Below are 57,671 nucleotides of genomic sequence, written 5' to 3'. Positions count from 1 at the left end.
CCACAGTGCCGCACCACATAATGTTGGCACGCGCGGCATAGTTGTCCGGTTGCTGTTTCACCCGGTAAGCTTCTTTAATGATAGCTGTCAAGGTGCCTTCACAAAGCCGGTCGCTGATTTCCACATCCGGTGTATTCGTGAAGTAACGCTCCATGATGTGGGCCATCATGTCGGCAATGCCACAAGCCGTCTGATAAGCCGGGAGGGTGTAGGTCAGTTCAGGATTCATGATGGAAAATACGGGACGCAAATGCTCGGGGGCACAGAGACCCAGTTTTTGGAGTGTCTCTGTCTTGGTAATTACCGTATTGCCCGAACCCTCGCTTCCGGCAGCCGGGATAGTCAGCACCACGGCTACTTTCAACGCTTTCTCCACCTTGGCACGACCGATAAAGAAATCCCAGAAGTCCCCATCATAGAGGGCTCCGGCAGCAATGGCCTTTGCCGTATCTATGACCGAACCACCTCCCACAGGAAGCATCATATCCACCTGCTCACGACGGCAAAGCTGAATACCTTCGTACACCTTACCGTCAATGGGATTGGGCTGGACACCTCCCATTTCGCAATAAGCCACACCGGCTTCCTGCAAGTATTGCTTCACTCTATCCAGCAGACCACTCCGTACAACAGAACCGCCTCCATATACTATCATCACTTTTTGTGCACCATACTTACGCGCCAATGCACCGACTTGCACTTCAGTATTCTTGCCAAAGACAAACTCTGTAGGACTATAAAAAACAAAATTATTCATTGTATACCTTATTTAATGTATCGACTGTATCTTTCAAAGAAGCGTCCGAACGCTCCCCACTTCATCAGTCCTTTCTCAAAAACAAAAATACCCAGCAATGCACAAGAGATGCCCAGCATCACATCAATCAGATAATGGTGTCCCGAATAGACAGCCGTCCACCAGATACCGACCATAATCACCGCAAACAACGCTATCAACCACTTTTTGCTGCGGTCCATAACCGCGTAGGCCAAAGCCACCACCATATAGGCGGCATGGAGCGAGGGCACTGCTGCAAATACATTGGCATTCCTTCCGTAAATGGAGTTGAAGATGGAGCATCCCAGCAATTCGTCAAAACGTCCTAAGCCGGCCACATTGCCCGGAGTGTCGAGTATCGGCTCGAAACCATAATTCATGGCATACCAGGGCGGAGCAGCGGGATGGATGTAATAGCCGGCAAAACCGATGAGATTAACCAGCAGGAACACCATCGCAAAACGAAGATATACCTTACGGTCACCCTTCAGATAGAGCCACAACCCGAATGCAATGGGAACCGGTACCCAACAGAGATAGAATATCCCGGCAAAGAAATCGGCAACAGGACAATGGTTCAAAGCAAAATACTCACAAGGGATAAGGACAGCACCGTCTACAGACAAGCCAAAAAGGGATTTTTCTGCCTCATAAAGTCCTTTTACATCAATGGGATTCACCTGGTAATTGGGATATACGCGCATCCAGTCATACGAAATGCCGAATATGAAAAACGGCAACAGCGCCACTGCCAACTTACGGGTTGTCTGTCCGGCAAAGAACAATACCAAAAATACACCCGCCATCAGGAAATGTTCCGGACGAAGCCCGATACAGACCGCTGTCAGAATCAGGAAAAACGCTGTGATGACAATCACCAGCACCGCCTCTCTCACAGAGGGAAACAAACTATTTTTCATTCCTTGTCTTTCAGTAGTTTATAGCAATGCGCCAAGCGGGCAAATGCCGTCAAATTCGCCAATATTGCAATCACTGCCATAGGCACAATTAGTATCAGCATCGGGTCGAATAAAGTACAATCACCAAAGATACCGCAGAACATGGCACCGAGGGCAGTCAGCACAACGCGTTCGGGGCGCTGCATGAAACCCACTTTACACTCCAGCCCCAAACCTTCGGCACGGGCACGCACGTAACTCACCATCAGCGAACCTATCAGCGCAATGAATGTAATGATGGAGCCCCACAAATAGCCTTGCAGCATCAGGTAATAGAAGATGCCGAACAATGTCACGAGCTCGCTGTAACGGTCGAGTACTGAGTCGTAGAGCGCACCGAAAGTAGAACTCATTTTACCCACGCGTGCCACACGTCCGTCCATCATGTCAAACAACCCGGCAAAGAGCACAATACCGCCTCCCCAGCCTACATAGGCCAGTTCACCACTCTTGTACACCCCGGCATACACAAACAAGGCAGCCGCCACGATATTCAGCACCAGCCCCGTAGTCGTAATAAAGTTAGGCGTAATGCCAATTCTAATCATACCATGCACCACAGGATTGATAATCTTGTATATCACCTGCTGCAACCAATCTCTATAATTCATATTCGTCTTTTTTGTTCTCTAAATAATGTTTCAGAAAGCCTTTTATATTGTGATTACGATAAACGAAAAAACGTTGCAGATGGTAGTTCCAAAAAAAAGCTACCAGCACTGCTACTATTATCTTTGACAGAATAAATACATTGTCTATATAATATCCCAACAGCCCATTGACCCATGTCATGCCCGTAAGCCACTCGGTCAGTGCAAAAGTGCCCCAGGTATTCAGTATAATGCTGCCTCCCCAGACAAAGAGATATTTCACGGCAACATGCGTTTTCTTACAGTCTTCGGCATGGAACACCCATCCGTAATTAATGGCACAGTTTACAATGCCTCCTACCACGGAACCCGTGAATGTGGCATAAAGATAAAAAACAGCAAAAGCCTTTACCAGAAGGATAGTCACCAGAAAATCGACAAAGCTTGCGAATTGCGCAGAAATCTGGGCCTTGAAGAAGATCCAGACAGAATGGCGCCACGACACACCTTTGCCATTTGATTTCAACTGATTATCCATCTTGCCACAATCAAAATTATAAATCCGTAGACTCCAGACAGAATATCGTCCATCATTACCCCGATTCCACCCGGCAGACTTTCCATACGGCGAATGCCCAAGGGCTTGAATATATCAAACAAACGGAACAAGACAAATGCTCCCAATGCATACCATACATGTCCGGCGGGCGCCGCAAGCAAGGCAATCCACACACCGACCATTTCATCGACCACCACGCGCGAAGGGTCTTCGCCCCAAGATGCCTCCAGGCGGTTAGCAGCCCAGATACCGGCAAGTGTAAATACCAAAATCAATGCTACTGTCAGCCACAAAAGGCAGGCACTTGAAACCAGATAAGACAACCCGAACCAGATAAGCGTAGCCAGCAAAGCTCCCGCAGTGCCGGGTGCAAAAGGAGAAAAGCCCGAGCCAAAGCCCGTACCGATAATGACTGGGAGGAGGGAGGGTTTCTTCATCAAAAAAGTAATGAGGTGATAAATGCGATAAAAACGGTAAAGTGATAAATGCAATAAAGTAATAAAAGTGATAAAGTGGTAAAGTGCTATCACTCTATCACCTTACCACCTTATTTCTATCACCTTATCACTGTTTTTTTAATCCAAATAACTTGGTGCAGTTTCGCCCACCATGTTGCGGAGAGTCTCTTTCACCATGCGCCATTGCTGGAACAAATCGTGTACCGGCTCATGCTCGAAATCGTGCATCGGGCTCTTGCAGAAGAAGGACAGCCACGTCTGGATGCCGCACATACCTGCACGTAATGCCAAATCACTGAAAATAACCAAGTCGAGCGCGATGGGAGCAGCAAGAATGGAGTCACGGCACAGGAAGTTAACCTTGATTTCCATCGGATAGCCCATCCAGCCGAAAATATCGATGTTGTCCCATGCTTCCTTGTTATCCTTACGAGGAGGATAGTAGTTAATGCGTACCTTATGATAAACATCACCGTACAAGTCAGGATATTTCTCCGGTTCGAAGATATTGTCGATAACAGACAGCTTGCTGACCTCTTTTGTCTTGAAGTTCTCCGGTTGGTCAAGTACCTCGCCGTCACGGTTACCCAGAATATTCGTAGAGAACCAGCCGCTTACACCCAACATACGGGTCTTGAACATCGGAGCAAGCACCGTCTTCATCAAAGTCTGGCCACTCTTGAAGTCCTTACCGGAAATGGGCACATTCATTTTCTTGGAGAATTCCCACATAGCCGGAGTATCCACACACAGATTAGGAGCACCCATAATAAACGGAGCGCCTTCTGCAATGGCAGCGTATGCATAGCACATACTCGGAGAGATTACTTCAGTATTGTTTTCCTTCATTGCCTGTTCCAAAGCAGCGAGAGATTCGTGCTCCTTGGACAGAGGAATATATATTTCGGTACTTGCAGCCCACAGCACAGCAATACGCTCGCAGTTATTGGCTGCCTTGAAGTTACGGATATCCTCACGCAACTGCTCTGTCATTTCCCAGCGAGTAGCAGCCTTCTTAATATGCGTACCGTTCAAACGTTTTGCAAAATTGTGGTCGAATGCAGCAGGCATCGGCTTGATGGCTTGCAGTTCGTCTTTTACCAAATTCAAGTCTTTCTCTTTCAAAACCTCGGCATACATAGCAGCTTCGTAGGCGTTGTCCGGGAAAATGTCCCAACCGCCGAAAATGATATCATTCAAATCAGCCAAAGGCACTATGTCTTTGATAAGTTTCTCTTTGCCATCCTGCATGCGCATAGCAGCCATTTGTGTGATTGAGCCTATAGCTTTTGCCAAGCCCTTGCGAGCAGCTAATGTACCGGTAATCATGGTGGTTGCAACCGCACCACCTACTCCGACTACCAGCACGCCCAGGCGTCCGGTTGCCGGCTTAATGTTTTCTTTCATTGCCATTGTATTATTTAGAGTTTAAAAAATTGCTCAAATTTAGGGTATTTTACTCAATTGGGATTAGTCATTTTATCCGATTTAATGTCCTATTAGTAAGATTTAAGTTAAAATGTCATGTGTAGACTGATTCTGAGCCCGGATTTGTCGATATTTGGTAAATTTCGGTAAGTCAAACGCCATACATAATCGACACGCAATACTTTGAAAATATTTTCAACACCTACACCTGCCTCTACGTATGGCGTATGCCCCATTGTAGTGCTGCCGGCAGGAAAACGGAACAAATCCTGCTGAAAAGCCGGATTATTCTTATCACTCAAATTCCCATACAAGCCGCGACAGGAAAGCACTTCACGCCATTTCAACTTTTTCAACAAAGGAATACGGTTGAAGAGCCAGCCGTTCAAGTAATAGGTCACATCCCAGGAAGCGTATTCATCGTTCATGAATTCCATGGCATTCATCAGTGAATAGGACTCGGGCTGTATGGTATAGGACAAGTTCGCGTTGGGAATGACGAGCAAAGGGAAAGGAACCTTGTTCCATACTTTCCCGGCCTTCAGGATAACGTCCGTATAACCGAATGCCGAGAACCAGAAACGCTTTTGAAAACCCGCTTCCGTATAGTGATAGGTATAGTCTCCTCCCAGTACCCCTTTGGCAGCCATGGTATGTGTAAGCGAAAAGACCGGAGCATCCAGCGAAACGGGGAAACGGTTCCATTGGGTCTGGAAGAATTTCTCGTTGGGAGCATAGCGCAGCTTCAATTCCAGTTCACTGGTCGAAATACTTTTTACATACGTATTACGGTCATCCTGCTTGACGAAAGGAATCAGATGGGATGATTCATCTTTACGCAGACGCGTCGTCATCTGTACGGAAAAACCGGAATGGAACTCATTGGTATAAGTCAGTTCCGCCTTCCGCTGATAACCGATACGGTCATCCTTCTGACGTTTCAAAGCAAGAAAAACATTGTCCTGACTGGTATAAAGATAGTGTTGTCCATATTGATTGACATCTGACAAGTAACGGAGCTTCAACGAATGTATAGGAAATTCATTGGCATATTCCTTCTTCTTATGAAAAGAATATTCCAGTTCGGCGAGTCCCTTTACACGATGGTCGCGAAAACCGTATGCCATATAGCCCCTGCCGAACAAATGCGGATTGAGCCATGCCGTCGTCATACCGCCGGCACGCAAGCGCACCCCTTCCAGTGTATTTCCGCTGATAGTGGTATTCATCATACCGATATAGAACAAAGGTTCTTTTTCCTTCGGAGCGGGAATATACCCCGTGAACAGCACCTTCAACACTTTCTCCGTCCAGAAATAAACGGGATAGCTGCGCAACTGGGCCATCATCTTGTCCACCGAAGTTTCTTTCTTGCTGACTTCCACCTGGCGGTTGGCATCCCAATATGCTTCCGAATAGCCGGAAGCCGATGTCTCTTCAATCACCTTTTCCGGTTTTCGGAAAGCCTGCAGAGCCTTGTCATCCGGTTCATACTGATAATTTCTGTAATACACATCCCGCTTGGCATAAATACCGTCACTATTGTCCACCAACTTGAACTCCGTAGTGATACTCTCATTGAGCAACTGCCTCGTACCGTCCTCCGCGCGGTCAAAATTCTGTTCAATCTTCATGTAGTCCACAAAGTTCAGATTTATTTTCTGAGGAAAGTTCATGACGGCACGCTTTACAAAATAGGTACTGTCCAGCATGACGTATAAATGTCCCGTAAAACCGAACGACTCGGAGTTGAAAGGGACAAATGTCAAGTCAACACAAGGCTTTCCGGCAACGGTAAGCGTATCCATCAGATAATATTTGTAGAAAGACGGCCCAAGGGAGGAAAGCGGACTGACAAACTTATTGGTGAACAAGGTGATGTTGTTCTCATAAAGGTCTACATCGGTCATGGTGACACTGATAGCCTGCTCCATACCCTGCTGGGAAAGCATTTCGTCCATTCCTGCCTGCCTGCGGGCGGTGACCCACTGTTTCCGGCTATGCGGAGACTTGCGGTAATAGTCTGTGGCAAGCAACTCACGGTTGGAGATGGCCAGTACCGGCCTGCCGGTAACGGCAGAGGTATCGACATAATCCGTCAGAAACTTGAACTTACGGTAAAGCCACTTCTGTTGCTTCAAGCTGTCGAAGTTATTGATGGCAAAAGTCATCTTTTCATAGCGGTCACGTTTCCAGAAGTCGCGTTCGTCGGGCGAGTAGTCATCCCGATGCTCTATCATCTTGCGTACAAACTCCACTGCGGGATTATCCTTTTTCTTATACCGTTCACGTTTCGGCTTCACCACCACCTCATCCAGTGCATAAGTGGCTGGCGAAAGGGCAATATTGAACTTAGAAGACTTTGCAGGATGAATCAGCCGGACATATTCATTATATCCCACGGCCGAAATGACCAGCGTGGCCTCCGGGCGATAGGTCTTGAAGGAAAAACGGCCGTTATTGTCCGTCATCCCTCCCTCCGTAGTTCCTTTCAGATAAACTGACGTATAAGGCAACGGCTCCTTCGTCAACGAATCGGTGACAACGCCTTGCACCATATATTGTGCTCTCAATGGAAGAGTAACCAGCTGGATAAGCAGAAATACCCTAAAAAACAACTTCATACCTTGTTTTACCTAATTTGGATGGCAAAGGTACGGAAGAAAACTTTTTCTTAAAGTTCGGTTTTACGGAATAAATGTTCTAAAAAACTCCTTTTGTATAAAACACTTCCCGTTAAAAGCCGTTGTATAGCGAAACGACGCTCCAGAAAGCATCGGAACAACCAATATATAACCTAAACAACTTGATTATGGAATGGATTTTCAACCAGCTCAGGGAACGCCCCGAACTTGCCATTTTCCTCACTATATTCCTGGGATTCTGGCTGGGGAAACTGCGTATCGGTAAGTTTACGCTGGGCACAGTGACCAGTGTACTGCTTGTAGGCGTACTGGTAGGGCAACTGAATATAGCCGTACCGGGTCCGATAAAGTCGGTATTTTTTCTGCTTTTCCTTTTTGCCGTGGGCTATAAAGTGGGTCCCCAGTTCTTCCGCGGACTGAAAAAGGACGGATTACCCCAAGTAGGCTTTGCCGTACTGATGTGTGTATCCGTACTGTTAGTGACCTGGCTGCTGGCCCTGATGATGGGCTACAATGCCGGTGAAGCTGCCGGACTGCTGGCCGGTTCGCAAACCATCTCCGCCGTCATCGGAGTGGCAGAAGACACCATGGCCAATATGGGACTGGACGAGGCCCAACGACAAAGTTACGTCAACATCATTCCCGTATCCTACGCCGTCACCTACATTTTCGGTACGGCAGGCTCGGCATGGGTCCTATCATCCATCGGTCCCAAGATGCTAGGCGGGCTGGAAAAGGTGAAAGCCGCCTGCAAGGAACTGGAGGCGAAGATGGGCAGCTCTCTGGCTGACGAACCGGGATTCATGCCGGCGGCACGCCCCGTCACTTTCCGTGCCTACCGGGTCGAAAACGAATGGTTCAAGAATGGAAAGCGGGTGATTGACCTGGAAGTCTACTTCCGGCAGCACGACAAACGTCTATTTGTGGAACGCCTCCGCAAATCCGGAGTTGTGGTGGAAGTCAGCATGAACATACAGATAGAGCCGGGAGACGAAGTAGTGCTAAGCGGACGCCGCGAATACATCATAGGCGAAGAAAGCTGGATAGGGCCGGAAGTACAAGATGCCCAGCTCCTGGATTTTCCTGCCGAAAAGTTACCGGTTACAATCACACGCAAGACGGTTGCCGGCAAGACGGTTGCAGTTATCCGAAGGGAAAAGTTCATGCACGGTGTCAGTATCCGGAGCATCAAGCGCGCCGGAATATCCATTCCCGTGCTGGCACAAACGGTAGTAGATGCCGGCGACGTCATCGAAGTGGTAGGTACCAGGCAGGAAGTGGAAGCAGCAGCCAAACGTCTGGGGTATATAGACCGCCCTACCAACCAGACGGATATGATATTCGTAGGCCTTGGTATCCTTGTCGGAGGTTTGTTCGGAGCACTTTCCGTCCATATCGGCGGCATCCCCATCAGCTTGAGCACAAGCGGCGGCGCATTGATTGCGGGCTTGTTCTTCGGCTGGCTCCGCAGTAAGCACCCCACCTTCGGGCGCATTCCCGAACCTTCACAATGGGTGTTGAACAATGTCGGTCTGAACATGTTCATTGCGGTAGTGGGCATTTCGGCAGGTCCCAGTTTCGTGCAGGGCTTCCACGACGTAGGTATCAGCCTGTTTCTGGTGGGAGCAGCCGCCACCACCCTGCCGCTGATTATCGGCTTGCTGCTGGCAAGGTATGTTTTCAAGTTCCATCCGGCACTGGCTTTGGGCGTCTGCGCGGGGGCACGTACCACTACGGCCGCTTTAGGCGCGGTGCAGGATGCCGTTGAGAGTGAGACACCTGCTCTGGGATACACCGTGACCTATGCCGTGGGCAATACCTTATTAATAATATGGGGTGTAGTCATCGTTTTGCTAATATAAGACGATTCTGTACCAATGCTTACTAATCCGGAGCATTCAAAGAATTATTGCCGGAAATGCAAGCGACTATATACCCATTCACTAATAGCTATTCGTCCGACAGCTGTCGGACGATAATTCAACAGTTGTCGGACGATGATTCAACAACTGTCGGACGAAAAGGAAACATATATCGGACGATTAATTTCAAGCAAGGAAAGAAATAGTATACCGCATGAACAGAGATTATTCGCCGAATGACTGAAAACAATAAATAACGAACCTAAACTTGAGCTTATGGATACAAAACTTTTAGAAAAGAAAATGGAATCTATCAGTCCTTTCGAACTGAAGAACCGCCTGATAGACATGGCAGACGAGAGTCTGAAGAAAACCGCCCGTACCATGCTGAACGCAGGGCGCGGCAACCCCAACTGGATTGCAACCGCTCCACGCGAAGCCTTCTTCCTGTTGGGAAGCTTCGGCCTGGAAGAGTGCCGCCGCATCATGGATTTGCCCGAGGGAATTGCAGGCATCCCCGAAAAAAAAGGCATTGCCTCTCGCTTCGAAGCCTTCCTGAAAAAGAACAATAACGTACCGGGCGCCAAATTGCTGGAACAAACCTACAACTACCTGCTGATGCAGCATGCCGCCGACCCCGACAGCCTTGTACACGAATGGGCCGAAAGCATTGTAGGCGACCAGTATCCCGTGCCCGACCGCATCCTTCATTTTACGGAAATCCTTGTGCAAGATTACCTTTCGCAAGAGATGTGCGACAACCGTCCTCCCCGGGGTGCCTATGACCTGTTTGCCACCGAAGGTGGAACAGCCGCCATGTGCTACATCTTCGACTCCCTGCAGGAAAACTTCCTGCTGAACAAAGGGGACGGCATCGTCCTCATGGTTCCTGCCTTTACCCCCTATATTGAAATCCCACAACTCAGCCGCTACCAGTTTCGAGTGACCAAAATACATGCCAACCGCATGAATAACGAAGGGATGCACCTCTGGCAGTACAGCGACGAAGACATAGACCGCTTGAAAAGCCCTAAAATCAAGGCCCTCTTTGTCACCAATCCCAGTAATCCGCCCAGCTACACACTCAGTCCGGATACAATGGCGCGCATCGTGAGTATCGTCAGAAATGACAACCCTAATCTGATGATTATTACAGACGACGTATACGGTACATTCAGTCCGCACTTCCGTTCGTTCATGGCAGAAATTCCCTACAATACGCTTTGCGTCTATTCATTCTCCAAATACTTCGGTGCCACCGGATGGCGCAATGCGGTCATCGCCCTGCACGAATTCAATCTGTTCGACAAGCTGATAGCCAAACTGCCGAAAGAGAAACGGGAGATTCTGCACCGCCGCTACTCCACCCTCACTCTGGAACCTGAAAAACTGAAGTTTATCGACCGTATGGTTGCCGACAGTCGCCAGGTGGCACTGAACCATACCGCCGGACTGTCATTGCCACAACAGATGCAGATGGGCCTTTTCGCCGCCTTTGCCCTGCTGGACAAGGAAAACAAATACAAGCAAAAGATGCAGGAGATTATCCGCCGCCGATTGCATGCCCTTTGGGAGAATACCGGTTTCACGCTGACGGAAGACCCGTTGCGTGTAGGTTATTATACAGAAATCGACATGCTGGTTTGGGCAAAGAAGTTCTATGGGGACGACTTTGTAGAATATCTGAAACGCACCTACAGCCCGCTGAACGTAGTCTTCCGCCTTGCCAAAGAAACCTCTCTGGTGCTGCTGAACGGCGGTGGTTTTGACGGCCCCGAATGGAGCGTGCGCGCCTCACTCGCCAATCTGGACGAGAAAGACTATGCGACCATCGGCCAAGGCATTAAAAGGATATTGGACGAATATGCAAAAGAATTCTTTAAAAGCAGAAATTGAAAGGTGAAAGGTAAAACTTTCAAATTTCAATTAAATAGTATACGGAAGCGGGTCAATCCATCGTTGTAGGTACGTAGGGAGAACGTGCAACCATGACGGCTCAAAACTTCCCGGATAAACACCAGGCCAATTCCCTGCCCGTTCGGCTTGGTGGAAAAGAAGGGACTGAAGAGTTTAGCTTCGGTCTCTTTACTTATCCCCGGACCATTGTCAACGACTTCGACAGAAGCGGGGGCAGTGGTCCTTACTATTATCTCACCTTGCTGTCCGTTTTCTCCGGCATCCCCCTCTATACTTTCGGCAGCATTCTTGATGATATTCACAAGCACCTGCTCAAAAAGAGAAGCATCCATACGCACCATTCCCACCTCCGGGTCGCATTCCAGACGTAGCTCTATATTGCGGTCATTGCACATTCCTTCCATAAAACGCTTGCACATGGACACCAACTCATTCAGTTGGACGGGTGCCAGGGTAGGTTCAGGTATCTTTACCACATCTGCAAAACGGGTAATGAAACGGCTCATCGAGAAACAACGCTCCGTACAGACGCGCATCACGTCGCAGATGTCCTCCATATCATCTTCTGTAGAAAGTGCCTGCTCCACTGTATCGAGTGTGGAAGTGATGCCCGCAGTGGTATTGTTCACTTCATGAGCTATCATGCGGATTACCTTTTCATAGGCACGCTTCTCGGCACGCATCACTTCTTCCGTCATACGCTCTATCAAGAAAAAAGGATGTTTGAACCCTCTGTCAATAAAAGAAGAATGGGTGCATTTATAAATATTCGCATCATTGAGACGGACCACTGCCGTCTCGTCTTTGGGAATGGACGAAAGTTCGGCAGCCAACGGGGAGTCCATCTGGTCCAACCGCTTTGCCATCGCCTCCTCCATACGGACACCGAGCATCTTTACCGCCATCGGATTCAGTTGCGACACTTCATCGTCCATTGTCAGGATAATAACCCCCATTGGAGATGCCTGAATCAGCAAATCCAAGAAGTGATTCTGCTCGCGCATGCGCAACCGTTCATTCTTGAGCTGCTCCATCATTCGGTTAAAGATATTCACAATGCGGTCTGCTTCGTACTGCCCTACCCGGCTGAGACGGCTACTGAAATCCTGCTCGCGCAACAACTCCATACCGCTGCCTATGGTGTTCATCGGCTTCACTATCTTATTATAGAATACTATCAGATAGATAAGGATAAACCCGATGAGCCCCTCCAACACGTACAGATACAAAGAAGGCTTTCCACTCAGCAGATATACCAGCATTCCACCCAGACCGAGCAGAAAAAGGACAAGTATGAAGAAAAAGAATTTTATGCGCACGGGACTTGAATATTATATTTTTCCAAACGTCTGTAAAGCGCAGCGCGGCTGATGCCTAATGACACTGCCACTTGACTGAGATTCCCTTTATGCTGTTCCAACGCCTGCAAGATAGTCTGCCGCTCTATTTCATCCAAGGTCATACCTGCAAAAGAAGTACCTTCGGCAGCTTTGGCCGGTTCGTCGTGACGCAGATATTGGGCATCGAAATCCGTGGCATCCAGCACCGGCTTGCCGCTGACCAGAATGGTACGCTCCACCAGATTCTTCAACTCACGAATGTTGCCCGGATAAGGCAGGCGGGAAAGGAAATTCAGAGCGTCGGCCGAGAAATCCGTACGCGGCAAGCCGTTCACCTCTGCCTGACGGTCGGCAAAGTGACGTGCCAGCAAAGGAATATCTTCACGGCGCTCCCGCAAGGAGGGCAGTTTTACGGTAATCAGGTTGATACGGTAAAAAAGGTCTTCACGGAAAGTACGTTCGGACACCATCTTGCGGAGGTCTGCATTAGTGGCGGACACAACGCGTACATCGACTTTGCGGGGACGGCTATCGCCCAGCACTTCGAATGTCTGGTCTTGAAGCACGCGCAGCAGTTTCACCTGGCAGGAAGGGTCGAGGTCACCAATCTCGTCGAGGAAGATAGTACCTTTATTTGCCATTTCAAAACGCCCTATACGGTCGGCGCTGGCATCGGTAAACGCCCCTTTCTTATGGCCGAACATCTCGCTCTCGAACAAGCTCTGCGAGATGCCACCAAGGTTCACCTTGACAAAGGGCTGCTTCACGCGTTGGCTGTTGATATGGATGGCTTCGGCAATCAGCTCCTTGCCCGTTCCGCTTTCGCCCGTAATCAGCACCGAAACATTGGTACGGGCTATGCGAGCCACTGTGTTCAGCACTTCCATCAGCCCTTTGGACTTACCTATAATATGGCTGCGATTCAATGCGGTAGTCTGCTCTTCCGGCACCTCTTTCGGGGCGGCCGTAAGATCAAGGGCCGTCTCGATGCGCTGCAAAAGAGCAGCATTGTTCCAAGGCTTGGTTATGAAATCGAATGCGCCGGCCTGCATACCCTGCACGGCAAGCTGGATACTTCCCCATGCCGTCATCAAAATAACGGGCACATCGGGACGGAACACCTTTACCTGCTTCAATAAGGTAAGTCCCTCTTCTCCGGTAGTGGAAAGAGTGAAGTTCATATCCATCAAAATCAAGGCGGGAGCTTCGGCCCTCACTATGTCCATAGCTTCGCGAGGACTTGGAGCCGTTTTCACCTCATATCCGGCACGCTTCAGCATAAAGCTGAGGGAAGAGCGCACAGCACTATCGTCGTCTATTATCAGTATCATAAAAATTGTAGTTTGTTTCCCGCAAAAATAAGTAAAAAAGCAGAGTTATGAATGATAAGTTATAAGTTATTCACCTATAATATCGCATATACGGTACTTTTACCGGCAAATAATTCATAACTTATCACTTGCAACCCGTCGACTTATCCTCTTACCACCTCTTCAAAATCAGCTTCCAATTCCGTATCGCGTTCAAAATCCCAAAGGGTCAAGCTGCGGAGCTGATAGAAGTAATACCAATAGTAGTACAGCTCTGAAATATGCTTTTGACGGGCTTCGTCTTTAGAGTTCTGTGCATCGTTCAGGTCCAGGGTGCTGATTTTACCTATCATAAAGGTCTCTACACTGGTCTTGTAACGCTTCTCAGCAATGACATCCGCCTCTTCGGCTATGTCCAGCTGTTGCGCCTGGTTGTTGAAGTTAGCCACCAGCAAAAAGATGTCCTGGTTAAAGTCCATCTGTTCCTGACGGATTCTGGACAAGACCACTTCACGGTTGCTCTTTGCCACCCTTACCTTGCCGCGGCGCTTGCCCCAGTCAAGGATAGGAATCTTGACGCCTACCTGCACAATCTGATTATCAAGCAAGTCCCGGTAGGCTGAAGAGAATTCATGGTTCTGCCCCGTATAGCCCACACTGGCAAAGAGGTCGATGCTGCGCAAGTTTCCGCGTGCCGTTGCCACTTCATAATCAGCTTCGAGCTGGCGGCGGCGAATGTTCTGTGCAAAGGAGTTGCGTTCCAGTGCCTTGTTCAGCACACGGTCATACTCCATCTTTATATCGGGAACAGTGGCGGGCAACACCGGATTCAGGCTTTCCTGCTCGGACACCCCGAGGAAAGAACGGAGCTGGAACATTTTTGCATTCAGGTTGCTCTCTGCCTCAGTCACGTCGGCCTTGCCCTGCAATGAATTCAGTTTAAGCTGCAACAAATCATTCTCGGATATCTGTCCCATTTTACGTTTGGCTATGGCCACTTCATAAAGGCGGTCGGCATTCGTCTTGTTCTGCATGGCGGTAGCGAGCGATTCTTTGGCCAGCAGCAACTCAAAGAAATAAGTGATGGTTTTCATCGTCACCTCTTCCGTAGCTGAAATGAACTCGGCCTTTGCCTCGGCATAGCGTACGGGCTCTATACGGCGGTTCCACTTCAAGGTATTCACTCCGAAGACCGGTTGCGTCAACTCCAGACTCACGGGGACTGACATGAACTGCTTCGCTCCTCCGGAACCCAGTTGTTTGAGATAATCCAGCGAAGAAGTCAGTGACAGCTTACCCCCCGTAAACCAAATGTTCTGGTCTACCGAAAGCTGTCCGGACAGCCCCAGTGTATTGTTGCGAACAAAGCTATAGGAGCCGTCGGAATTCTGGTAGGTACTGTAGGACTTGTTATAGTTGGGTAGTGTACCGGTGAAATTCACTTCCGGCAACAAGTCCGCACGGAATGTACGGTATTCCCAATACGCGGTTTTCAATTCATTCAATGCCACAGCAGCATCCACAGACTGCGTACGGGCCAGTACAATGGCCTCCGACAGCGTAATATTGCGTTCATGTCCCAAAGTATCATTCTGCGCCATGGTTGCCAACGGCATCAAAAAACAAACTGCAAGTAAAATATTCTTTTTCATGTTCAATCTTTAAAATTGTCGCAAACAGAAAAGCAAAGAGTGTGCCAAGTGGCCGGAAAGGTTTCATAGAGGGGTAAGTGTTCATTTTCGGACAGTGGGGATGTCCGTTAGCGGACGATATCAAGAAAACAACCGGTCTCTATCTAAAGTCTGAAAAAATCCTTCTAAAGTTCAATTAACCATTAATTAATTGATGAAAAATTTCTTTATTAAGGAAGAATTCTCTTTCTTTGTGCTGCTTTATACCTTTATTAAAAAGGATACAATACTAACATTAATTTATATAGTTATGAAGATTTCACACATTGAGCATCTGGGCATTGCCGTTAAGAGCATTGAAGAAGCCCTTCCGTACTACGAAAACGTTTTAGGTTTGAAATGCTACAACATCGAAACCGTGGAAGATCAGAAAGTTAGAACCGCTTTCCTGAAAGTGGGCGATGTAAAGATCGAATTGTTGGAACCTACTTCTCCCGAAAGCACAATTGCCAAGTTCATCGAAAAGAACAACGGTAACGGTGGCATGCATCATCTGGCATTTGCCGTTGAAGACGGAGTGGCCGGTGCGCTTGCCGAAGTCGAAGAAAAAGGTATCCGCCTTATAGACAAAGCTCCCCGCAAAGGTGCAGAAGGTCTGAACATTGCATTCCTGCATCCGAAGTCAACTCTCGGTGTCCTGACCGAGCTTTGCGAGAAACCGGAATAAGCAAGACTGTAAAATCATCAAATCATAAATTGTATAAACACTTAAAGAATATAAATTCATGAGTAATCAACTTGAAAAGATTAAAGAGCTTATAGACCGCCGCGCTGCAGCACGTCTCGGTGGTGGTGAAAAAGCGATTGCAAAGCAACACGAGAAGGGTAAATATACAGCTCGCGAGCGCATAGCCATGCTTCTCGACGAAGGCAGTTTCGAAGAAATGGACATGTTCGTAGAACATAGATGCACCAACTTCGGCATGGAAAAGAAACACTACCCCGGTGACGGTGTAGTAACCGGTTGCGGTACAATCGAAGGCCGTCTGGTTTATATCTTCGCACAGGACTTCACAGTTTCTGCCGGTTCACTGTCCGAAACCATGTCTCTGAAAATCTGTAAGATTATGGACCAAGCCATGAAAATGGGTGCTCCGTGTATCGGTATCAACGACTCGGGCGGTGCACGTATTCAGGAAGGTATTAATGCCTTGGCTGGCTACGCTGAAATCTTCCAACGTAACATACTTGCTTCGGGTGTCATTCCGCAGATTTCCGGTATTTTCGGTCCTTGTGCCGGTGGCGCCGTTTACTCTCCTGCCTTGACAGACTTTACTTTGATGATGGAAGGTACATCCTACATGTTCCTTACCGGTCCGAAGGTAGTAAAGACTGTAACCGGAGAAGACGTAAGCCAGGAAAACCTGGGTGGCGCGAGCGTTCACTCCACCAAATCTGGTGTTACTCATTTTACTGCACAGACAGAAGAAGAAGGTTTGGCTCTTATCCGCAAACTGTTGAGCTACATTCCCCAGAACAACCTGGAAGAAGCTCCCTATGTAGACTGTACAGACCCTATCGACCGTCTGGAAGATTCCCTGAACGACATCATTCCTGATAACCCGAACAAGCCGTACGATATGTACGAGGTAATTGGTGCTATCATAGATAATGGTGAGTTCCTCGAAATCCAAAAAGATTATTCAAAGAATATCATTATTGGTTTCGCACGTTTCAACGGACAGTCCGTAGGTATTGTTGCCAACCAGCCGAAGTATCTGGCAGGTGTGCTCGACAGCAACGCATCCCGCAAGGGCGCACGCTTCGTCCGTTTCTGCGACGCCTTCAATATTCCTATCGTATCATTGGTAGACGTACCGGGATTCCTTCCGGGAACCGGCCAGGAGTACAACGGCGTCATCCTGCACGGTGCCAAACTGCTGTATGCATACGGTGAAGCTACTGTACCCAAGGTTACCATCACACTGCGTAAATCCTACGGTGGTTCGCACATCGTGATGAGCTGTAAGCAGCTGCGTGGCGACATGAATTATGCTTGGCCTACTGCTGAAATCGCTGTAATGGGTGGTGCAGGTGCTGTAGAAGTATTATATGCCCGCGAAGCCAAAGAGCAGGAAAATCCGGCTCAATTCCTGGCTGAAAAAGAGGCTGAATACACCAAGTTGTTTGCCAATCCTTATAATGCAGCTAAATATGGCTACATTGATGATGTTATCGAACCGCGTAACACACGTTTCCGCATCATTCGTGCCCTGCAACAGTTGCAAACCAAGAAATTGACTAACCCGGCTAAGAAGCATGGTAATATTCCCTTGTAATCAAGCTTTTCACACTAAAACAAGAACGATTATGAATAAAACAAAAATCGGAATATTCCTTTCATTGATGCTGGTGTTAGGCTTTTGCTCTTCTTGCAAAGAACAGAAATCGAACAACAAACTGCTGCTGAATGAAGTGCTGGTCAACAACGAAAGCAACTATCAGGATGACTACGGTGTGCACAGCGCATGGATTGAAATATTCAACAGATCATACGGCAGCGCCGACCTTGCAGGTTGCTATCTGAAATTCAGCAGCCAGCCGGGTGATACTGCCAGTTATTTCATTCCCAAAGGTGACGTTCTGACACTCATAAAACCACGTCAGCATGCACTTTTCTGGGCTGATGGAGAACCAAGACGCGGTACATTTCATACGAACTTCAAACTGGATGCCACAAATGCCAACTGGATTGGGTTGTATGATTCCGGCAAGAAATTGCTTGATCAAGTCATAGTGCCTGCCGGTACTTTAAAAGCCAACCAATCCTATGCCCGTGTCAGTGATGCAGCCGACCAATGGGAAGTAAAGGGTGGAAGCGAAGATAAATATGTCACTCCGAGTACCAACAACAAGACTATCGACAGCAATGCCAAAATGGAAAAATTCGAAGAGCATGACAGCGTAGGTATCGGTATGGCTATTTCTGCCATGAGCGTTGTATTCTGCGGGCTGATATTACTCTACATCTCCTTCAAGATTATAGGTAAAATATCAGTTAACCTCAGCAAACGCAATGCCATGAAAGCTAAAGGTATTACTGATAAACAAGAAGCAAAAGAGAAACAACTGGGGCAGGCTCCGGGAGAAGTTTTTGCTGCCATTTCAATGGCCATGCACGAATTCCAAAGCGATGTACACGATGTGGAAGACACGATACTTACCATTACCCGTGTAAAACGCAGTTACTCACCGTGGAGTTCAAAGATTTATACGTTGCGTGAGACTCCTCACAAAAAGTAAGTCACCCATAATAAAATAAAACGATGAAAGAATATAAATATAAAATTAACGGTAACGTATATAAAGTTGCCATTGGAGATATTGAAGACAACATCGCTCATGTAGAAGTGAACGGTACTCCCTACAAAGTTGAAATGGAAAAAGCACCGAAGGTAGTTGTTAAACCGGTAGCACGTCCGGCAGCCACATCCGCTCCTGCTGCTCCTGCTACTCCGGTAGTAAAACCGGCCGCTGCTTCTACCGGCAAGTCAGGTGTAAAATCTCCGCTTCCCGGTGTAATCCTCGATATCAAAGTAAATGTCGGCGATACAGTAAAGAAGGGACAAGTTATCATCATTTTGGAAGCCATGAAGATGGAAAACAATATCAATGCTGATAAAGACGGTAAGATTACAGCCATCAATGTAAACAAAGGGGACTCTGTTCTCGAAGGTACTGACCTCGTAATTATTGAATAATATGGGAGAATTTATCACATTTTTAGGAAACAACCTTGCCGACTTCTGGACTTATACAGGTTTTGCCAATGCAACGGTAGGACATGTGGTAATGCTTCTGGTAGGTTTGTTTTTCATATACTTGGCTGTAGCCAAGGAATTTGAGCCGATGCTATTAATTCCTATCGGTTTCGGTATGCTGATTGGTAATATACCTTTCAATATGGAAGCCGGATTAAAAGTCGGTATCTATGAAGAAGGTTCTGTACTTAATATTCTGTACCAGGGAGTAACCTCCGGTTGGTACCCGCCACTCATATTCCTGGGTATCGGTGCCATGACTGATTTCTCCGCTTTGATCTCGAACCCCAAATTAATGTTGGTTGGTGCAGCAGCCCAATTCGGTATATTCGGTGCTTATATGATTGCCCTTGCCATAGGATTTGACCCGATGCAGGCTGGTGCAATCGGTATCATTGGTGGTGCCGATGGTCCGACTGCCATCTTCCTCTCTTCCAAACTGGCTCCTAACTTAATGGGTGCCATTGCGGTATCAGCCTATTCATATATGGCATTAGTACCGGTGATACAGCCGCCTATTATGCGTTGGCTGACCAGTAAAAATGAACGTCTTATCCGTATGAAACCTCCCCGTGTGGTTTCACATACGGAAAAAGTAATGTTCCCGATTATCGGTTTGTTACTGACCACATTCCTTGTACCATCCGGTCTGCCTTTGCTGGGTATGCTGTTCTTCGGTAATTTACTGAAAGAAAGTGGAGTTACACGTCGTCTGGCAAACACAGCCAGTGGTCCGCTGATTGATACCATTACTATTCTGCTTGGTTTGACAGTAGGTGCTTCTACGCAAGCATCCGAGTTCTTAACCCTTGATTCAATCAAGATATTCGGTCTGGGCGCCTTATCATTTGTCATTGCCACAGCATCCGGCGTCATCTTCGTGAAGATTTTCAACCTCTTCCTGAAGAAGGGCAACAAGATTAATCCGTTGATCGGTAATGCCGGTGTATCTGCCGTACCCGACTCTGCACGTATCTCCCAAGTAGTAGGTCTGGAATACGATCCTACCAACTATCTGCTGATGCATGCCATGGGCCCGAACGTTGCCGGTGTAATCGGTTCCGCTGTAGCAGCAGGTATCCTGCTGGGATTCTTAATGTAATACATTTATTCATTCCGTTATCCGGCTTGAATTCTGAACTATTTTAGAGCCCCTTCATTTTTGGAGGGGCTTTTTCGTTAATCTATCTAAAACAGATTACGATTATTTCGTAAATACATTCTTTTTAGTAACTTGCAGTCAGTTTAACCTCATATAAATGATATACTGTATGCGAAAGCTTTTTATCTCCTTATGTTTCAGTGCATGCTGTTCGCTTCTGGCGGCACAGACCACAAATCCCATTCAAGAGGCGATGGCCAACTACGATTATGAAACAGCCTTGATGCTGATCGATCAAGAAACCCCGACCGTCCCCCTACTCTACCAAAAAGGGAAAGCGCTGAAAGGGCTGGGCAATAACCTTGAAGCTCTGAGCGTATTTCAGGAAGTCGTAGCTCAGGATTCTCTCAATCCCCGGGCATACATTGAAGCTGCCGAATGCTGCAAATCACTTGCCAAATATAGCGAGGCACTGGATTACTACCAAAATGCGCTCCACATAAATCCGGACAATAAATACGCACGCATCCAGTATATCAGTCTGCTGATGAACATGAAGAGATACCGTGAGTCTCTAAAGGAAAGCAACCTGCTGGCAGAAAGGGACAGTTCCGCCTATGTACTACACCTTAGAGCCGAAAGTATGGGGCAAGTCTATGACAACACAGAAATCATGCATGTGATAGATGCCTACCTGGACATACAGAAAAGATATCCCAATGATTACCTGTCTGCTGCCAAACTCGGCAACATCTATGTAGCAGGCCACCAGTATGAAGACGCCATAAACATAACGGAGAAATACCGTTCCATAGACTCCACCAACGTCCTTGTGAACCGCATCAATGCCCAAGCCTATTGCCTGAACAAAGATTACCCCAAAGCAATAGAAAGATATGAACAACTGTTACAGGAAAAAGACAGCTCCTTCCAAACCTGCTTCTACGCCGGAATCAGCTATTATGCCCTCGAAGACTTCTACCCAGCACACGACCTGCTGGAAAGGGCTCTTAAAGATGACAATACCAACATCAACGTTCTCTATTATCTGGGACGCGCCTGCTCCAAGACATCATGGAAAGAGGATGGAGTGACTTATCTGGAAACTGCCGTAAGCCTCGCCATGCCCAGCGACAGTGTCATGTCCCGCCTATATGTGGGGCTTGCGGACTGCTACAAGATGGCATTTCAATACACCGACCAGGCGAATACCCTTCTGACGCAATACGAAAAATACGACCGGCAGAAACACAAACTGCTCTACGACGCAGCCTTTATCTATTATTACTATCTGAAAGATGCGTCCAAAGCAGAGAGATACCTAACGGCCTACCTGAAAACCCGTCCGAAAAACAGCAAGGACAAAGTGCAGGAAGTAGATGCGGACGGAGTTCCCATCATCGGAGAAGACAACCGATACAATGCCGCCGAAAACTGGCTGAAGGACATCAGAGAAAAGCGCAAGAAAGAGGACTTCTTCAAGGGAAAGGTCGATACCGCCAGCGTAACCCCCATCAAATAGCCCCAATGAAAACGTTTGCATAATATAATAAGGTACAGTAACGGAGAAAGATTAACTTTCTCCGTTATTTGTTTTAAATTAGCGCAAAAATTAACCGTAAAGTTACTATCATGAAAAAAGTATTCTTAATCTTGGGAACACTCTTACTCTCCCTCAGTACGTATGCAGCTATGAATGTGAACAAAATCGACCCTCCGTTTTGGTACACCGGCATGCAGAACCCGGAACTCCAGCTGATGGTCTATGGCGAAGGCATCGGCAACGCGGCAGTATCCGTCAATTATCCCGGCGTCTCATTGAGCAGCACCGTCAAGCTGGAAAGCAACAACTACCTCCTGGTCTATCTGAAACTGGACAAGGATGTAAAACCCGGCAAATTCAACCTCACCTTCACTGAAGGAAAAAAGAAACTCGTAAAGGAATATGAACTGAAGGCACGCAACAAGAAAGGTTGCGAACATAAAGGTTTCGACGCCTCCGACGCACTGTACCTGCTGATGCCCGACCGCTTTGCCAATGGCAATCCGGACAATGACCAGATTGCGGGCATGGCCGAGTACAAGATAGACCGCAATGACCCCAATGCACGCCACGGCGGTGACCTTGCCGGCATCGAACAACACCTGGACTACTTCTCCGACCTCGGCGTCACAGCCCTCTGGTTTACTCCGGTACTGGAAAACAACATGACCGGCGGTTCCTATCACGGCTATGCCACCACAGACTACTACAAGGTAGACCCGCGCTTCGGTACCAACGAAGAATACAAGCAACTGATTGAAAAAGCCCATGCACGCGGCATCAAAATCGTAATGGACATGATTTTCAACCACTGCGGCGTAGAGCATGTATGGATTAAGGACATGCCCTCCAAAGATTGGTTCAACAACCCCGACCACGAAAACAACTTCGTGCAGACCTCCTTCAAACTGACCCCGCACGTAGACCCTTATACTTCCCAGTACGATGCCGACCAGATGAACGACGGCTGGTTTGTACCTTCCATGCCCGACCTCAACCAGAAGAATCCTCACGTTTACCGCTACCTGGTACAGAACAGTTTCTGGTGGATTGAATTCGCCAACATCGACGGCATCCGCATGGACACTTACCCGTATGCCGACTATGATGCCATGAGCAACTGGATGAAAGAGCTCAACGAAGAATATCCCAACTACAACACCGTGGGCGAGACCTGGGTTACCGAACCCGCCTACACCGCCTGGTGGCAGAAGGATTCCAAGCTATCAGCCCCCAAGAACAGTAACCTCAAGACCGTTATGGACTTCAGCTTCTTCGACAAGATAAACACCGCCAAGAATGAACAGACCGAAACTTGGTTCAAGGGACTGGACCGCATATACAATAACTTCGTATACGACTTCCTCTACCCCAACCCCGCTTCCGTACTGGCATTCATCGAAAACCACGACACCGACCGCTTCCTGGGCGAAGGCAACAACCTTCCGATGCTGAAGCAAGCCTCTACCCTGCTGCTTACCACCCGCCGCATTCCGCAACTCTACTACGGAACGGAAGTCATGATGAATGGCGTGAAGAGCAAGAGCGACGGCTATGTCCGCAAGGACTTCCCCGGCGGATGGACCGGTGACGCAACAAACGCACTGACCCCAGCCGGACGTACCAAAATACAGAACGAGTGCTACGACTTCTACAAGACCATCCTAAACTGGCGCAAAGGAAACGATGTGATTGCCAAAGGCAGCATGGTGCAGTTCATGGTACAGAATGGTGTTTATGCCTACGCACGCCAGTACGAAGGAAAAACCGTATTCGTGATGCTGAATGGTACAGATGCAGAGACCACTGTTCCATTGAAATTCTACAAGGAAATCTTGAAAGACAGCAAGCAGGGAAAAGACATTCTTAGCGGAAAGACCATTGCTTTCGGTGAAGAGCTAAAGATGGCTCCCAGAGAATCGTTAGTGATAGAACTATAATCAGCCATTATTCATATACATAAGTTAAGGCTCGATACTTCCCTTCCCCATCAGAAATAATATTTTCGCATATTGCCCTCACTCTTTCCCGTACCAGCTTGTTCATCGGCTGTTGAGTGGTAAGTGAGGGCAAACCTGCACTTTTATCTGTCAGCCTATAGCAAAAATAAGAAAACAATAAGGCAATCATCCTTTGGAAGTATGGTGTCTGCCTTAGCATCACGATAGTGAACATAAATGTTCACTATCGTGATTTGCTTTGCTCACCTCAGTGAATGGCTTTGTTCACTAACGTGAGCCGCTATCAGACAAATCGCTTTATACCATGAGAGTAACGTCTTACTCTCATGCTTCCCTCATGGTTGCTCTAATAGCTGCACACCCGGTGAATAACGGGATACAGCAACTCATGAGAGTATGAGGGTAAAACTGCGTGCAACATTTGTAATAAGTTGGATGAACAAATAATTCAGACTACTTACTCCGAAATTATCCTGAATCCCTTGTCTGCATTCTGTAGTTTCTTTTGCTCACGCTTAGGTTTGCTACAACCTTGATACTTATAGCGTACTCCAAACATCATGATATTTCCCCTATTCGTGAACTTGTTATCAAAATCATTGGAAAACTTACGGACGGCTCCACAAAGAAACCACCTCCCGTAAGGGTGTAGGCCAAACGAAGCTTACTGACACGATAAGGCTTCAGATAAGGATTCCCGGTAGAGACTGTTAATGTGTCAGATGAACTGTTATAGGGATTGAGCTGCACCACACTGGGAAAAACAGACTGCCTGCTAAAGTTGAGCACCAATGAATGGTGGGTATTGAAACGATAGTTCAAATTTGCCACCGGCCGCAGGTTATAGTAGCGGTCATCATAGCCCGACACATTCCTGAACACGGCATCCATTCCCAACGAAGCGGCCAGCGAGAAGTCACCCCAGGCACGATTGACATCAAGATAAAGGTATTCATCCCATTCCATTCCCGGTGTTTGAAGATGGAAGAAACTTCCTTCTGTTCCCTGACCCGGTTGGACTGGAAATAAGTATTCAAACCTATCTTGGCATCAAACCCCAACCTGTGGAACTGATAGGATGGAGTAAAGGAAACACCCACCCTGCTATTGTGAAAATCATAAAGATAAGAATGAAGTTCCCGGTCATTATCTTCCGTCTGATTCACTTTATTTATGTTCCACCCCAGGCTGAGCTGCCATAAGAAATCGAGGACAGAGGCATTGCCGAAACGGTGCTTATGGTAGGTATTCACGGAACCCACATACAATTTATCGTTCAATTTGCGCCAATGTTGGTAGGGAGTCACTATGCCGGATTTATTGTCTGTCAGCAAGTCTTCTCCATAGGCCTCACTCCGCTGGGGAATATAATTGAAGGTAACGCTGAACGAAGAATAATCGACATCACTCCAGAGGCGGTCGCCTCCCAAAGCAACATAAGTATCGTTATAATGGGAATTGCGGCGATAAGCCCAATTGCGTACAGAGCTTTCAGTGGCAGTGGATTCCTGCACCTTCGACTTATTATTGAGGAAGGCAAAACTTTGAGCTGTCGGGTACAGAGAATATTTGCTGTTCCTGTTTCATATGAAGCATCGGCAATTCCAAAGCGCCGGACAGAATGAGAATTGATTCCGCCGTTAAAGGCAGTATATTTCCGGTCTATTTTCTTGATCTTGATGTTCACTACGCTGGTATATCCCTCCCGCATGAATTCTGCAGAGGCCGTTTGTGTCACATCCACCGATAATATGTCCTCCGGGCTGACAGACTATTAAAGCCTTCTTTAATGAAAGTCCTAAAAACTGTTTTCAGTTCTTCATTATTAGAAGAACAATGCTCAATTGTCTGCCAAACACGTTTAAAATGAATTGTTATTCTATTCCTAAAAATATCTTTAATAGAATCTATTATCTCTGTAAGATGGTGCAATGTATTGTCCTCATAATCTTGTATGACAAAAAGTAAAGATAAGCTGCTGTTGCCCATCTTTACTTTAAAGTTATTAAATCCTGTTGGCCTCACGATATTTACTTGGCGAGCAACCAAATTGTTTTTTAAACGAAGCAGTGAAATATGCCTGGCTGCAGAAACCTGTAATATCCGCGATATATGTGAGTTTCTCGTCACTGTTCTTTATCATTTCTGCTGCTTTATTTAATTTATAGGTACGGAAGAACGCGTTTGGACTCAACCCAGTCAGGTCCTTAACCTTATAGTAGAACTTAGAGCGGCTAATGGAGAAAATATCCAAAATCTCGTCGATGTCTATCTCGGCTTCAGTCATGTGTGACTTCATGTATTCATAGAATTTTTCTATGAACTCGCCATCCTGCGACTGTAGCATAGGCTTCTCTTCGGTTGTTATCTGGGTTGACGAAGTGAGCATCTGGCGGATCTTCCGGCGATTACTTAAGATGTTTTTTATTAGCGCCAGAAGATAGTCGGGGCTGAAAGGCTTTACTACATAGGCGTCAGCACCAGCATTAACTCCTTGAAGCTGATGTTCAGGAAGACTGTATGCCGTTAACAGAATCACAGGTAGATGACATGTTGTGGGGTCTGACTTTATGCGATTGCACACCTCAAAGCCATCGATGTCGGTCATAAGAACATCGCTGATAATTAAATCGGGTTTTATATCGCCAATCTCATTAATGGTTATTATGGGATTGGTTCGACATTCCACGTTGTAATCTTTCAACAACAGCTTCATGAAATTCAGCACGTGAGTATCGTCGTCTATTACCAGTATCTTTGGCTTTCCTTCTTCATCTGTTAGCTGTGTAACTGAAGTTTCAGAAATTGCCAGCTCGGGAGGGGTACTATCGTCAATAATATCGTCCATTGGACTTTCGTTAGTATTGTCGATAAAGTCTTTATAAAGTTCAATGTTCTGTGGCAACACAAAAGTAAATACTGTTCCTTTTGGAGTATTGCTTTCACATTTTATAAATCCATAGTGCAGATTCACAAGTTGCTGCGTATAGAACAGTCCTATACCCGTACCCCATGTGCTCTGGCGTGTAGAGTGTTCTATCTGATAGAATCGTTCAAACACTGCTTTCTGCTTATCTTTTGGAATGCCAATGCCCGTATCGGCCACCACTACCTTCAGCCAACTGTCGGAGTCGATACCTGATGAATCTGCAAACAAAGTTTCAACAGAGGTTTTGTCGACAAAGGCCATGTCAATCTTTATAGAGCTTTCTTCGGGCGAATATTTTAATGCATTAGACACAAGATTGGTAAGGATTTTGTCGAACTTATCCACATCTAATGGCATCAGCATTTCTGAATCCTGAGTGAAGCATTGTACAGAAATTTGTTTCTGCTTAAAGCCCACAGCAAAACGGTTAATAGTATTGTTAAGTACAGGCACAGCATCAACCTCGGTCACTTTTAGTTTAAGTATGCCATTTTCCATTTTATTAAAGTCCAGAATTTGGTTTACCAACTTAAGCATTCGGTTTGCATTCTGACTGATAATATTTAGCAGATTGCCTGTCTCTCCATCACTTTCGCTTCCTCGTAGCATTCTTGTTGCACCATAAATCATTGTGAGAGGTGTTCTGAACTCATGTGAGATGTTGGTGAAATACTTCATATTCATCATAGACGCATACTTCTCCTGCTCACGTTGCATGGTGACACGTTTTATCTGCTCCCTGTTTGCTCTCATGCACCTTAATATTCGCCATACCACATAGAATAAGACAATAGTAAGTAATGGATAAAAGCCAAATACCAACCAAGGCTGCGCCCATGGCACAGGAACAACGTGTACATTTACTTTACGGCGACAAATCTCATCACCGTTCTCGTTTAGAGCAATCAAGTTAAGTAGATAACTCCCCGAACCAATGTGCGAATAATAAGCATAGGATGCATTTTCAATGGAGTTCCATTTGTCGTCAACGCCATCGAGCATGAATTCAACCTTCTGCTTGTTAAAGTGACCAAAGTCCAAAGTAGAATAAAAGAAATACACCCCATTATTGTTGTAGGGCAGATACACGTCTGTAATACTGTCGCCAACAAACTTCAGTCTGTTTTTATCGCCACCTTTATATAGTTCCTCGTTTGATGCTACATATTCCAGATGTATATTACTCCTTTCACTTGGCTTTATTTCGGTAGGATTGAACACGGTAAGTCCCTTGGTACCTCCCATCAACACATCGCCACTCCACCCTGCAACCGCACTCATTGGAGCATAGGTATCATTTCCCGTACCATCTTCAGAATGGTAAGCCAAGAAATGTTTTTTTTCTGGATCAAAACGAATCAATCCATTCAAAGTTCCAATCCAAAGATTACCAACATTGTCTTCTACAATGCTATTCATTTGTGGACATATATCATCGCTGTTAATGGTCTTGATTTGCTTATTTTCAAGATTTATATGAAGTAGTCCGAGTCCATGTGATACCCCCCAAGCATTGTGATTTTTGTCTATAATGAAGTCTGTGCACGATAGGCCGGTGTTGCGCGTGCGGGGAATTGTCAGTTCATCAATCTGCATGTTTACAGTATTCACGAGATATAGGTTACCGGCATACGCACTGACAAGAATGCGTTGAGCATCTACCTGCCGAATAACATTCACCAAGCCCACGTTTTCTTTTACCTTTGTTGGACTATCCTCGCCAAAGAACAAGCAACAAAGTGTCTGGTTTGTTTCAAACCAGATGTTTCCCTGGGCATCTTCGCCCACAGTGTAGCAATGATGCGGAAACTCTTTTACTAACGTTAGCATATTACCATTGGGGGTACACTTCAATAGCGAGGTGTTGGTGATGAGCCACACAAAGCCTTTGCTATCTACAAAAATCTGATCCATACCACCTCTGCCCGATGCTATATCTGTAACTATTGGCTGGGTAAAATTACCATTAGTTACTCGGAATAACTGTTTGTGTGCAACTATAACATAGTAGTCACCTTGCACACCCCTCGCAACGTGTGTGATGTCTTTCCCTTGAAAGTACTGTGCTACATCATTATTAGTTTGAAATCGTTTCTCCTTATTATATATAACCTTGTAGCCATTAAGTTTTGTACCAATCCAGATATTGCCATGCGAGTCTTTCAGTACGCTTGTAATATCGTCGACATCGCAGGCGAATGGAAAACCCGCTTCGTTTTGAGCAATAACATTCATACCAGATACGTCGAACCAGTAGAGTTTTCCGTCATCACCAAACAAAATCATAGATGTATTATCATATCTTTTCGCCCTATTTATACGCTTTCCCTGCAGTTTCGTCACTACTCTTGATGTAGAAACATTTTTTTCGATGTCGAGGGTTGATGTATTTACAAAAACGACGCCTAGTGATGTAAAGTAAGCCAGAAGACCATTGGGAATCAAACACGATGTATATAGCTGTCCATCGACAGGAATGCCCTTAACTCTGCTGAAATCTGTTGTTGAGTAACAGCAAATCTCGCCTGTGTGCCACACCCATAATCGATTGTTCATGTCAATATCCATCGAGAAGCCAGCCATACGCTTTATATGAGCATTTGTTGATGGAGTATATTCATAGATAGATGTACCATTGTCAGCCACGCTGAGGAACACACGTCCATCACCCGTCTCATCAATATCGTGTGAGTATGGATATTCACCCTCTTTAAAGACTGTGCGAAAACTCCCGTCATTGTTATACACGGATGTGCCAAACTCGGTAAGAACATAAAGTTGCCCTTTCTTTGAAAGATAGAACTGCAAGGCAGCATCGTTACAAAGGCTTGTAGTGTCAACAGTGGAGCGATATTGATAGAAAATTTCCCCATTATATTGAAATACTCCACCAGATGTAGCAAACCATATATATCCGTTTGCATCTTCTATAATATCATTTATCTTTTCATAATCTATGAGTTGCTGACGTGTAACAGATACGTCAGCAACAGACTGTTTTGTTCTGTTAGTACATGAAACAATAATGCAGATAGAAATTAACATTAATAGATTGTTAGTTTTCATCAGTATTTTATTAGATTTAGATAATGTAAAAGTAATACATAAAACGCTAATCACATAACTTTTTGAATATTTTTCCCCTGGAAAGCCTATTATTGTTGACTTTTGGATTTTTGTTATAGTGTTTTAGATTCTTATTATAGTGTTTTGGATTTGTATTATAAGTGTTTGTTGCTTAATGAAAGTTATTTTTCTTTTGATATGCTAACTTTGCAACCACAATAAATCAGTTGCACTGGTTACAGCAAGTCAAACGTTTCAAGCTGCGCCTGAGATTATGAAAAATTAAAATTAAAGCTAAAGAATATCATTTACAATCAAATTTTAAATTATGTTCATTGCTGTCCACTAAAAAAGCGGACGGTTAAAAATTAAATAAACTTGGTTCACTAAAACCGCATCGTTCTTTGTCATTATTGAAATTAGTTTTGTTAAAGAGGTCTCTAAATATGGTTTTATCAGTTAGCGATATGCTCAGGATTTGAAGAATCTCATAAGTGATTCTTTCAATTTCAATGACATGCTGAATAATTGCTACAAGGCAATAGGCAATGATTGCAGAGTATATTTGTCTTTTTACGGGATTCTCTGTATTGCCCTAGAACTTCTTTATTTTCAGATGTTGCTTAAACCATTTAAAGAAAAGTTCAATCTGTCACCTGTTTTTATAAAGTTCTGCAATTTGTAGCGGAGATAAATCCATAGCATTGGTAAGGAACGTAAACTTACGTCTTTACTCTTCATTTCCACAACAAACCTTTCGTATATGAAAAGGATAATCCTTGGAGCTTTTATAAATAGTGAGTTCACCAATTGCACCAGAGAATATATTTCGGGGTAAACGGTGTTTCCAATTTATAGCTTTGAACTGCAAGTTTGATTTTACTCTTAAAACGAAACAGGAGTCTGAAGTTTCTATTTAGGAAAGACTCTTAAAATAGTTATAATCACGGTTAAAAATATAGTAAGAACCTGTCTCATAAGGAACTTCAGTCATAACTTTGCTATCGTGAACCGAAGTTGTTGTTATATGGAAGAATGCAGATATTTGAGTTTCTTTGTGCCTGTTCAACCATGTAATAAAACAAAGGGTTCAAAGATATAGTAATCTCTATTTTGAGCTAGTAGTTGATTCCAGCATGTGAAGAATTTCACATATTTGTCTCCATCATACTCAGCAACAATGCGATTAAATTTACTTCAGTCAAGGAATGATACCAACTGTGAGAAAACGTATTTATCTTGATGCATCTGCTATCATATTTAATATGATACAAATCTACAAAATCAAATCCGTTCTCTCTGGAAACCTCTGTAACTAACTATATTTCAAATATACAAAAAGACTATTGTATTTTTAGTGGACACTAATGAATTATGTTATGAAAAGAATCTTTCTATTAATCACATTGCTAAGTCTTATCGCTCAAGGCATAAGCGCCCAAAATGGTAATGTAAGTGTGACGGGCCGTGTAACAAGTGCCATTGACTCTGAACCTCTCATTGGAGTAACTGTTAGTGTAAAAGGAAACTCAACCCAAGGAACGGTTACAGACATTGATGGCAAATTTAAACTATCGGTAGCATCTGACGCTGTTCTATCGGTGTCATACATTGGTTATAAAACAAAAGAGGTGTCTGTAAATGGACATACCAATATTGACATCGTACTGAACGAAGATTCAGAACTTCTTGAGGAAGTTGTTGTTGTGGGCTATGGCACACAGAAGAAAGCCAACCTCACCGGTGCTGTTACATCCATGAAGAACGATGATCTTCTGAAAGCCAAGGCTGCAAACTCCACCAATGTTCTGATTGGACGCATGCCTGGAATCATAGCTAAGCAAGCAAGTGGAGAGCCTGGTGCAGACTATTCATCAATATATATCCGCGGTATAGCAACATTCCGTGGCGACACCTCACCAGCCTATATCATTGACGGCGTGGAGCGTTCGTCCAGTGACTTCGCACGCATGGATCCAAATGACATTGAATCTATAAACGTCTTGAAAGATGCGGCCTCGGCTGCCATCTTCGGTATGCGTGGTGCCAATGGTGTTATCGTGATTACAACAAAGCGCGGCGCACAAGCAAAGCCAACAATAAAGTACTCGGGAAACCTCTCTCTCACATCTCCCACAAAACTTCCTAAATATGCAAACTCCTATGACTATGCACGCCTTTACAACCAGTTCATGGGACAAGAAATCTACAGTGCCGAGGAGATAGAGAAATTCCGCGATGGTTCAGACCGCGAGTCCTATCCTAACACGAACTGGTACGACGAGATGCTATCAAGCTATGCTGTCGAGCAGCAACATAATGTATCTGTATCGGGTGGTAGCGACAAAATGCGCTATTATGTCAGCGGTGGTTTTCTCAACCAGGGAGGCCTTTGGGACGACATTAATTACAAACGCTACAACCTTCGCAGCAACATCGATTCCGACATTACCAGCACTACCCACCTGAAGGTTGACCTTTCTGGACGTGTTGAAAAAAGTCTTAACTCTGGCTCAGCTTCAGGCATCTTTGCTGCATTGATGCGCAACACCCCCGTTCTGCTCTGCCGTTATGATGATGGACGATTTGCTGTGCCCGATGCCACACACACTAACGTGGTTGCCTACAACCAGCCAGGAGGCAGCTACGGTAAGAGCAAGACATTTGTTGGAGATGCTGTGGTTGAACTCGAGCAGAAACTAAACGTCATAACTCAAGGACTCTCTATAAAGGGTACCATGGCCTATAGCTATCAAAACGGCAGCAGTAAGAACTGGACCGTATCGCCTTACATTTATTCAAAACAAGCAGATGGCAGCTATCTGTTAGCTCCACGCACCAGCCCAAGCCTGGGTTTAGGCAAGAGCAATATAGAGAACCAAGAATATCAGTTACAACTGAATTATGACCGTTCTTTCGGCAACCACAACATCAGTGCTATGGCAATGGCTCTCGAGAAAAAGAGCCGTTATGAGAATTCAAGTATGCAGCGCGTTTCATTTGACTCAGAGGTGCTCGACCAAATGGATGCAGGCAACTCTACAGACCAAACCCTCAGCGCTTACGATACCAAGACTGCACGAATAAGCTACCTTGGACGATTGAACTACAACTTCGCTAACCGCTACTTGGCAGAATTCAACATTCGTCGTGACGCATCCGAGAACTTTGCACCATCGCACCGTTGGGGTACCTTTATGTCGGGATCTCTTGGATGGGTCATCTCTGAAGAAAAATTCTTCGAGCCACTTCGTCAGACAATCGACTTCCTAAAGATTCGTGCATCCTATGGCACACTTGGTAATGACAACACCGGCAGTGTGGCATACCCTTACTACAGTCGCTACGAGCTTTATTCTGGTGGCACTGCCAGCAACTATCTTCCCAACAACCGCGGTGACTACGCATTTGGCAGCAACGTCACAAAGGGGTTAGTACCAGGAGCCGTTGCCAATGAGCTGGCAACATGGGAACGCGCTACAAAATTCAATATCGCACTCGACATAGACCTATGGAATAGCCTGAGTTTCAGTATTGACTATTTTACTGAGAACCGCAGCCACATTTTGCTACAACGCTACGACGAGGTGCCGGGATCTTTTGGAGCTACTCTGCCTTTGGAAAACCTTGGAAAGGTAAAGAACAAAGGTGTTGATATGTCACTGACCTATCACAAGCGTATGGGTGACTTCGACTGGAGTATTGGCGGAAACTTCACCTATGCTCACAATGAGATAGTTGAAATGGCAGAGGCTGCCGGCACAAGCGAATATATGCGCAAAACCGGACGTCCCATCAACGGATACTACGGGTACAAAACCGACGGGCTCTTCCAATCACAAGAAGAAATCGATAACTATGCAAAACAAGAGGTGGCTGGTTCCAACTATGTAACTCAGCCAGGCGACATAAAGTATGTTGATGTTAATGGTGATAATGTAGTAAATTCTGACGACATGACGTATCTTGGCAACGGCAATGTGCCGGAAATAGTTTATGGCATTAACGGAGCATTGAAGTGGAAGAATGTGGATTTCAGTTTCTTGCTACAAGGTGCAGGTCGTGTTCAAGTTTATCTCAATGGTAGTATCATACAGCCGTACTTTAACCAGGGTAACTTGCCACAGCTCTGGATAACCGATAGTTGGAGCGAAACCAATCGCAATGCCCGTTATCCAAGGTTAGCGAATACGACACACAACCTGCCTGCAACCGACGTCAGTTGTGTAGAGACATATCTTTATGATGCATCTTATTTACGTCTGAAGAATATTGAGATAGGTTACAACCTTCCCCAAAAGTGGCTCAGCACACTGAACATAACAGGACTACGTGTGTATGTAAATGCCACAAATCTGCTCACGTTTACATCGGTGCCACAAATTGACCCAGAGAACATCCATTCGCAAGGATGGTCCTATCCACAGATGAAAGCATTCAATTTCGGACTCACACTTCAATTCTAATATTAAAACATATCATTCTAAGACATATCATTATGAAAAAGATATATTATTTCTTGTTCTCTATATTGGCAGTAGCAACAACAAGTTGTTCTGACGACCTAGATATTAAGCCTACTTCGTTTATCTCAGATGCCACCGTTTGGGAGGATCAGGCACTGATAAACAAATATGTTGCCAACATATATGGCTCTATGTTGTGCGGCTTTAACCGCTGTACGGCAGGATATGGTCAGGACTGGTCAATGTCATGGGCTGGCAACCTCGATGGTGGCACCGATGACATAGCAGTTGTAGCTGACAGCCCTATTTACACCCAACTTAATAAAGATGCCATCACTGCTCAAAGCTGTCCGTTTGTAAACGAAATATGGACACAGGAGTATGTAGTTATTCGTCGCTGTAATGAGCTGATCGAACGTATTGCTGACGTCAGTACACAGGTATTAACAGAAAACGTTAAATCTAGAATTTCTGCAGAGGCCCGTTTCCTACGCGCATTCTGCTATTTCGAATTGGCCCGCACATTTGGCAAGGCTCCATTAATTGTCGAGGCACAGAGCTTGGACGACAATCTGCAAGTTGCCCCATCGTCTTTTGATGAGATAGTAGACTTCATTGTTGACGAATGCAACATTTATGCCCAAGATCTTCCATTGACATATAGTGAAAGTGAAACCGGGCATGCTACCCGTGGTGCATTCCTTGCGCTGAAAGCCCGTGCCTTACTCTACGCAGCAAGCCCACTCAACAGTTCAGACAACTCACAGAAATGGGCTGCTGCAGCACAGGCTGCACAAGACGTCATCAATCTGGATATTTATGAACTCTACAACAATGGATCTACACCATATTATAGCATGGGATTCGACAAGACCACTGCTAACAAAGAAATTATTTTCGAGCGTCGCTTCTCCTACCCCGAAGGACCTCACAACATTCACATGATGTGGAGTCTGGATGCCTACGATGCAGGTTCATGGAATGGTGTATATCCAACACAAAATCTTGTTGATGCATATGAAACAACCGACGGCAAACTGATTGACGACCCAACCAACACATTATATGACCCACAAAATCCTTATGAAAACCGCGACAAGCGCTTCTACCAGAGTTTGCTTTACAATGGTTCGATGTGGGAGACTTACGAGATAAACATTGTAACCAACACCGTTGACGAATCAAAGAACGGATCATGCAAACCTCGTTTAGGTAAGGCGCGTTGTGGATATGGACTCCGCAAATTCATAGAAGAACTGGATCCCTCTACCAACATCTATGGTGGATATGCCCAGAGCAATAACTTCCCTTATTTCCGCTATGCTGAGATTCTTCTTAACTATGCCGAGGCTCGCAACGAGGCTTCCAGTACTCCTGATCAAAGTGTTTACGACGCCATCAACCAAGTACGTGCACGTGCCGGTCAGCCTGCACTTCCCGACGGACTAACAAAGGACGAGATGCGCAAGCGCATTAAAAACGAGCGCCGTGTGGAACTCTTTATGGAAGAGCATCGCTTCTATGATCTCCGTCGTTGGCTGGATGGCGATGTGCTGGCCAATCCTATCATGGGTATCAACTGCTACGACAATAATGTGACTCGTCGTTATGAGATATCACAGATTGAGGAACGAGTGTTTACTGGCGAGCACTATTTCCTGCCAATTCCTTTGACTGAGCAGCAGAAGAATCCTTTGCTTGCAGAGTGATATTTAAATAAACAGAATTAAACTCTTGATAAATATGCTAAGGAAACTAACAACAATCATCATATTAACAAGCTGTGTCGCTATAAGCGGCACAGCATCTATTAAGTCTGACAAAAACCGTATTAAAGATAGAGAGCAGAAGATTGAAAAGCAACTTTCCTCAATGTCTTTAGAACAGAAAATAGGTCAGATGGTGCAACTGGAAGTAAACATGATTACACAGTTTGATCAGCGTTACACCGTTACTGCACTTCAGAAACTATCTGTCAAAGAACTCTCTGACATAATCTCAAAGTTTGACTTGACAAATGAATATGATGCCACATTGATGGTTGTTAGCAATGGAAAACCCAAAAGCAGCAATGACTACCAATATCAATGTTTGTCACAAGCTATTAACTATAAGTTAGGTTTTAAGTTAGACAAAACCAAACTGCAGAACGTGTTTCAGACTTATCGTGTTGGATCTATTCTGAACATGCTCGGAGGCACTTGTGCTGCCGAAGTTGACGTGTGGAACAAAGCGACCAATACCATTCAAGAAGCGGCATTAAAATATTCTGGTATACCAATGGTTTATGGCTTAGACCAGCTACATGGTACCACATATACGGCAAAAGGCACCTTATTTCCACACCAGATAGGAATGGTGGCCACCTTCAATCCCGAGCTCGCCAAGCGCATGGGAGAAATTTCCGCCTATGAAACACGAGCCTGTGGCGTGAGGTGGCTGTTCTCGCCATCAATGGACATCTGCCGAAAGCCATCATGGCCAAGACTATATGAAAGCATGGGTGAAGATCCCTACGCGGCATCTGTTATGGGGGAGGCCTATCTTAAGGGTCTTCAGGGTGACGATCCCAACAATATTGATGAATATCATGTGGGGACATGTCTTAAGCACTATTTCGGTTATGGTGTACCTGACAATGGCATAGACCGCACTCCGGCAAATGTAAACGAACAGGACTTGCGAGAAAAACTGTTCACGCCGTTTCTGAAAGCCTTTCAGAATGGCGCCATTGCAACAATGACCAACTCCTCAATATTAAATGGAATGAATGGCGTTGCCAACAAGAAGTTTTTGCAACAATGGCTGAAGGATGACCTTGAGTGGGATGGGCTGATTGTAACAGACTGGGGAGACATAGAAAATCTTTATATCCGTGACCATATTGCAGCCTCACAGAAAGATGCCATTAGGATGGCCATCAATGCAGGCGTAGACATGATGATGGTGCCTTCTCAACTAAACTATGGCGAAACACTCAAACAGCTTGTGGAAGATGGTTGTGTGGCACAAGAAAGAATAGACGATGCAGTGAGACGAATTCTTAGACTTAAATACAGATTAAATCTTTTTGATAATCCCTATAGTAATGACAACAAGTACCCACTATTTGGAAGTGCAGCTCATGCAGCTGTGGCTAAGCAGATGGCTGTAGAATCGGAGATTCTTCTGAAAAACGAAGATAACATCCTACCCTTGCAACATGGCAAAAAAATATTGCTGTGTGGACCTAATGCAAATACCATACGTGGACTAAATGGTGGCTGGAGCTACTCTTGGCAGGGCAATAATGTAGAGAAATTCTCAGAGCAATATAACACCATTCTGGAAGCCATGACTAATAAGTTTGGCAGTGACAACATTATTTTTGAACATGGAGTGGCTTATGAGGAACACAAAGAGTGGACAGCCGAAGATGCTTCGGGCATAGAAAAGGCTGTGGCTCAAGCCAAGGATGTTGACTACATCATTGCGTGTGTTGGTGAGAATTCCTATGCCGAGACAACCGGCAACATCAGCGATTTGAATCTATCATCTAATCAGAAACTGTTAGTAAAGCGCCTGCAAGAAACAGGCAAGCCTGTGATACTCATCCTGAACGAGGGAAGACCACGACTGATTCATGACCTCGTAGATGGCTGTAAAGCCATTGTCAACATAATGCTTCCAGGCAACTATGGTGGCGATGCACTTGCCGATCTCCTCTCGGGCGATGAGAACTTCAGCGGCAGATTGCCATTTACATATCCTTCACACCCTAATTCGTTCACCACCTACGATTTTAAAGTATGCGAGGCAAGAGAAACTATGCCCGGAACATATAACTATGAGGCTCACACAAACACGCAGTGGTGGTTTGGTGAGGGAATGAGTTATACCACTTTTGAATACAGCAACCTCGAAATAAATAAATCGTCGTTCGATGCTGGTGACATAATAGAATTCAGCATCATGGTTAAAAACACTGGTAACCGAAAGGGTAAGGAAACAGTAATGCTATACTCGCAAGATCTCAGTGCATCAATCATCCCTGACAATCGGCGGCTAAGGAACTTCAAAAAAATTGAGCTTACCCCTGGTGAAAGCCAGACTGTATCATTCTCAATAAATGCAAAGGACTTAGCCTTTATAGGTTCAGACGGGAAATGGCATTTAGAGAAAGGTGAGTACAAAATTACCGTTGGTAACCAAGCAACGGTCATCAACTGTGTGTCCGATTTTACAAGCGAAACGAACATTCTAAATTAGATATGAAACTAAAAAACATTTTACTATATAGTGTTGCAAGTCTGTTGCTTGCAGGGTGTTCAAAGTCAAACACATCAAAGATGGACATTTTCATTGACCAACTGATGGACGAAATGACTGTAAAGGAAAAAATTGGTCAGCTCAATCTGAATGTGAGTGGAGGATTTGTTGCAGGAGAAGGTATCAATGGCAACACTGTTCCACTGGAGCAACGAATAGAAAATGGTGAGATTGGCGGCCTTTTTGGTTTGAAAAATGTGGAAGTGATAAAGCATTGGCAACAAGTGGCAGTGGAAAAAAGCCGTCTCCACATACCTTTGCTGTTTGGAATGGACGTTATCCATGGCTATGATGTAACATTTCCTATTCCATTGGCATTGGCGTCGTCATGGAACCCCGACATGATAGAACAGGTTGCACGAACGTCTGCTATAGAAGCTAGTTCAGATGGTGTGAACTGGGTATTCTCACCAATGGTGGATGTATGCCACGATGCCCGCTGGGGGCGCATTGCCGAAAGTGCCGGTGAGGATCCATATCTGGGTGGCGAGATTGCAAAGGCTTGGGTGCGTGGATATCAAACAAACAACCTTTTGGATGCCCCTGACAACGTCATGGCCTGCGTGAAACACTATGCCCTGTATGGCGCAGGTGAGGCCGGCCGCGACTACAACACTGTAGATATGAGCCGCCAAAAGGCTATGAACGAGTTTATGTTGCCCTATAAGGCTGCAACCGAGCAGGGTGCAGGAAGCTTCATGGCATCGTTTAATGAATTTGAGGGCATTCCTGCCACCGCCAACGAATATCTGCTCGATGAGGTGCTTCGCAAGCGATGGGGCTTCAAGGGATTTGTGGTTACAGACTACACAGGTATAATGGAGATGACCAATCATGGAATAGGCAACGAACTGGAGGTAACAGCACGTGCCTTGAAAGCTGGCATCGACATGGACATGGTTAGTGAATATTTCACCAACCACCTACAAGAGGCCATTGAAAAGAAAATGGTAAAGATGGACGATATTGACAGGGCATGCCGCAGAGTACTTGAAGCGAAGTATAAACTAGGCCTTTTCGACGACTCATACAAATATTGCGATGTGGCACGAGCCAAAGCCACTTTGGGAAAAGCGGAACATGTGAGACAGGCCCGCAAAGTTGCACAGCAATGCCAAGTGTTGCTGAAAAACGATGGGAATCTGCTGCCGCTGAAGCGTAATCAGCGCATAGCTGTTATCGGTCCATTGGGCAACAGCGCAAACGACATGCTGGGGTGCTGGAGTGGAAGCTCGGAAAAAGTATTGCCCGTGTCTCTGATTGACGGATTGAAAACAGCAGTGGGTACCCAAGGCTGCGTGGAATATGCCACCGGAAGCCATCTTGTAAAAGATCCAGAATTGGAGAAAATCCTTGCAGGCTCTTTTATGGGTTTGGCTAAGGCTGGAAATGCCAAGGAGTCAACATGGCGAAGCAATGGTGAACTGCTGCGTGAAGCTCTTGTCGTAGCATCAAGAAGTGATGTTATTATTGCTGCACTAGGCGAAAACATGAATATGAATGGCGAGGGTGCATCGCGTGCCACCCCAAATCTGCCAGAGCCACAGTTGCAGCTTCTTGAGGCACTAGTAGCTACAGGTAAACCTATTGTTTTGGTAGTTTTTACCGGCCGTCCATTGGAGCTGACATGGGCCGACCAACATGTGTCTGCCATACTGAACGCTTGGTTTCCTGGTGTAGAGGCAGGCAATGCTATTGCCGATGTTCTGTTTGGTGATGTGAATCCTTCAGCAAAGATAACGGTAACATTCCCTCGAAGCATTGGACAAATTCCGATTCATTACAATCACAAGAACACCGGACGTCCTCACTCTGCTGACGATGCTCCATATATACGGTTCAAGAGCAATTATATTGATGTAGTGAATGCCCCACTTTATCCATTTGGCTATGGACTGAGCTACACTACCTTTGCTTATGACCGCATGAAACTGTCGTCCAACACACTCTCTAAAGATGGAAAACTGACAGCAAGCATACAGGTGAAGAACACCGGAGCACGAGCAGGAAAGGAAACGGTGCAGTTATATATCCACGATGTTATAAGTTCTAGCACAAGACCTGTAAAGGAGTTAAAAGGCTTCAAGCAAATTGAGCTACAGGCTGGTGAATGCCAGATAGTGTCGTTCGAGATAACATCAGAGGATTTAAAGTTCTACAATCATGAATTAGAATATGTTTGCGAGCCAGGCGAATTCGAGGTGATGATTGGTCCTAATAGCCGCGATGTAATATCTGCCTCGTTTGTTTACAATTAAAAAACATAGCATCAGATAATATGAAAGAAAACATTATATCATTTTTTATACTGAACATTTTCCTACTTGGATGTTCAAGCGACAACAATAGTTCGGAAGTAGACGAAACGTTTACTGTTTCAGGAAAAGTTGTTGATTCGGATGGCAGTGGACTTGCGAACATAAGCCTAACAATTGGAAACCAGACGGTCTACAGTTCAGCATCGGGCGAGTGGAGCGTATCCAACTTGAAGGACAGTGTGAAAATAACTCCTATGGCCGATGGCTACACCTTTACGCCAGCATCGGCAACAGCGTCATCGACACTGACTGTTACCTTCGTTGCAGAGAAAACAGCCATCGACCTGTCGGCAGAGGCCGAAAACATCGTGGCATGGTTTGAAAATGTGCAGTACTCCAACGGACTACTGCCAAGCACCGAGAGCAGCAGCACGATGTCGCTCTACGACAACGCCCTAGCAGCACTTGTGTTCACTGCCACGGGCAAGTATTCCAAGGCTGAATCTATTTTCAATTTCTTTAATCAGCGCATAGGTAGTGAGCTCACAACCAATGGTGGTTTTTATCAGTTCCGCAGTACCGACGGTACCACTTCGGGCGACCGATGGCTTGGTGACAATGCCTGGCTGCTAATAGCACTGAACAACTACATGGCAAAGGTGGAGACTACAAAATATGACAAACTAAAGTCGACGCTGGAGATTTGGATTCGTTCACTGCAAGACAAAGATGGTGGACTTTGGGGAGGCATCACTGCAAGCAATAGTACTATCTCGAAAAATACCGAAGGTATGATTGATGCCTACTGTGCAGTGCAGGGATATGACGACTTTCACAAAAAACTCCTCGCACACCTTAAAGAAAACAGATACAACAGTACTGATGGCTTGTTGGTGTCATGGCCAGGAAATTATTATGAATATGCACTCGACAACCACAGTTGGGGATATTGCACATTTGAGGATTTCCCCAAAACAGTGCTCGAAAAAACAACAATGTATGCAAACACCCAAAGAGCCACAGCCAATGGCGCCTTGATAACAGGGTTTGCACCCGACATCGACAAAGACATTGTATGGCTTGAGGGCACAGGACAGATGGTGGTGGCTTACCAAAAAGCTGCCGACTCCTACAAGTCGACAACCTATTTGGCAGAAATGAGAAAGTTACTGATATCAAGCACGCTCTATCCTAATTCCGTAGGATTGCCCTATGCATCAAATCTTGGCACTACCTATGGCAGCTCGCAACTTTGGAAGGGAGCAGACACAAATATTTGCATATCGTCGAGCGCATGGTATTTATTTGGCTTGTTGAATTTCGACCCAATGGCTGTTGGCTATAGCCGAGGCACACCTGATGTCGATAAATTTTGGAAAGACTGAAGTGATAGGCAAAAGCAAGTTTGCCCCTGTTTACATAGCCATTATTCTCAAAGAGTCTTTGCTCAGCACAGTTTCCCTTAATGGAAACAATATTAAATAAAACCACTATCCATATGATACTCGTTAATATATTTAACGTCAGATAAATATTTGGTAAACTATTACATAATAGTATTTTTTATCTTTGCAGAAATTCAGTACATTTATAATATAGTATATAAGCGAAATATTATTATAAACGTACTGAATTTCATGCAAAGATTTCCTAATGAAGCATGACATAATAAATAAAAGGTATTACTCCGATAAAGGAAGCAGTAAAAAGTTTCACGGTGCCGCAAGTTTTGTACTAAGCAGTCGCTTATTCATACTTCCTGATGGAAAGGTCACCATTTGCGAACAACTATATTGGAATTCCCATTTCATCATCGGAGATGTGCAAAGGACAAATCTGAAGGATATCTGGCAATCACAAGAAGCATTGTACCTCTGCAATCTCTCCCGCCAAGACATAGGGCAACACAATAAATGCCAGGCTTGTACTCATTTTGAAGAATGTTTCAGATATGGCAACCGCTGCTGGAATAATATTACCAAAGCATATGGAAAGAAATATTGGGATTACCCCGATCCCAGGTGCATCCTTGCACCGAAGAAGACAAACAGGCTCGACCACTGAAAAGGCCCATCCTTACACTGCAAAAAAATCAGCCCTTGCAATATCAATATCGCAAGGGCTGACCTATAATATTCGGATTATCTTGTGATTAGTCCAATTGAGCCAATTTGTTCTCTGAACCAAGCACGTTGATGATTTTATGCTTGTACAGTTTTTCCATATTGTCACGAGCCGGACCCAGATACTTACGCGGGTCGAATTCTGCCGGTTTTTCAGCAAATGTCTTGCGGATAGCAGCTGTCATAGCCAGACGTGAGTCAGAGTCGATGTTGATTTTGCAAACAGCAGACTTGGCAGCCTTACGCAACTGCTCTTCGGGGATACCGATAGCAGCTTCCAGCTTACCACCATACTTGTTGATAGTATCAACTTCTTCCTGAGGAACTGAAGAAGAACCGTGAAGAACGATGGGGAATCCCGGAAGTTTCTCCATTACAGCATCCAGAACGGCAAATTCCAAAGGAGGAGGAACCAGACGACCGGTAGCAGGGTCAACGTGGCATTGTTCGGGTTTGAACTTGTATGCACCATGAGAAGTACCGATTGAGATAGCCAGTGAATCGCAACCTGTACGGGTAGCGAAGTCAATAACTTCTTCAGGATTAGTATATGTATGGTGTTCTGCAGAAACTTCATCTTCTACACCGGCCAATACACCGAGTTCGCCTTCTACAGTTACGTCGAACTGATGGGCATAGTCAACTACCTTCTTAGTCAGTGCAACGTTTTCTTCGTACGGAAGGTGTGAACCGTCAATCATTACTGAAGAGAAACCGGAGTCGATACAGCTCTTGCAAGTTTCGAATGTATCTCCGTGGTCAAGGTGAAGAACAATTTCAGGATGTTTGCAACCCAATTCCTTAGCGTACTCAACAGCACCCTGAGCCATGTAACGCAACAGCGTAGCGTTGGCATACTGACGGGCACCCTTAGATACCTGAAGAATAACCGGAGACTTTGTTTCAACTGCAGCCTTGATGATAGCCTGCATCTGTTCCATATTGTTGAAGTTGAATGCCGGAATAGCATATCCACCTTTGATAGCCTTAGCAAACATCTCTCTTGTGTTTACCAGTCCTAAATCTTTGTAATTAACCATTTTGTTTAAATTTTATTGTTAGTGAATTAAAATTCTACGCAAAAGTAATCATTATCCTTTAAAGTAAAGAACTTGAGAGGAATAAAATATCCGGCTCATCCTACCAAATCCATTCTATTTTAAAGCTATTGGCTTCATTTAACAGATTATTGTAATCTCTATATTACAAACTCTTTGCATTTATCTCTGCCAGTCATACTTTTGCCATCTATACTTCTATCAACAAAAAAGCCGGAGAACATGTTTGCTCTCCGGCATCTGTTTACACATTATTATGTAATACTAATTTTTCAGATAGATGATGGTCGGCAAATGGTCACTGTAACCGTTCAGCCAAGTCCTGCCCCCATGCGTACGCAAGGGGGAACCTTTGTATTTGCCATCCTGCTGAATCAGATAATCGCGGATGAAAACTTCATTGTGATCATAGCGCAACCCTTTCTTAGCCTTCAGCAACGGTTTCGAAATGACAATCTGGTCAAACAAGTTCCACTTGCCCCGATAGAGCAATGTCCCCACTCCCTTGTCTTCCAGTGTCTCCCACCAGGGATTGTAGAATTCGCCTTTCTTCACCTGCTTCGGATATTTGCGTGCACCCAGCACCTCCATGCTTTCATCCATCGGGTCGTCATTCATATCCCCCATCACGATGAGTTTCAGCTTCTTGTCGCTACGCATCAGAGAGTCCTTCAAGGCTTTTACCTGCCTGGCTGCATGCACACGCACCGGTGACTTTGCCCCACGGGAGGGCCAGTGGTTCACTATCACGCAGACACGCTCTCCCGCCAGTTGTCCGTCCACAATCAGGAAGCCGCGCGTCAAGTGCACCGTATCCCCCTCAAAAGGAGTAGAAAGCACCAACTTTGAGTGGGTAACGCTGAACTGCTTCGGGTCGTACAGCAAGGCACAGTCGATGCCCCGTCTGTCCGGTCCTTCATAATGCACGAACTCATAATTGGAAATGGCCGGCTGCTTCACGAGGTCTTCCAGCACCCGGCTGTTCTCCGCCTCTGCCACACCGATGAATGCCGGACCTTCCGGCACTAAATCACGCGAAAGGGAACCCAACACTTTGGAAAGGTTCTGCAGCTTGGACTCATACTTCTTTGCCGTCCATTGGTAACTGCCGTCGGGCAGGAACTCATAGTCATTCTTACCTGCATCATGAATCGTATCAAACAAGTTCTCAAGATTGTAGAACGCAACACTATACAGTTTCCGTTCCGCATTTTGTGCCCCCAGCGTTGCCACGCACAGCCAGAAAGAGCATAAGACAAGTAGTTTCCTCATAAATTCACAAGATTAAGTCCTGCAAAAATCAGAAATAAAATGCGATAAACCTACTAAATAAAAATAAATCTGAATTTATTTTGTAGAGTCTCCAACTTGCACTATCTTTGCGCTCTGAAAAGAAGACCATTACACTATTTATTACCAAAATAGTAACAGAATATAAATTTTTAAAAGAAAATATCAAAATGAAAAAAGGTATTCATCCTGAAAATTACCGTCCGGTAGTATTTAAAGATATGTCAAATGGTGATGTATTCTTGTCTCGTTCCACTTGCAACACGAAAGAGACTATCGAATTCGAAGGTGAAACTTATCCGCTGGTAAAGCTGGAAATCTCCAGCACCTCTCACCCGTTCTACACAGGTAAGTCTAAGCTGGTTGACACTGCCGGTCGTGTTGATAAGTTCATGAGCCGTTACGGTAACCGTAAGAAATAATCAGTTTTCAAGCAAACTGAAAAAAGGGAGTCTTTCACTGAAAGGTTCCCTTTTTTGTTTCCGCCTCCCACTGCAGGACCGATAAATAGGGAATCTCCTATCACAGAATAGGGAAAAAAACGAGAAAGGGAAAAAACACTTCCCTATTTTTGTATCATCAAAACCGAAAACATATACTAATCATGAAACGACTTGCCACCCTATTCATCCTGACAATCCTTGTCGCAACGGCAGGATTTGCCAAGCCCCAAAAGTACAAAGATTTAAGCGGGAACATCGCTGTCAAAGGAGAATTGACAAAAGAGTACCGGCAATCTCCCGCCGGTACACCGGTCATTATCCGCCGGGTTGTCAAAATGAAGAATCCCGGTGAAAGCAGCAACAACATTTACTATGCTGTCGAAATGAACGGCATACAAGAGACCATTCCTTTGAATGAGATGGGGCACATTGCCATATCCGCTCCGCAAACCGACCGGGAATTCTGGCAGCAGATATACTTGAAAAACCATCTTTACGAATATTTCAGCGACCGCGGCTACAAGCACAAACTGCGCCAGGAAATCGACGAAGAGTGCCTGGAGTATCTCGACAAACTGAATGAGATAGCCTATCAGGAAGATTACATCGTTTCGTACGTGCAGGGAGTGTTCTCCAAGTTGAACGCCACCACCATTGACAGCAATCGCGGGGAGAGTCTGAACATACGTATCATCCAGTCGCCCGAACCAGATGCCTTCATGCTTCCCAACGGCTCCATGGTTATCAGTACGGGCCTCCTCTGCACTCTTGATTCCGAAGACGAACTGGCCGCCGTCATCGCATGTGAGCTGGGACATTTCGTCCTCGACCATCAGGTAAACAACATTTACCGTGCCGAGCGGCGTGCCAAGCGTGCAGCTTTTTGGGCAGATGTCTTTGCCACTACCGCCAGTGCAGCCCTCGATGTGGCCTACTGGGACGATAATGAAGATGCTTATGCCGTCAGTCTGGTGGCAGATATCGGAGCCATCGCTTCCCTTTTGAGCATTCCGGCAACGGACCGGTTGGGGATGAAATACAAAACTTCCCAGGAAATCTCTTCAGACCGCCTTGCGCGCCAACTTCTGGCATTCAAGGGATATAATCCCGACGGAATCGCATCGGCCCTCGGTAAAATTATAGGGTATTACAACCTGCACCAACGCAACAAGGACATTCCTCGCTACGGCAGCATCGGCAACCTGCAAAAGCGTATAGAAAAGGCCGGTGAATCCCATAGCCTGAGTGCCCGCCCCTACCTACGGACCACCAGCGATGTCGTTTCTTTCAACGCAAGTATGAACTACGCCAACAAGCGCTATAAGGAAACTGCCCGGCTGATACGCAAGAACATTGACAACAGACTAGCCACAGACAATGACTACATCATCCTGGTAAAAGCGGAAATGGCACTGTCTAATACGGAAGAAGTGAACAACCGCTGCCTCGCCATGCTTGATAAAGCCCAGGAGATGGCAGGAACAAGCCCCAATCTGGACATATATAAACAAAAAATACTATTATTGATGCGCATGAACAAACAAGCCCAAGCCGCCGATATACTGAAAGAATATATCACCTTGCTTTCGGCCTACGAAGGCCAGGGCATAGAAGGAACCGAAAAGGAATGGACCAATAAAGAGATAGGTTGGGCAAACCAAATGCTGGACAGGATAAGCAGAATATAGAGAAAGGAATAACTAAGAATGAAGAATTTGACTGCGCGATGATGCCGCATGACAAATTCTTCATTCTTCTTATTTTAGTTATTCATTCAAATTACTGTTTGCGGAACGGCGGCTTCACAACCACAGCTTTCAGCTTACGTCCCCGCATGTCAATGCAGATTTCCGTACCGACTTTGCTGTACTCGGGTCTGATATACCCCATTCCGATACCAATCTTGCGGGTAGGCGACATAGTTCCGGAGGTAACCACACCGATGGCAGTACCGTCTGTACTATACAGCTCGTAACCATGACGGGGGATACCGCGGTCTATCATTTCAAATCCCACCAACTTACGGGTAGTGCCTTCCGCTTTCTGTTTTTCCAGCATCGGGCGATTGGTGAAGTTCTTTCCCTCCACAAACTTGGTAATCCATCCTAAACCCGCTTCAATGGGCGAAGTGGTGTCATCCAAATCATTGCCATACAAACAGAAGCCCATTTCCAGACGAAGCGTATCGCGCGCACCCAGACCAACTGGCTTAATGCCGAACTCCGCGCCTGCCTCGAACACGGCATCCCAAATCTTCATGGCAGCCTCCGGATAGAAGTAAAGCTCAAAACCACCCGCACCGGTATATCCGGTATTGGAGATAATGACATCCTTTTCTCCGGCAAACTCACCGTGGGTAAAAGTATAGTAAGGAAGGTCGGAAAGATTAATGGAAGTCAGCTTCTGCAAAGCCTGAATAGCCTTCGGTCCTTGCACAGCAAGCTGTGCCATGTGCTCGGAAGCATTTTCCAATTCAGCGCCTTCCGTGTTATGAGACACACACCAGTTCCAGTCTTTCTCAATGTTCGACGCATTCACGACAAGCAGGTATTTCTCCGGCTCATAATGATAGACCAGAAGGTCGTCCACAATGCCTCCATTTTCATTTGGGAAGCAGGTATACTGTACTTTCCCCGGTGTGAGGGCAGCTATGTTATTGGAAGTCACTTTCTGCAGAAAGTCCAAAGCATGGGGACCTTTCACCCAAAATTCTCCCATGTGTGAGACGTCGAATACACCGACACCCTGACATACTGTAAGATGCTCGTCAATGATGCCGGAATACTCGATAGGCATATTATATCCCGCAAACTCGTGCATCTTGGCACCCAGCGAGATGTGTTTTTCGGTAAACGGAGTGGTTTTCATGGAACTATTAGAGTTATGAGTTATGAATTATCTATTTGCTTGCTACGAGCTCGGCAATCTTGACGATGACGTTCATGGCTTTCTCCATGTTCTGGATAGGCACGAACTCATAGCGGCCGTGGAAGTTCAAGCCACCGGCAAAGATATTGGGACAAGGCAGGCCCTTGAAAGAGAGCTGGGCACCGTCCGTACCTCCGCGAATGGCTTTTACACGAGGCTCTACACCTACCGCCTTCATGGCGGCAAAAGCGGTGTCGATGATATGCATCACCGGTTCAATCTGCTCGCGCATATTATAGTATTGGTCGCGAAGTTCCAGAGTAGCGGTACCCGGACCGTATTCTTCATTGATTTTTGCCACAAGACGTTCCATCTCCTTCTTGCGCTCTTCAAAGCGGGTGCGGTCGTGGTCACGGATAATGTAAGAGACTGTTGTCTGCTCCACCTCGCCGGTAATGCCTATCAGATGATAGAAACCTTCGTAACCTTCGGTATGCTCCGGAGCCTCGTCAGCCGGAAGCATGGACATGAAACGGTTGGCAACGCGGATAGAGTTAATCATCTTATTCTTGGCATAGCCCGGATGCACATTCCGTCCCTTGAAGCTTATCTTGGCAGAGGCCGCATTGAAGTTCTCGAATTCAAGTTCACCCACTTCTCCGCCATCCATGGTATAGGCCCATTCGCAACCGAACTGCGCTACATTGAACTTATGGGCGCCCAAACCGATTTCCTCATCCGGATTAAAGCCGATACGAATTTTACCGTGCTTGATTCCGGGGTGCTCCTTCAGATATACCACCGCCGATACAATTTCGGCAATACCGGCTTTATCATCGGCACCAAGCAAGGTCTTGCCGTCGGTCACAATCAAATCTTCCCCTTGATGGTCGAGCAGTTCGGGGAACTGGGCAGGAGAAAGAACCACATTCTCTTCGGCGCAAAGAACAATGTCCTTACCGTCATAATTCTGCACGATACGCGGAGAAACATTCTTGCCACTCATATCGGGGCTTGTATCCATGTGGGCAATAAAGCCGATGACGGGCAACGGCTTGTCTGTATTGGCAGGAAGAGTGGCGAACAGATAACCATTTTCGTCCAACGTGATTTCTTCCAGACCCAAAGATTCCAATTCTTCTTTCAGATACCGGGCAAACACCATTTGCCCCGGAGTACTCGGAGTAATCTCAGTCTCTTCACTGGACTGAGTATCGAAGCTTACGTACTTTAAAAAACGTTCTACTAAAGTCATGATGAATAATGATTAGTGATTAATGGTTAGTGATTAATGGTCAGTGATTAGTAATTGGCGAAAAGCATTATCCGAATGGCATTAATCATTAATCACTAATCATTAACCACTATTTTGTGCTGTAAAGATAAAAAAAGGGGCGTGAACTGCCAAGCAATTCACGCCCCTTTTTTATTCCTTAAGGACAAAATGTCAATCAAAAATGGCTGCTACCATCAAAACAATGCGTACATATCTTACACTTAGGCAATCCGATAGCTTCAACCAGAGTTTCCAACGTATTGAACTTCAAGGATGAAAGTCCGAAACGCTCGCGGATAACGTCCACCATCTTTTCGTATTCGGGTGAGCCGGTAGTGGCATACTTATCGAGATTCTTATTCTCGTCACCCTCCAGTTCCTTGATGACACGACGGGTAATCAGTTCCATGTCGCTTTTGGAAGCCGTGAATCCTACAAACGGGCAGCTATATATCAATGGAGGACAAGCAATCCGGATATGCACCTCCTTGGCACCATACTCATACAGCACCTTCACATTGTCGTGCAACTGAGTCCCCCGGACAATAGAGTCATCACAGAACAGCAGACGCTTACCCTCGAGCATGGCACGATTGGGAATCAGCTTCATCTTTGCCACCAGCGAACGCAATTCCTGCTTGCTGGGAGTAAAACTACGAGGCCAAGTCGGAGTATATTTGGAAATGGCACGATGATAAGGAACTCCTTTACCTTCGGCATACCCAAGCGCCATACCTACACCCGAATCAGGAATACCGCAGGCACAATCCACCTCTGATTTATCTGTCTGTGCCATCTTGAAACCGGAGGCAAAACGCACTTCCTCCACATTCTTACCTTCGTAGCAGGAAGTGGGGAAACCGTAATATACCCATAGGAAGGAACAAATCTGCATTCCCTCATCAGGCTTGCGCATCTGTTCCACACCATCGGCACGCAGGCGAACAATCTCTCCGGGTCCCAAATAACGGTCTATCTCATAACCAAGATTCGGAAAGCTGCTCGACTCACTTGTGGCGGCATACGCTCCGTCTTTCTTGCCAATCACAATCGGAGTACGTCCCCAGCGGTCGCGAGCGGCAATGATGCCGTCTTCCGTCAATAACAGCATGGAGCAGGAACCTTTGATATGCTTATACACATTTTCAATTCCTTCGACAAATGTCTTTCCTTGTATAATAAGGAGGGCGATAAGTTCCGTCTGATTGGTTTTGCCCGAACTGAGTTCGGCGAAGTGCATGTTTTGGGCCAACAGTTTTGTTTCCAGTTCTTGCAGATTTACTATTTTGGCTACCGTTACAATGGCAAAGCGACCAAGGTGGGAGTTGAGGATAAGGGGTTGAGGGTCTGTATCGCTGATGATTCCTATTCCGGAATTTCCTTTGAACTTGTCCAGTTCATCCTCAAACTTCGTGCGGAAATAAGTGCTTTCCAGATTGTGAATGGAACGGGTAAACTGCTCCGTTTCTGCATCGTATGTAGCCAACCCACCACGTTTTGTCCCTAAATGTGAATTATAATCTGTGCCGTAAAACAAATCCGCCACACAGCTTGTTGCTTTGGCGACTGTTCCGAAAAAACCTCCCATAAGTTCTGTTTTGTTATTGGTTTCTAAAATTAACGGATGCAAAGGTATGAAGAATTTGCGAAATTCGGGCAGATTTGAAATGAATAAAAAAGGCAATATATTTCTTGCCCACAATAGAAGTTATATTATTGGAAACATATACTTTTGTGATCGAAACCAAACAACTGTATAATGGGAGAAACCGCAAATATTATAATAGCCGATACTCTTCAAGGTCTGGGGACGGACGCATACAGTGGCTATCTTGCACACGCCCTCTGTCTGTCAGGAATCTGCCGATTGAAGTACAATGGAGAGGAGCGCGAGCTACGTGCCGGCGACCTGATGATTGTCCGCAAAGGAAAACTGGTAGAGAAAATTCAACCTTCAGAAGATTTTCGCGTAAAGGTCATCTATATCGCATCGGGCTTTGTGGTGCTGAGTACACCACAGAACAACTACGGCATGAAAGGGCAACTTTCCCTATTTCTCAATCCTATCATGTCCCTGACTACCGAACAGCAAGAGCTATGTCTCCGGGATTTTGAACAAGTGGAATACAGACTCCGGAATACAGACCATCATTTCCATCGCGATATGCTTATCGCCTCCACACAGATGTTGATACTCGACTTCTTCGATTTCCACTCCCATCTATATGGCGAGGACAATATCTCTGTACAAAATGCTTCCATCATGAGCCGTTTCCTCAACATGCTGGAGAACGGAACTTTCCGCGAGCATCGTGAAGTGACCTATTATGCCGACTGCCTATGTGTCACCTCCAAATATCTTTCGGAAGTTTCCAAGAAAGTAAGCGGTTATACAGCAAACTACTGGATAAACCGTTATACCACACTCGACATCTCGCGTTTGCTGCGCGACAAATCACTAACGTTCGTCCGTATTTCCGATATGTTCGGTTTTTCCTCTCCTGCTTATTTTAGCCGTTACGTACAACAACATCTGGGTGTAAATCCGACAAAATACAGAGGTTAATGATTATAGTTTTTGATTGTTTGCCCGTTTCAGATCTATTAGCGAAATATGCTCATTACGATAGCGGGCATTGGGGTTCTTCTCCGTTCCGTCAGGAAAAGAGCCATCTTCCTGCTTTATGAACTGAATAGCCTTCTGCGGACAATTCTGTATGCAGGCAAAACAGAACTCGCAGTCACCGGACGTCTTCACTCCTCTCGACGTCAGCTCATAATTGCCGCGCGGACAAACGTAGGTGCAGATGCCACAGTCAATACAAGCATCAGTCACGGTAAAGAACTTCTCGCTTTTCATCAGGAAGCCCACCTCGGGGTCGAGTCCACTCCGCTGCATAAAACCTTGGTGCTGTTGCCGTTCCTCCTCCGTCACCGGTTCGTGCCAATGCTGCCGACTGTTGATATCTGCCGTTATCTTCTGCAAGTTCTCGGGGATGTGCTTGTCTATCTTGAGTTGCTCGTTCATGTCGAAGTTGGGTAGCCAGTTATCCACCATGATGATAGTGTTGATATAGTCGAACGCATTGTCGGCTTTACGGGATATACGGTCCCAAATCTCTACCGCATCGCACTTCCTTGCACCATAGGTGAGGACAGCAAACTTGTATTCTGCCTTCAGTTTTGCTTTCTGAATGAACTGCCGTACCATATAGGGAGGCATATGACCGTAGATGGGATAAACGATGCCGATTTCATCTGCCTCAAATTCATACTTCCCCCGTTTCACCATCTGAGGGATACTCAACAATTCTGCGTTCTCTCCAGCCAACTGACGGGCGATGTAAAGACTGTTACCCGTTCCGGTAAAATAAAAGATGATACGCTTACTCCTTTTTGTTTCGCAGGATGCCAACGAGAGTAGGCCGGAAGATGCGATAGCACCGCTCATCACGGCAAATCCCATACGCTTTAAAGCCTCCCGACGACTGATTTTCTTATCCGTATTCATATCTCTGATTTTTAATGATTATGCAATCTGTTATCTGAGTGCAAAAATAAAGGTTTCCCCAAAGAACGAACTTACCAAAAACTCGGGTCTTGATGCTATTTTTACGGTATAAGAATGAGCTTACCCTAACACAAAAAAAGCCCCGCAAAGATTGGACTTCTGCGGGGCCTCACTAATGCCTAATAAAAACTCTTTCTACCCTAAATTATCTCCACTTCTTCACAGCTTTCTTGTCAGCCGGAGTCGCTTCAATCAAGCTCAATGCAAAACCACCGCTACGCGCTTCCTTCACGGACATTTTGGTCTTGCTGGTTACGATACCCTTCTTTATCTGATAAGAAGTAGGGTTCTCCTTGTAATCAGCATCTTTACCGTCGGCATAGAGAGTGGCTACGTATTGCTTGCCCGGTTCAAGGAAGTCGAGCGTAAAGTTGGCTGTACGTGCATTCTCGTCTGTAATACCTCCAACAAACCAGTTGCCGGTTCCTTTTGCCTTACGGGCCACGGTAATGTAATCACCCGGTTCTGCTTCAATGTACTTGCTGTCGTCCCAGTCTACTGCCACATCCTTGATGAATTGGAAAGCATCCATGTGCTTTTCGTAGTTCTCAACCAAGTCGGCAGCCATCTGCAACGGGCTGTATAAAGTTACATACAGAGCGAGTTGCTTAGCAAGTGTAGTCTGCACTTGTCCGTGGGGCAAATCGCCCATAAAGTCAAGTTTGGTATCGAAGATACCCGGTGTATAATCCATCGGACCGCCAATCAAGCGGTTGAATGGAAGCAATGTGGTATGGAACGGTTTGCTACCGCCGAATGCCTCATATTCAGTTCCTCGTGCAGATTCGTTGCCAATCAAGTTAGGATAAGTACGGCACAAACCGGTAGGGCGTACAGCTTCGTGCGCATTTACACAAATTTTGTAGTCGGCTGCCTTCTTCACGGCATAGAGGTAGTGGTTGTTCAGCCATTGCCCATAATGATGTTCACCACGGGGAATCATATTACCTACATATCCGCTCTTCACGGCATTGTAGCCATTATCCACCATAAACTGATAGGCCTTGTCCATGTGACGTTCGTAGTTGCGCACCGAACCGGATGTCTCATGATGCATCATCAGCTTCACGCCTTTGCTCTTGGCATATTCATTCAGCATCTTCACGTCGAAATCGGGATAAGGGGTCACAAAATCGAATACATAATCCTTGGATTTGCCAAACCAGTCTTCCCAGCCTTCATTCCAGCCTTCTACCAATACTTGGTCCAGACCGTGCTCAGCTGCGAAGTCGATGTACTTTTTTACATTTTCGTTAGTGGCACCGTGACGGCCGTTGGGCTTCATTTTGGAGTAGTCCACTTCACCCAGTTTGATGGAGGGAAGGTCGTCTGTATATGCCCAGGTGCTCTTACCTGCAATCATTTCCCACCATACACCTACGTATTTCACGGGCTTAATCCAGGAAACGTCCTCGTAAGCACAAGGTTCGTTCAAGTTCAGCGTGATTTTAGAGGCAAGGATGTCACGAGCATCGTCGCTTACGATAACCGTACGCCACGGTGACGTGCAGGGAGCTTGCAGATAACCTTTATCGCCTACTGCATCGGGAGTAAGCCAAGATTCAAAAACAAAATTCTTATCATCCAGATTCAAGTGCATGCAAGAGTAATCCACTAAAGCAGCTTCGTGCAAGTTGATGTACAAACCATCAGCAGTCTTCATCTGCAAAGAAGTCTGAACACCGGTGGGCGAAAACGGGGTTTGCGAAGAGTTAGGCGTAATGGCCCCTTTCATCAGCCCGCGAATTTCAGAAAGTTTGGATTCTGTGTAATCATATTCCTGCGTATCGTAGTCGCCCGGAATCCAGAAGGCTGTATGGTCGCCAGTCATGGCAAACTGAGTACGCTCCTCCTTAATCACGAAATAGTTCAAGTTCTTCTGCAAAGGGAACTCATAACGGAAGCCCATACCATCGTCGAACAAACGGAAGCGGATAATGATGTTCCTATCCTGCGCCTTTTGGTTGAGCGTCACAGCCAGCTCATTATAGTGGTTACGGATTTGCTTTACTTCACCCCATACCGGTTCCCAAGTCTCGTCGAAAGTGGAAGTCTTTGCATCCTCCATCGTGAAGCCATTCATCAGACCGGGGTCGTTCTTCAGTTCGAGTCCTAATTTGGAAGGGTTAATCACCGGCTTTCCTTTGTAAGAAAGTTCGTAAACGGGTTCGCCTTGCGCATTTACCGAAAAATTCAATTGAAGTTGTCCGTTGGGAGAGGTAATACTCTCTGCCATTGCTACGCCGCTCACCAACAAAACGAGCAGGAAGCAGGCTAATTTTGTACAGATTGCTTTCATGTTTCTCATGCTATATTTATAAAATTATGTTCCAGATGCAAATATAGGCAGGAAAGAAATACACTCTGACGCAATTAAACTAAAATGATAGATGATTTGTCGGCAAACGTTTGCATGAAAACCAACTTCCCTTGAACAATATCCTGCCTACAAACAAAATAGAAGGAGAAGTATCGCTACGAAAACTTCGCCCTCCATATTTTTACAACTTTAATCGTGCACTGGAATTATCCCAAAGGATTTTCACCTTGGTCCCCGTCATTGCCTCCCGAAGGATTGGAGTTATCCCCTCCACCATTGCTACTTCCATCCGTATAGTCCGTATCGGGAACCACCATCTTGGTGACGCTCATATTGCCCAACATTTGACTAAAAGCTTTCCCCGGAAAAAACAGAATACGTTTACGGACAATGTTACTGGCCGAAACGCCAGCCTCCGTATCAGCACTCTTCCCTACAAAAGAAGGGCGGAACAATCCGAAATCACCTAAACGAACAGTCTTTCCATCGTCTATTTCTTCCGACATGATGTCCACCAGTCCTGTAGCCACTAAGTCCACCGTCTTTCTGTGAATACCAAGAATACGGCTCACTTTGGCACACAACTTATCAAAATCCAATTCACCCGCTCCTACGGATTTAGCTACATACTTTACATTTTTGTCCTTGTCAAAACCAAAGATTCTCTTTGCCACTACATACTGAAGTCCCATAATTTTTAATGTTTTAGAAAGTTAATATAATAATGTAATAAATAGGCCGAAGCCTTTTCCTCTCTTTCAAGAAGTGGAGATCCATCGTGAGGCCTCAACGATAAACTTTCATTCTCTTGAATTCGATGTTGCAAAGTTAGGGTGTGAATGACGGGAATACAAGGAAATGACATCTACAACCAATTTCGTTAAAACTCTAAAAAACAACAAATTAAGAACAACCCTTCTCTACAAGTGAAGAAAGAAAGGCAGGAAGAGAATGAGAAGGAATGGATACAATCTCTACAGCCAATGAAAATAAATCGCTGATTATCAAGACAAGGTTCTAGAGAGGTCTCTACAATATGGCATTTGAACGGTTAAGACCTCAATTTCAAGAGTGGCTCAAGTTTCACAAGTTATTACCGTATCCAAAAATACAGACAAACCAGTCATCCTTCCAAAGCCCCTTCTACTCGTTTACTAAAATCTCCCGGACATTTTACTAAATCTCCGGCAACGATTTACTAAATCTTCCTCCAAGATTTAGTAAATCGCTTCTGCCCCATCACGAACTATCCGGAACCAAGATTGGCAATCACTCATATCAAATATCAAAATTATATACATCCCACCAATAACTACTTCCCCCAGTACAGAATCGCTTTATGAAATTTCGGGCTATGATTTACTGAAATTCCTTTGTCTTCACTACCTTTGCAGCCAAAACCAACCCCAGAAAACCTATGACTAGATTACTGATAGCTATATTCCTTGGCGGCGGTACCGGCAGCGTACTGCGCTACTGCGTGCAGATGATGCTCCACGAGCGCATAGTCCCCTACTCTTTCCCATGGGCTACATTCACAGTCAATATCCTCGGAAGTTTCCTCATCGGGCTATTCTATACCTTATCCGCCCGTTTCAACCTTTCTACTGAGGTACGGCTGTTGCTGACTACCGGTCTGTGCGGAGGATTCACCACCTTCTCCACTTTCAGCAATGACGGACTGATTCTGATAAAGCAAGAATTCTACGGAATGTTTGCCTTATATACCTTATTAACCTAAAATCCGCAAGCAATCTCAATGGCAATCTCAATTGCAGTAAAGAGCTTGAA

41 protein-coding genes (1 of these 41 running past the window's edge) are annotated in these 57,671 nt (G+C 45.6%); 19 read left to right on the top strand and 22 right to left on the bottom strand.

The window, feature by feature from the left end; all coding sequences use genetic code 11:
* The 7 genes from DWY55_RS07970 to DWY55_RS07940 form a co-directional block, all read right to left on the bottom strand.
* On the bottom strand, window positions 1-757 hold the 5' portion of the coding sequence (locus tag DWY55_RS07970) for an iron-containing alcohol dehydrogenase (RefSeq protein ID WP_005826754.1). Its footprint begins 416 nt before the window's first position; only the first 757 of its 1,173 coding nucleotides appear in the window; its start codon is at window positions 755-757; its stop codon lies off the left edge, out of view.
* 8 nt (window positions 758-765) lie between these two features.
* The gene (locus tag DWY55_RS07965) at window positions 766-1,698 is read right to left on the bottom strand and encodes a phosphatase PAP2 family protein (RefSeq protein ID WP_008663722.1); all 933 of its coding nucleotides are present in this window, start codon (window positions 1,696-1,698) and stop codon (window positions 766-768) included.
* Entirely contained in the window at window positions 1,695-2,348 is a 654-nt protein-coding gene (locus DWY55_RS07960) for a CDP-alcohol phosphatidyltransferase family protein (protein ID WP_005826758.1), read from the bottom strand. Before DWY55_RS07960 ends, DWY55_RS07965 begins: the two co-directional genes overlap by 4 nt.
* Complete coding sequence (locus DWY55_RS07955; RefSeq protein ID WP_005826761.1) at window positions 2,338-2,865, bottom strand: GtrA family protein; 528 nt, start codon at window positions 2,863-2,865, stop codon at window positions 2,338-2,340. Before DWY55_RS07955 ends, DWY55_RS07960 begins: the two co-directional genes overlap by 11 nt.
* Window positions 2,850-3,323 carry a phosphatidylglycerophosphatase A gene (locus DWY55_RS07950; protein ID WP_005826764.1) on the bottom strand — a complete coding sequence of 158 codons (474 nt, stop codon included), beginning with the start codon at window positions 3,321-3,323 and terminating at the stop codon, window positions 2,850-2,852. The genes DWY55_RS07955 and DWY55_RS07950 overlap by 16 nt, the downstream gene beginning before the upstream one ends.
* A 138-nt stretch (window positions 3,324-3,461) precedes the next feature.
* Window positions 3,462-4,751, bottom strand: a complete 1,290-nt coding sequence (locus DWY55_RS07945; RefSeq protein ID WP_034525517.1) for an inositol-3-phosphate synthase — start codon at window positions 4,749-4,751, stop codon at window positions 3,462-3,464.
* 107 nt (window positions 4,752-4,858) lie between these two features.
* On the bottom strand, window positions 4,859-7,396 hold the full coding sequence (locus DWY55_RS07940) for a DUF5686 and carboxypeptidase-like regulatory domain-containing protein (protein WP_117878032.1): 2,538 nt from the start codon (window positions 7,394-7,396) through the stop codon (window positions 4,859-4,861).
* A gap of 188 nt (window positions 7,397-7,584) precedes the next feature.
* Here DWY55_RS07940 and aspT point away from each other — a divergent pair, with 188 nt between their 5' ends.
* Together aspT and aspD are read left to right on the top strand one after the other, a co-directional pair.
* Complete coding sequence (gene aspT, locus DWY55_RS07935) at window positions 7,585-9,279, top strand: aspartate-alanine antiporter (protein WP_005826770.1); 1,695 nt, start codon at window positions 7,585-7,587, stop codon at window positions 9,277-9,279.
* A 276-nt stretch (window positions 9,280-9,555) separates the two neighbouring features.
* Window positions 9,556-11,175 (top strand): aspartate 4-decarboxylase, encoded by a 1,620-nt coding sequence (aspD, locus tag DWY55_RS07930; RefSeq protein ID WP_009036793.1) that lies wholly within the window; start codon window positions 9,556-9,558, stop codon window positions 11,173-11,175.
* A gap of 26 nt (window positions 11,176-11,201) precedes the next feature.
* On the opposite strand, the gene DWY55_RS07925 is transcribed toward aspD, so the two are convergent.
* The 3 genes from DWY55_RS07925 to DWY55_RS07915 form a co-directional block, all read right to left on the bottom strand.
* Window positions 11,202-12,515 (bottom strand): sensor histidine kinase, encoded by a 1,314-nt coding sequence (locus DWY55_RS07925; protein WP_005826777.1) that lies wholly within the window; start codon window positions 12,513-12,515, stop codon window positions 11,202-11,204.
* The gene (locus tag DWY55_RS07920; protein WP_120178052.1) at window positions 12,506-13,867 is read right to left on the bottom strand and encodes a sigma-54-dependent transcriptional regulator; all 1,362 of its coding nucleotides are present in this window, start codon (window positions 13,865-13,867) and stop codon (window positions 12,506-12,508) included. Before DWY55_RS07920 ends, DWY55_RS07925 begins: the two co-directional genes overlap by 10 nt.
* Before the next feature lie 143 nt (window positions 13,868-14,010).
* Window positions 14,011-15,498, bottom strand: coding sequence for a TolC family protein (locus tag DWY55_RS07915; RefSeq protein WP_005826781.1), 1,488 nt, complete (start codon window positions 15,496-15,498; stop codon window positions 14,011-14,013).
* Window positions 15,499-15,787: 289 nt separating this feature from the next.
* Here DWY55_RS07915 and mce point away from each other — a divergent pair, with 289 nt between their 5' ends.
* The 7 genes from mce to DWY55_RS07880 all read left to right on the top strand — a co-directional run bounded on the left by mce (window position 15,788) and on the right by DWY55_RS07880 (window position 23,883).
* Window positions 15,788-16,204 (top strand): methylmalonyl-CoA epimerase, encoded by a 417-nt coding sequence (gene mce, locus DWY55_RS07910; RefSeq protein ID WP_009036790.1) that lies wholly within the window; start codon window positions 15,788-15,790, stop codon window positions 16,202-16,204.
* 58 nt (window positions 16,205-16,262) lie between these two features.
* Window positions 16,263-17,816, top strand: coding sequence for an acyl-CoA carboxylase subunit beta (locus DWY55_RS07905; RefSeq protein ID WP_005826784.1), 1,554 nt, complete (start codon window positions 16,263-16,265; stop codon window positions 17,814-17,816).
* Between the two features lie 31 nt (window positions 17,817-17,847).
* Entirely contained in the window at window positions 17,848-18,780 is a 933-nt protein-coding gene (locus DWY55_RS07900) for an OadG family transporter subunit (protein WP_008663742.1), read from the top strand.
* A 23-nt stretch (window positions 18,781-18,803) separates the two neighbouring features.
* Window positions 18,804-19,238 carry a biotin/lipoyl-containing protein gene (locus DWY55_RS07895; RefSeq protein WP_005826788.1) on the top strand — a complete coding sequence of 145 codons (435 nt, stop codon included), beginning with the start codon at window positions 18,804-18,806 and terminating at the stop codon, window positions 19,236-19,238.
* A 1-nt stretch (window position 19,239) separates the two neighbouring features.
* Window positions 19,240-20,400, top strand: coding sequence for a sodium ion-translocating decarboxylase subunit beta (locus DWY55_RS07890; protein WP_005826789.1), 1,161 nt, complete (start codon window positions 19,240-19,242; stop codon window positions 20,398-20,400).
* A gap of 169 nt (window positions 20,401-20,569) precedes the next feature.
* The gene (locus DWY55_RS07885; protein WP_005826790.1) at window positions 20,570-21,922 is read left to right on the top strand and encodes a tetratricopeptide repeat protein; all 1,353 of its coding nucleotides are present in this window, start codon (window positions 20,570-20,572) and stop codon (window positions 21,920-21,922) included.
* 110 nt (window positions 21,923-22,032) lie between these two features.
* A complete protein-coding gene (locus DWY55_RS07880; RefSeq protein WP_117878024.1) occupies window positions 22,033-23,883 on the top strand; it encodes a glycoside hydrolase family 13 protein in 1,851 nt (616 codons plus the stop codon).
* A 579-nt stretch (window positions 23,884-24,462) separates the two neighbouring features.
* Here the strand turns inward: DWY55_RS07880 and DWY55_RS07875 are convergent.
* From DWY55_RS07875 to DWY55_RS22300, 4 genes are all read right to left on the bottom strand, one after another.
* Window positions 24,463-24,801 carry a TonB-dependent receptor domain-containing protein gene (locus DWY55_RS07875; protein ID WP_243633640.1) on the bottom strand — a complete coding sequence of 113 codons (339 nt, stop codon included), beginning with the start codon at window positions 24,799-24,801 and terminating at the stop codon, window positions 24,463-24,465.
* The gene (locus tag DWY55_RS22305; protein ID WP_022402068.1) at window positions 24,723-25,418 is read right to left on the bottom strand and encodes a hypothetical protein; all 696 of its coding nucleotides are present in this window, start codon (window positions 25,416-25,418) and stop codon (window positions 24,723-24,725) included. The genes DWY55_RS07875 and DWY55_RS22305 overlap by 79 nt, the downstream gene beginning before the upstream one ends.
* A gap of 491 nt (window positions 25,419-25,909) precedes the next feature.
* The gene (locus DWY55_RS07860; protein ID WP_022402066.1) at window positions 25,910-29,899 is read right to left on the bottom strand and encodes an ATP-binding protein; all 3,990 of its coding nucleotides are present in this window, start codon (window positions 29,897-29,899) and stop codon (window positions 25,910-25,912) included.
* A gap of 1,065 nt (window positions 29,900-30,964) precedes the next feature.
* The gene (locus DWY55_RS22300; RefSeq protein WP_243633641.1) at window positions 30,965-31,081 is read right to left on the bottom strand and encodes a DUF4372 domain-containing protein; all 117 of its coding nucleotides are present in this window, start codon (window positions 31,079-31,081) and stop codon (window positions 30,965-30,967) included.
* 197 nt (window positions 31,082-31,278) lie between these two features.
* Here DWY55_RS22300 and DWY55_RS07850 point away from each other — a divergent pair, with 197 nt between their 5' ends.
* The 6 genes from DWY55_RS07850 to DWY55_RS07825 all read left to right on the top strand — a co-directional run bounded on the left by DWY55_RS07850 (window position 31,279) and on the right by DWY55_RS07825 (window position 42,995).
* Window positions 31,279-34,365 carry a SusC/RagA family TonB-linked outer membrane protein gene (locus DWY55_RS07850; RefSeq protein WP_229077908.1) on the top strand — a complete coding sequence of 1,029 codons (3,087 nt, stop codon included), beginning with the start codon at window positions 31,279-31,281 and terminating at the stop codon, window positions 34,363-34,365.
* Between the two features lie 32 nt (window positions 34,366-34,397).
* Window positions 34,398-36,074 carry a RagB/SusD family nutrient uptake outer membrane protein gene (locus DWY55_RS07845; protein ID WP_022402063.1) on the top strand — a complete coding sequence of 559 codons (1,677 nt, stop codon included), beginning with the start codon at window positions 34,398-34,400 and terminating at the stop codon, window positions 36,072-36,074.
* 34 nt (window positions 36,075-36,108) lie between these two features.
* Window positions 36,109-38,613, top strand: a complete 2,505-nt coding sequence (locus tag DWY55_RS07840) for a glycoside hydrolase family 3 N-terminal domain-containing protein (protein ID WP_022402062.1) — start codon at window positions 36,109-36,111, stop codon at window positions 38,611-38,613.
* 2 nt (window positions 38,614-38,615) lie between these two features.
* Window positions 38,616-40,931 carry a beta-glucosidase BglX gene (gene bglX, locus DWY55_RS07835; RefSeq protein ID WP_022402061.1) on the top strand — a complete coding sequence of 772 codons (2,316 nt, stop codon included), beginning with the start codon at window positions 38,616-38,618 and terminating at the stop codon, window positions 40,929-40,931.
* Window positions 40,932-41,170: 239 nt separating this feature from the next.
* Window positions 41,171-42,316: a hypothetical protein gene (locus DWY55_RS07830; RefSeq protein WP_133303483.1), complete on the top strand. Its 1,146-nt coding sequence runs from the start codon at window positions 41,171-41,173 to the stop codon at window positions 42,314-42,316.
* A 268-nt stretch (window positions 42,317-42,584) separates the two neighbouring features.
* A complete protein-coding gene (locus DWY55_RS07825) occupies window positions 42,585-42,995 on the top strand; it encodes an SPASM domain-containing protein (RefSeq protein WP_022402059.1) in 411 nt (136 codons plus the stop codon).
* 88 nt (window positions 42,996-43,083) lie between these two features.
* Here DWY55_RS07825 and DWY55_RS07820 read toward each other — a convergent pair whose 3' ends face one another.
* Both DWY55_RS07820 and DWY55_RS07815 read right to left on the bottom strand, forming a co-directional pair.
* Window positions 43,084-44,094, bottom strand: a complete 1,011-nt coding sequence (locus DWY55_RS07820; RefSeq protein ID WP_005826798.1) for a class II fructose-bisphosphate aldolase — start codon at window positions 44,092-44,094, stop codon at window positions 43,084-43,086.
* A gap of 282 nt (window positions 44,095-44,376) precedes the next feature.
* Window positions 44,377-45,384 (bottom strand): endonuclease, encoded by a 1,008-nt coding sequence (locus DWY55_RS07815; protein WP_005835947.1) that lies wholly within the window; start codon window positions 45,382-45,384, stop codon window positions 44,377-44,379.
* 188 nt (window positions 45,385-45,572) lie between these two features.
* Here DWY55_RS07815 and DWY55_RS07810 point away from each other — a divergent pair, with 188 nt between their 5' ends.
* Together DWY55_RS07810 and DWY55_RS07805 are read left to right on the top strand one after the other, a co-directional pair.
* The gene (locus DWY55_RS07810; protein WP_005835945.1) at window positions 45,573-45,824 is read left to right on the top strand and encodes a type B 50S ribosomal protein L31; all 252 of its coding nucleotides are present in this window, start codon (window positions 45,573-45,575) and stop codon (window positions 45,822-45,824) included.
* Window positions 45,825-46,006: 182 nt separating this feature from the next.
* Window positions 46,007-47,533 carry a M48 family metallopeptidase gene (locus DWY55_RS07805; RefSeq protein ID WP_022402058.1) on the top strand — a complete coding sequence of 509 codons (1,527 nt, stop codon included), beginning with the start codon at window positions 46,007-46,009 and terminating at the stop codon, window positions 47,531-47,533.
* A 91-nt stretch (window positions 47,534-47,624) separates the two neighbouring features.
* Here the strand turns inward: DWY55_RS07805 and gcvT are convergent, their stop codons facing one another.
* The 3 genes from gcvT to DWY55_RS07790 form a co-directional block, all read right to left on the bottom strand.
* On the bottom strand, window positions 47,625-48,713 hold the full coding sequence (gcvT, locus tag DWY55_RS07800; protein ID WP_005835943.1) for a glycine cleavage system aminomethyltransferase GcvT: 1,089 nt from the start codon (window positions 48,711-48,713) through the stop codon (window positions 47,625-47,627).
* Between the two features lie 31 nt (window positions 48,714-48,744).
* Window positions 48,745-49,968, bottom strand: a complete 1,224-nt coding sequence (gene pepT, locus DWY55_RS07795) for a peptidase T (protein WP_022402057.1) — start codon at window positions 49,966-49,968, stop codon at window positions 48,745-48,747.
* A gap of 196 nt (window positions 49,969-50,164) precedes the next feature.
* Complete coding sequence (locus DWY55_RS07790) at window positions 50,165-51,577, bottom strand: amidophosphoribosyltransferase (protein WP_005826808.1); 1,413 nt, start codon at window positions 51,575-51,577, stop codon at window positions 50,165-50,167.
* 171 nt (window positions 51,578-51,748) lie between these two features.
* Between DWY55_RS07790 and DWY55_RS07785 the strand changes: the two genes are divergently transcribed.
* Window positions 51,749-52,555, top strand: a complete 807-nt coding sequence (locus DWY55_RS07785; RefSeq protein WP_005826809.1) for a helix-turn-helix domain-containing protein — start codon at window positions 51,749-51,751, stop codon at window positions 52,553-52,555.
* A gap of 3 nt (window positions 52,556-52,558) precedes the next feature.
* Here DWY55_RS07785 and DWY55_RS07780 read toward each other — a convergent pair whose 3' ends face one another.
* From DWY55_RS07780 to DWY55_RS07770, 3 genes are all read right to left on the bottom strand, one after another.
* Window positions 52,559-53,500, bottom strand: coding sequence for an EFR1 family ferrodoxin (locus DWY55_RS07780; RefSeq protein ID WP_022402055.1), 942 nt, complete (start codon window positions 53,498-53,500; stop codon window positions 52,559-52,561).
* A 205-nt stretch (window positions 53,501-53,705) separates the two neighbouring features.
* A complete protein-coding gene (locus DWY55_RS07775; RefSeq protein WP_057088054.1) occupies window positions 53,706-55,868 on the bottom strand; it encodes a glycoside hydrolase family 97 protein in 2,163 nt (720 codons plus the stop codon).
* Window positions 55,869-56,086: 218 nt separating this feature from the next.
* Entirely contained in the window at window positions 56,087-56,572 is a 486-nt protein-coding gene (locus DWY55_RS07770) for a DsbA family protein (protein ID WP_022402053.1), read from the bottom strand.
* Between the two features lie 725 nt (window positions 56,573-57,297).
* Between DWY55_RS07770 and crcB the strand changes: the two genes are divergently transcribed.
* Complete coding sequence (gene crcB / locus DWY55_RS07765; RefSeq protein WP_120178051.1) at window positions 57,298-57,621, top strand: fluoride efflux transporter CrcB; 324 nt, start codon at window positions 57,298-57,300, stop codon at window positions 57,619-57,621.
* Window positions 57,622-57,671: the final 50 nt, after the last annotated feature.

Origin of the sequence: Bacteroides sp. AF25-38AC, assembly GCF_003602995.1 — a bacterium.
GTDB classification, from domain to species: domain Bacteria; phylum Bacteroidota; class Bacteroidia; order Bacteroidales; family Bacteroidaceae; genus Bacteroides; species Bacteroides uniformis.
Note: the sequence above shows the minus strand (reverse complement) of the source record. Positions and strands in the feature narration are given on the sequence as shown.

Bases quoted from the DNA above. Each gene is read 5' to 3' on its own strand.
- pepT (WP_022402057.1), bottom strand. From the start codon at position 49,968: ATGACTTTAGTAGAACGTTTTTTAAAGTACGTAAGCTTCGATACTCAG.
- DWY55_RS07805 (WP_022402058.1), top strand. From the start codon at position 46,007: ATGAAACGACTTGCCACCCTATTCATCCTGACAATCCTTGTCGCAACG.
- gcvT (WP_005835943.1), bottom strand. From the start codon at position 48,713: ATGAAAACCACTCCGTTTACCGAAAAACACATCTCGCTGGGTGCCAAG.
- DWY55_RS07850 (WP_229077908.1), top strand. From the start codon at position 31,279: ATGAAAAGAATCTTTCTATTAATCACATTGCTAAGTCTTATCGCTCAA.
- DWY55_RS07915 (WP_005826781.1), bottom strand. From the start codon at position 15,498: ATGAAAAAGAATATTTTACTTGCAGTTTGTTTTTTGATGCCGTTGGCA.
- DWY55_RS07900 (WP_008663742.1), top strand. From the start codon at position 17,848: ATGAATAAAACAAAAATCGGAATATTCCTTTCATTGATGCTGGTGTTA.
- DWY55_RS07810 (WP_005835945.1), top strand. From the start codon at position 45,573: ATGAAAAAAGGTATTCATCCTGAAAATTACCGTCCGGTAGTATTTAAA.
- DWY55_RS07940 (WP_117878032.1), bottom strand. From the start codon at position 7,396: ATGAAGTTGTTTTTTAGGGTATTTCTGCTTATCCAGCTGGTTACTCTT.
- DWY55_RS07885 (WP_005826790.1), top strand. From the start codon at position 20,570: ATGCGAAAGCTTTTTATCTCCTTATGTTTCAGTGCATGCTGTTCGCTT.
- DWY55_RS07945 (WP_034525517.1), bottom strand. From the start codon at position 4,751: ATGAAAGAAAACATTAAGCCGGCAACCGGACGCCTGGGCGTGCTGGTA.
- aspT (WP_005826770.1), top strand. From the start codon at position 7,585: ATGGAATGGATTTTCAACCAGCTCAGGGAACGCCCCGAACTTGCCATT.
- DWY55_RS07895 (WP_005826788.1), top strand. From the start codon at position 18,804: ATGAAAGAATATAAATATAAAATTAACGGTAACGTATATAAAGTTGCC.
- DWY55_RS07770 (WP_022402053.1), bottom strand. From the start codon at position 56,572: ATGGGACTTCAGTATGTAGTGGCAAAGAGAATCTTTGGTTTTGACAAG.
- DWY55_RS07880 (WP_117878024.1), top strand. From the start codon at position 22,033: ATGAAAAAAGTATTCTTAATCTTGGGAACACTCTTACTCTCCCTCAGT.
- DWY55_RS07815 (WP_005835947.1), bottom strand. From the start codon at position 45,384: ATGAGGAAACTACTTGTCTTATGCTCTTTCTGGCTGTGCGTGGCAACG.
- DWY55_RS07790 (WP_005826808.1), bottom strand. From the start codon at position 51,577: ATGGGAGGTTTTTTCGGAACAGTCGCCAAAGCAACAAGCTGTGTGGCG.
- DWY55_RS07785 (WP_005826809.1), top strand. From the start codon at position 51,749: ATGGGAGAAACCGCAAATATTATAATAGCCGATACTCTTCAAGGTCTG.
- DWY55_RS07820 (WP_005826798.1), bottom strand. From the start codon at position 44,094: ATGGTTAATTACAAAGATTTAGGACTGGTAAACACAAGAGAGATGTTT.
- DWY55_RS07840 (WP_022402062.1), top strand. From the start codon at position 36,109: ATGCTAAGGAAACTAACAACAATCATCATATTAACAAGCTGTGTCGCT.
- DWY55_RS07780 (WP_022402055.1), bottom strand. From the start codon at position 53,500: ATGAATACGGATAAGAAAATCAGTCGTCGGGAGGCTTTAAAGCGTATG.
- DWY55_RS07960 (WP_005826758.1), bottom strand. From the start codon at position 2,348: ATGAATTATAGAGATTGGTTGCAGCAGGTGATATACAAGATTATCAAT.
- DWY55_RS07775 (WP_057088054.1), bottom strand. From the start codon at position 55,868: ATGAGAAACATGAAAGCAATCTGTACAAAATTAGCCTGCTTCCTGCTC.
- DWY55_RS07920 (WP_120178052.1), bottom strand. From the start codon at position 13,867: ATGATACTGATAATAGACGACGATAGTGCTGTGCGCTCTTCCCTCAGC.
- mce (WP_009036790.1), top strand. From the start codon at position 15,788: ATGAAGATTTCACACATTGAGCATCTGGGCATTGCCGTTAAGAGCATT.
- DWY55_RS07825 (WP_022402059.1), top strand. From the start codon at position 42,585: ATGAAGCATGACATAATAAATAAAAGGTATTACTCCGATAAAGGAAGC.
- crcB (WP_120178051.1), top strand. From the start codon at position 57,298: ATGACTAGATTACTGATAGCTATATTCCTTGGCGGCGGTACCGGCAGC.
- DWY55_RS07905 (WP_005826784.1), top strand. From the start codon at position 16,263: ATGAGTAATCAACTTGAAAAGATTAAAGAGCTTATAGACCGCCGCGCT.
- DWY55_RS07845 (WP_022402063.1), top strand. From the start codon at position 34,398: ATGAAAAAGATATATTATTTCTTGTTCTCTATATTGGCAGTAGCAACA.
- DWY55_RS07965 (WP_008663722.1), bottom strand. From the start codon at position 1,698: ATGAAAAATAGTTTGTTTCCCTCTGTGAGAGAGGCGGTGCTGGTGATT.
- bglX (WP_022402061.1), top strand. From the start codon at position 38,616: ATGAAACTAAAAAACATTTTACTATATAGTGTTGCAAGTCTGTTGCTT.
- DWY55_RS07950 (WP_005826764.1), bottom strand. From the start codon at position 3,323: ATGAAGAAACCCTCCCTCCTCCCAGTCATTATCGGTACGGGCTTTGGC.
- DWY55_RS07955 (WP_005826761.1), bottom strand. From the start codon at position 2,865: ATGGATAATCAGTTGAAATCAAATGGCAAAGGTGTGTCGTGGCGCCAT.
- DWY55_RS07860 (WP_022402066.1), bottom strand. From the start codon at position 29,899: ATGAAAACTAACAATCTATTAATGTTAATTTCTATCTGCATTATTGTT.
- DWY55_RS07890 (WP_005826789.1), top strand. From the start codon at position 19,240: ATGGGAGAATTTATCACATTTTTAGGAAACAACCTTGCCGACTTCTGG.
- aspD (WP_009036793.1), top strand. From the start codon at position 9,556: ATGGATACAAAACTTTTAGAAAAGAAAATGGAATCTATCAGTCCTTTC.